Source organism: Blastococcus sp. SYSU DS0533, assembly GCF_054050775.1.
Genome location: NZ_JBJGZZ010000004.1, coordinates 56,623 through 114,154, shown reverse-complemented (window position 1 = coordinate 114,154; position 57,532 = coordinate 56,623). Strand labels below are relative to the sequence as shown.

The window sequence follows — 57,532 nt, the reverse complement described above, 5'->3', positions numbered from 1 at the left end:
GCCCGAACTCGCTGGTGGGCCAGCCGACGGTGAACCGCGGCACCTTGGTGCTACCGCCGGCCATGGCTTGCGCGCCCAGGCCGTAGGCCTTGCGGAGGACGACCGTCCCGATCGGCACCGAGAGGTTGGCGCCGATGAGCGCCTTGTCACCCAGGACGGCGAGGTCTTCGGGGGCCGGCCCCACGACGGTGACGCCGGCGTCCGCGCAGGCCCGGGTCAGGTCGGGGGTCTCGGAGAGGAAGCCGTAACCGGGGTGCACGAAGGCGCAGTCGGTGGCGAGCGCGGCCTCGACGATCGCCGCGGGGTCGAGATAGGCCGCCGGCCCGCTCCCGAGGAGGACGTGCGCCTCGTCGGCGGCGGCGACGTGCGGTGCGTCGGGCTCGTCGGCGGCGGTGACGGCGACCGAGGCCCATCCCTCGGCGGCGGCGGCGCGGGCGATGCGGACGGCGATCTCGCCGCGGTTGGCGATCAGCAGGCGGGCCACCCGGCGATGCTGCCATGCAGCCCGTCGGTGCTGTGGTGGCGGTGACCGTGGGCAGGCCCCTGTCGCGGACCCGCCGGGGGCGACTGCTGCCCCGGCCGGAGCGGGAGAGGTTGCTCGAGGACAGTCGCCCTCTGCCCCGCGGGCGTGGGCAGAGACCCAAGCGCCCGACCCCCACACCCACCCGCGGCACAGTCGCCCTCTGCCCCGCGGGCGTGGGCAGGGACCCAAGCGCCCGACCCCCACACCCACCCGCGGCACAGTCGCCCTCTGCCCCGCGGGCGTGGGCAGGGACCCAAGCGCCCGACCCCCACACCCACCCCCGGCACAGTCGCCCTCTGCCCCGCGGATGTGGGCACAGAGCGACTGTCCACAGAAGGGCACATGGGGTCGCTCCTCACCGCGCCCGGCGGACACGCTCGGCGAGTGCGGGACGACGGGGTTGCACGGGACTTCGATCTCTGCGGACTGCTGCGGCGGATCCGCCGCCGGGCCGACCTCTCCCAGCGGGAGCTGGCGGAGCGGCTGGGCCTCTCGAAGTCCACCGTGGCCGCCGTGGAGGCCGGTGCCCGCGGCGTGGACGCCCGGCTGCTCGCAGCAGCCGCGGAGCTGGCCGGTCTCCGGCTCGGCCTGCTCGACGAGGCGGGTCACCGGGTGGAGCGCATGGCACCGGGCACCGTCCGCGACAGGGCCGGCCGGCGGTTCCCCGCCCACCTGGACACGATGCTCAGCGAGGAGCGCGCGTGGCGGTGGGAGCACCGGCCCGGGCGACCGCGACCGACGTACACCTTCGACCGGCGGAGTCCCTGGGAGGACGCAGCCGACCGCGCCCGCGGCCGCCCGGACGACCACCTCGTCTCCCAGCCTGGCGACGCGCCGGAGGAGCGCGCCGCGGCCCGGCGGGCCGCCGCCGCGCGACGGCGGCAGGAGGAGCGGCAGCGGCGCTTCGAGTCCGGGGCCTTCCGGCACCTCGACGACGGCTGGACGTGCACGTGCCCGCCGGCGTGCGACGACCTCGACGACGGCAACGGCCGGCCGGCGCACGCCGCGGAGTGCCCGTGCGGCTGCGACGTCGGCTGAACGCCGGGACCGCGGCGCCACGCCGGGCTGCGCGCCGCGGCCCCGCCTCGCCGATCCACGTCGGCCGGCACCCCGCTCCAGCTCCTGGCTACGGCGCCGCTCGATTCGTGCACGCAGCGTTGAGCCACGCCGTCGACAGGAGAAGTACCCGGCCGACAGCAGTGCGTGACGGGATGCCGGTCCAGCGCTCCGGCGGCCGGCGCAACCCCGGTGGTCGGCTGGCGAGTCGCGGTCGGCGCGACGGGCCGGGCAGCACCCGGGAGCGCCGGCGGGCGGCGTGTCGGTCGCGTTGTGACCTTTCCGTGACCGACCTAGCGTTCCCCGCGGTCCGGCCGGGACCCGCCGTCACCACCCCCGGTGACACCCGGACGGACACCGCCGAACCGGGCGCCGGCACCCGCCGTCGTCCGGACCGGGGACCCACCGCAGTCCTGGGGTGAAGCGCCACCGGCCAGTCCGGGGCGCCGGGCGCGTTCCCCGCCCGAACCCGTCAGCTCACCCGGTAGGCGGTCACGGAGAACAAGGAGAAGCCGTCGTCCATGACGACCACTCGCACGTCCACGAACCGTCGTTCCGTCCGCGGGGCCGCCCTCGCCCTGCTCACCGGTGCCGGCATCGCCCTCACCCCGTTCGCCGCCACCGCCTCCACCGGTGACGGCGGGGGCGGCGGTACCGGCACCGTCGTCACCAGCACCGTCGTCGCCCCCAACCACGCCGCGCAGGTCGCCGTCGACACGGCCCTGGCCCAGCAGGGCAAGCCCTACGTCTGGGGCGGCACCGGCCCGGGCGGCTACGACTGCTCGGGCCTGACGTGGTCGGCCTACCAGGCGGCGGGCGTGGAGATCCCGCGGACCTCGCGCGCCCAGTCGACCGCCGGGGTCTACGTCGACCGCGCGAACCTGCAGCCCGGCGACCTGATCTTCTTCTACGACCCGGTGGGCCACGTCGGCATGTACATCGGCGACGGCCTGATGGTCCACTCCTCGACCTACGGCAACCCCGTCGCGGTCGTGCCCGTGGACTCCATGTGGGGCTACAACACCGCGCGTCGCATCGTCTGACGGCTCGGTTCCCCGGCCGTGCCCGCACGGCCGGGGAACGGCCGCTCGGCTACACGTGACGCAGCGTCGCCCGCTTCAGCCGCACGATGAGCCGCATCGCGCCGGACTCCTCGAGCTCCCGCTTCCGGGCACGCAGCTGCTCGCCGAGCTGCTCGAGGCGCTCCTCCCCCAGGGCGTGCGACTGGGGGAACATCCGCTGCTCCTCCTCCATCGTGTGGTGGCGCACCGTCTTCTCGAGCATCCGCACCTCGGTGCTGAACTCCGGGTCGGTGACGTCCATGCGCATGACGGTGGCGACCTGGTCGTCGATCTGCCGGTGCTCGGCATGCGCGAGCGCCAGCAGCGGCGAGACGTCGGGCACCGCCGGGTAGAACAGCTCGTCCTCGATCTGCGCGTGGACCTCGATCTCGCGCAGGAACCGGTCGCGCAGCTCCTCCCGCCGGCCGGCCTGGCCGTCGGTGGTCTCCGCCAGCTCGCGGAGCAGCCCGCGCAGCACGTCGTGGTGCGCGATCAGAACCTCGTCGGCCTTCACCGGGACGCCTCCTCCACCGTCGTGACCGCCGTCGGGGTGCGCCAGCGGGCCCGCCGCCGCACCTCCACCGCGCCGTCGCGGACCCGGGTGTCGTAGCAGGGCAGCGGAGCCGTGGCCGGCCCCTGCGCCGGCTCCCCAGTGTCGACGTCGAACCGCGACCCGTGCCACGGGCAGACCAGCTCGTCGCGGTGCAGCCAGCCCTCGGCCATCGGGCCGCCCAGGTGCGGGCAGCGACCGGCGAGCGCCCGCACCTCGTCGTCGCTGCGGACCAGCACCACCGGGACGCCGTCGGCCGCGACCTCCACCGGCTCGCGGTCGGGGAGGTCGGCGAGGCGGGCCACCGGGGTGAACACCCGCGGGGACCGCCCGGCCGCGGAGTGGTCGACGCCGAGCCGGTGGCGGTAGGAGAGCACCCCGCCCAGGTAGCCGCTGGCGAGCACGAGGGCGTAGCCGGCGGCTGCGGTCACCCGCGCCCGCCCGGGACGACCGCGGCCCCGGTCGGCGAACGACCAGGTGTAGAGCGCCAGCGCGGTGCTGTTGAGCCCACCGTGGACCATGCCTACCCGGCGGGCCTCGTCGTGGGCGTGCTGCCAGTCGGTCAGCCCGGTCGCCGCCGCGCCGACGGCACCGGCGATCCCGAGCCCGACCACCGTGCGCGCCGCCTGCCCGGCACCCGGGCCCCCGCGGCCGGCGGCGGCCAGGCCGTCGAGCAGGGCGGCCGCGCTCCACGAACCGATCGGCACGGTGACCAGGAACGGGTGCAGCGGGTGGCCGAACCAGACGCCGTGCAGCAGGTCCTGCAGCGGGCGGGCGTAGCGGCCGGCCAGCAGGAACGTCAGCGAGATCCCGTGCTCCACCTGGTAGCCGGGCGCGTCGAGCACCTGCCACGCCTCGACGCGGCGCACCGCGCGCTCGAGGAGGCCCCGGACGCTCACGGCTGCACGTCTTCCGTCGGCATGGAGCGACCGTGCCCACGCCGGCGGAGGGGAAAACAGGAGGTGGTCGGCGGGTGCGGGAGGTCGTAGCGTCCCGCGGCATGGCTGATCGAGCGTTCCGGACGGTGCTGGAGGGCGGTTCCTACTTCGAGGCGCCGCGGTGGCGCGACGGGCAGTGGTGGGTGTCGGACTTCTACCGGCGCACCGTCAGCCGGGTCGCCCCGGGCGGCCCGGAGACCGTCGTCCTCGAGGTGGAGGCGCAGCCCTCGGGGCTGGGCTGGCTCCCCGACGGCTCGCTGCTCGTCGTCTCGATGAAGGACCACCGGCTGCTGCGGGTCACCGACGGCGAGGTGACCACCCACGCCGACCTCTCCGCCGTCTGCAGGGGGCACCTCAACGACATGGTGGTCGACACCGCCGGCCGGGCCTACGTCGGCGACTTCGGCTTCGACCTCATGGGCGGCGGGGCGCCCGCCCCGGCGTCGGTCAAGCGGGTCGACCCCGACGGCACGGTGACCGTCGTCGCCGAGGGGCTGCGCTTCCCGAACGGCTCGGTGATCACCCCCGACGGCGGCACGCTGCTCGTCGGCGAGACGTGGGGCAACCGCTTCTCGGCCTTCGACATCGCCACCGACGGCTCGCTGGGCCCGCGGCGCACGTGGGCGGAGTTCGGCCCCGAGCCGGTGGGCGGCTCGGTCGAGGAGCTGCTGGGCCAGGTCGTCGTCGCCCCGGACGGGTGCACCCTCGACGCCGAGGGGCACGTGTGGGTGGCCGACGGCTTCGGCTCCCGGGTGCTGCGGGTCGCGCCCGGCGGGCAGGTGGTCGAGGAGATCGCCGCGCCGGACGGCCTGGGCACCTACGCCTGCACGCTCGGTGGCGACGACGGCCGCACCCTGCTGCTGTGCTGCGCCCCCGACTTCTACGAGCACACGCGGGCGGCCGCGCGGGAGGCGGTGCTGGTGGCCACCGAGGTCGCCGTCCCGCACGCCGGGCTGCCCTGATGCTGCCCCGGGGGACCGCGAGGGCGGCCGGGGAGATCCCCCGACCGCCCTCCCGGTCCTACCGGCGGATCAGGGCGCCGGGGTGAAGGCGCCCGCGCCGACCTTCTGGATCTCACCGGCCGACGGCATGCCCAGGAAGCCGGCGATGCTCCACGCCGAGGCGTAGAGGTCCCCGCCCTCGATCTCCAGGCCGGTCGGCATGGTGACCTCGGCGGTGGCCCGGTCGCCGTCCCGCTCGATGCGGGTGAGCTGGCCGACCGTCGACGGGTCGAAGTCCGCCGGCGGTTCGCCCATCGGCATGCCCTCGAGCACGTTCGAGACGTAGACCGTGCCCTTGCGGTCGACGGCCACCCCGGTGACGCTGGTCAGCCCCTCGATAGCGCGCACCTGGTTGCCGTGCTGGTCGAGCACGTAGACCCGCCCCGCTCCGGGCACCTCGGCGCCCAGCGTGCCGACGTAGATCTTGCCGTCCGGCCCCTCGGTGATTTCCGTGGGCACCGGGTCGCACCCGGTGGTGCCAGGGTTGTTCGGCATCCCCACGCACCCCTCGACGTCGGTGACCACCGGCGGCACGAAGAAGGTGCTGATGTCCCCGGTCTCTCGGTCGATGGAGAGGACGGCGTTCGCCCCGGCGTCGGAGACGAGGATCCGGTGGGGCTGGGCGAGCACCGAGAAGGGGTTGGACAGCGTCTCGAACGGCTCGCCGTCGACGAACTGCTGCTGGCCGTCCGGGTTGTGGTCGAGCTCGTACCGCAGCAGATCCCAGGTCCGCAGGATCTCCCCGCCCGGCGTCGCCTCGACCACCTGCTGGCTGGGCAGGCCCTCGCCCGCCTCCGGCGGACCCGCGAACTCGCCGATCGCGACGTAGATGAGGCCGCGCACGTAGTCGACGCCCTGGGCGTTGCCCAGGCCGGACAGGATGGTCTGGGACCGCCCCCCGCGCGGGTCGATCCAGCTCACCTCCCCCGTGTCGGACTCGGCGACGATCAGCCGGCGACCCTTGTACTCGCTCAGCTGCCGTGGCCCGTCGAGCCCTCCGACGACGGTGGTGACGTCCCCACCCGGGGCGTGTCCCTTGCCGTCGTCGGCGCCGGCCGCCGTCGGTGACACGACGACCAGCGCCATGGCCGCGGCTGCACCCGCCGCCGCCTTGAAGTACCGCATCCCTGCTCTCCCTCGATCGACTCCCCCGTGGAACGCGGGGAAACCTGCCAGGACGTCAGGTGCAGAAGGCAAGCATCTCGTCTCGCCGCGATCACGATCGTGCGTGCCGTCACGCAGCGCGATGCGCCCGCAGTTGCTGCGTGACCCGGTTCGGGGACGAGCGGGCGACGGGGCCATGAACTGCGGGTTCTCAGCCGCGCGGCCGGACGCGGGAGGGTCGGGCGGCGGAGGGTCGGGCGGCGGGACCGGTGAACAGCTCCGCCCGGCCGCGGCCGAGCAGCTTGGCGTCGTAGAGCGCGCGGTCGGCGCCGCGCATCAGCTGGGAGGCGCTGCCGCCGAGCGCGTGCTGGGTGACGCCGCAGGAGAGCGGGACGTCGGGGTGCAGGACGCAGATGCGGCGGACGAGGGCCAGCGCGTCCGCGCCACGCACCCCCGGGAGGAGGAGCGAGAACTCGTGGCCGCCGTGCCGGGCGAGGACCGCGCCGGCCGGGAGCCCTGGCCAACGGCACCTCCCCGGTTGCCTGCAGCGCGGCGGTGACCGCACCGACGGCGAGCGCGTGGTGCAGCCACGCCCGGCGGCCGGTGAAGAAACAGGTGCGCGTCGACGACCACGAAGGCGATGAGCGCCGCGGCGGCCAGCGCGGTGGCGGGGTCGGGGCCGACCAGCACCCCGGCCGAGACGAAGGGCCGGCTCAGGCGCAGCACATCGGAACTGCGCGGTCCGACCTCGAGACCGCTGAGGGGTGATCACCCTCGCAGTGGTCAGCCGGCCAGGTGCGCGGCCAGCCGGTCGAGGAAGGGCAGCTGTGCCTTGACGAGCTTCCCCCGCGCCGTGGCGAGGGGGAACCAGGCGGCCCGGTCGATCTCGGGGAACTCCTGCACCCGGCCCGACCGCGGAGGCCACTCCAGCGGGAAGGTGCCGCTGATGATCGCGGCCGCGTCGAGGTCGCCCTCGGCCGCCCAGACGGCGAGCAGCTTGCGGCCCCGTACCTCGCCCAGCGGGTGCAGCGTCGCCGCGGGCACCGGCCGGCCGAGCTCCTCGGCGAACTCGCGGCGCGCGGCGGCCTCCCCGTCCTCACCGGGGTCGTGCTCGCCCTTGGGGATCGACCAGGCGCCCTCGTCCTTGCGCGCCCAGAACGGCCCGCCCATGTGGCCGAGCAGCACCTCGACGCCGCCGGCGCCGCGGCGGTAGAGCAGGATCCCGGAGCTGCGGACGGGCGGCACACGCCCAGCCTCGCAGAAACTGCGGGACGTCCGGCCGCGCATCGGCTACGTTCCCCCCGCCATGGCCTCGCCGCACCCCGACGCGCCGCTCGTCGAGCTCTCGGTCCTCGGCCCCATGCTGGCCGCGGTGGCCGGCGCGCCGGCGGTGCTGGGCGGGCCGCGGCAGCGCTCGGTGCTCGCCCGGCTGGCGGTGGCCGGCGGGCACGTCGTCTCCACCGACCGGATCGTCGACGACCTGTGGGACGGCGAGCCGCCGCCCAAGGCGCTGGCCTCGCTGCAGGTGCACGTCTCGCACCTCCGCCGGGCCCTGGAGCCGGCCCGCCCCACCCGCAGCGAGGCCACGGTGCTGGTCAGCCGCGCTCCCGGCTACGCGCTGCACCTACCGCGGGAGGCGGTCGACGCGTGGCGCTTCGCCGACCTGGTCGCCCGGGCGCAGGGCGAGCCGGATCCAGTCCCCCGCCGCGAGCTGCTGGAGCGCGCGCTGGCCTGCTGGCGCGGGCCGGCCTACGCGGAGGTCGCCGACACCGCGTGGGCGGCGCCGGAGGTGGCCCGCCTCGACGAGCTCCGGCTGACCGCGCTGGAGGCCCGCGCGCAGGCCGACCTCGACCTCGGCCGCGCGGGCGCCGTCGTCCCGGAGCTCGACCGGCTGGTGCGCGAGAACCCCGGCCGCGAGCGCGCCGTGCGGCTGCTCGCGCTGGCCCTCTACCGCGGCGGCCGGCAGGGCGACGCGCTCGGCGTGCTGCGCCGGGCCCGCGAGCACCTCGCCGACGAGCTCGGCATCGACCCCGGCCGCGAGCTGCGGGAGCTGGAGGCGGCGGTCCTCGCGCAGGACCCCGCGCTGGAGGCGCCGGCCGCGGTCGTGCCCGCCGTCCCGGTCGCGCCGCCGGCCCCGCAGCCCGCTCCCCCGTCGGTCGGCCGCGCCGCCGAGCTCGGCCGGCTGCTCGCCGCCGCCGACGAGGCCCGCCGCGGTACGCGGGTGGTCTGGATCGGCGGCGAGGCCGGCGCCGGCAAGACCACCCTGGTGGAGGCGGCGACCGGCGAGCTGCGCCGGCGGGGCTGGCGCACCGCGTGGGGCCGCTGCCCCGAGGTGGAGGGCGCGCCGCCGGCCTGGCCGTGGAGCGAGGTGGCGCGCGAGCTGGATGCCGCCGCGCTGCCCGAGGACGGCAACCCCTTCCGGCTCGCCCGGTCGGTGGCCGACCAGCTGGCGGCCGCGGGCGGCGGGCACCCCCTGCTGGTCGTCCTGGACGACGTGCACCGCGCCGACGACCTCACCCTGCAGCTGCTGCGCCAGGTGGTCGGCGGGCTCGCCGAGCGGCCGGTGCTGGTGCTGGCCACCTACCGCTCGACCGAGGACGACGAGGCGCTCGCCGCGACCCGAGCGGCGCTGGCCACCGCGACCGCGGCGCACCTGGCGCTGGGCGGGCTGGACGCGGCCGGGGTGGCCGTCCTCGCGCGCGACAACGGGCTGGAGCACCCGGACGGGGACGTCGTCGCGCTGCTGCGCGAGCGCACCGGCGGCAACCCCTTGTTCGTCCGGGAGCTCACCCGGCTCATCGTCTCCGAGGGCGCGGCCGCGGCGCGGACCAGCGTGCCGGCGGGCGTGCGGGAGGTGCTGCGCCGGCGGGTGGAGCGGCTGCCCGGCCCGGCGGTGACCGCGCTGCGCCAGGCTGCGGTGCTGGGCCGCGAGACCGACGTCGACCTGCTGGCCGCGGTCACCGGGCACGACCCCGACGAGCTGCTCGACGCTCTGGAGACCGCCGTCCTCGCCGGGCTGCTGGTGGAGCCGGCGCCGGGGCAGGTGCGGTTCAGCCACGCGCTCGTGCGCGACACCCTCTACGAGGACCTGCCGCTCATGCGGCGCGCCCGGGTGCACGCCGCGGCGCTGGCGGCGCTCGAGGCGCGGGGCGCGGACGCCACGACGCTCGCCCACCACGCCGTCGCCGGGGCCGGGCCCGCCACCGCGACCGACGCCGTCCCGTACGTGGTGGCGGCCGCCCGGGAAGCCGAGCAGCTGGGTGCGCACGCCGACGCCGCCCGCCAGTGGGCGACCGCGCTGCGGGTGCACGAGCTGGCCGGGCCGCGGGCGGGCGGCGACGAGGCGCTGCTCGGGCTGCTGCTGCCGTCCATCCCGGCGCACGCGCGGGCCGGCAACGCCGTCGTCGCCCGGGAGCAGCAGCGGCTGGCGGTGGGGGCCGCCGCCCGGCTCGGCCGCCGCGACCTGCACGTCGCCGCGCTCGCCGCCTGGGACGCGCCGCTGGTGTGGACCGTCCGCGACGACGGCGCCCAGGACCCCGAGCTGCTCGACCCGCTGCTTGCGCTGCTGGAGACCCCCGCGGGCGAGGACCTGCCCGACGACGTGCGCGCCCGGCTGTTCGTCGCGCTCTTCCGCGAGGTGGAGGGCGTCGACGACGTCCGGGCCGAGCGGGCGAGCGCCGAGGCGCTGGCCCTGGCCCGCCGGGTGCCCGAGCAGCCGCGGCTGCTCTGCCTGGCGCTGAACGCGCGGGCCTACGCGGCGCTGGGCCCCGACCTCGCCGACCGCCGGGAGGAGCTGGCCGAGGAGCTGCTCGCCGCCGCGACCGCGGCCGGCGCCCCCGACCACCAGGCGGTCGCCCACTGGCTGCTGTTCCTGGCCGCGTCGGCGCGCACCGACCTCGCGCTCGCCCGGCGGCACGGCGACCGCGCGGTGGCCCTGTCCGGGAGCGGCCAGCTGGGGCACGTGCTGGGCGCGCTCGACGTGCACACCGGCGCGCTGCTGGTGCTGGCGGGCCGGGTGGACGAGGGCCGGGCCCGCTACGAGGAGATCGCCACCCGGCTCGCCGAGACGGGGCAGACCAACGGCGGGCTCATGGCGCTGATCGGCCGGTTCGTGGCCGGCTTCGCGGGCGGGGACCTCACGCCCTCGGTGCCCGACATGGAGTGGCTGGACACCGCGATGCCCGGGGCGCTCGGCGACGCCGTCGTCCTCGCGTTCCTGGACGCCGGGCGCGAGGCCGACGCGCGGGGGGTGTGGGCGAGGCGCCGGCCGATCGCCCGCGACTACTACTGGCTGGTGACGACGACGCTCCGCGCGCACGCCGCCGTCCGGCTCGGCGACCTCGAGGTGGCCGTGGCCGCGCGCGACGAGCTGCTGCCGTGGGCGGGCCGGGTCGCCGGGCTCGACTCGGGCACGCTCGTGCTCGGCCCGGTCGACGACGCGCTGGCCGAGGTGGCCGGGCTGGTCGGCGACGCCGACGCCGCCGCGGCGCACCGGACGAAGGCGGCCGAGGTCCGGCGGCGGCTCGCGGCCGAGCTCGCCGCCGTCGGCCTCTGACCCACCCGCCGGGGGACGCCGCGGATCACCCGCCGAACACCCGGCCCTCCCGGCGGCGGAACGGCGGCACGAGGAGCGCCAGCATCAACCGGACGGCGATGCCGCCCTCGGCGACCAGGGTGGCGCGCTCGTCGGGCGTGACGACGTCGACGACCCGCGGCACCTCGAAGGAGAGCTTCGCCCGCTTCCTGATGCGGGCCTCGACGGCGGCCCAGTCACCGACCGACACGTGCTCCTCGATGGCCGGCAGCACCGAGGCCTCCTCGTCGGCGATGTGCTCCTCGAGGGTGTCGCGCAGCTCGGCGAGGTCGACGGCCAGCGCGGTGGCGGCGTCCTCGTCGGCGGGGCAGGCGGCGAAGGCGGCGGCGCCGGCGCGGATGCGGTCGAGCAGCGGGTCGAGCGCGGCGTGGTCGTCGGTGAGCTCGGCCAGGTCGACCGACGGGCCGGCGGAGGCGGCGAGCACCGGCCACAGGACGTCGTCCTCGGCCGAGTGGTGGTGGTGCACCGAGTCGCAGTAGTCGCCGACGTAGCCGGCGATGCTGCCGGCCCGCTGCGCGTCGACGGCGGTGCGGCCGGCGGCGACCTGCTGGAGCAGGTCGGTCAGGCGGCGGACGTCGCGCAGCATCGCGCGGTGGGCCAGCCGCATGCCGAGGGTGTCGGGGCGGGGGTCGCCCTCGGCGCGCGGGGTGACGGGGACGGGCGGGGTGGTCATGGCGAGCTCCTCCTGGGATCGGGGTCGGCGCCGACCCTGCGCGGGCGCACTTGCGGCCCACTTGTCGCCCGGACGACAAGCCGGCCGTCAGCGACCGGCAAGTGCCGGGCGCGAGCGTCGGTGCCGACCGGGTCACCCGACCCGACGCACCCCGAGTCCGAGGACCGCCATGACCACCGCACCGCCCCTGACCGTTCCGACCTCCTCCGCCGCGCTCCGCGACCACCGCCCCTCCGACGCGCGCCAGGCGACGGCGATGGCGGCCGGCGGCGTGCTGTTCGCCGTCGGCAACGCCCTGCATCCCCTGACCCACGACGACGGCGCGACGCAGGCCGCCACCTGGGAGCTGGCGCACGTGCTGTTCGGCCTCGGCGCGCTGCTGATCGCGGCCTCGCTCGGCGTGCTGCTGCGCCGCTTCGCCGGGTCGCGGCTCGGCGTCGTCGGCCTCGGCGTGCTGTGGCTGGGCATGGTGCTCATCCCGGCGGGCGCGGTGATGGAGGCGTGGGTGCGGCCGCTGTTCGACCACCACGGCTTCTCCGCCATCGAGGAGGCGACGCTGCCGTTCACGATGCTGGCCGGGTTCTCGAGCATGATCGGCCCGGCCCTGGTCGCGGTCGCCGCGATCCGGCACCGGTTGCTGCCGCTGTGGGCCGCGCTGGCGATCCCGGGCATCACCGTGGGCGCGCTGCTGGTGCCCGTGATGCCGGCCGAGGGCTGGAGCATCATCCCCGGCACCGTCCTGTTCGGGCTCGGCATGGCGGCCGCCGGCTGGCTGTCCCGCACCCCCGCCTGAGCCCCCTGACCACCGGCGCGCGGGCTCGGTCAGGGCCTCCCGTCCCGCGGAACGATCCCGTCCGACTCGGGACGTCGGTCCCTGTCGGCCGGGACGCCTCCCCTCTAGCGTCGATGCCAGCTCCAGCCGATCCGACGAGGTGCCATGACCGCTGCGGTGCTCCCCCGCCCAGAGCCGCCCACCCCCGTCTCCTCCCTCGTCCCTGCTCCGCGCAGGGCCCTCTCGTCGCCCGCACCGGGCAGCGCCGCGACCGCCTACGAGCGGGTGCTGCACCGGGCCGTCCACCGCGAGCTGCGGCTGCTGGCCGGGCTCGCGTCGGAGGCACCCAGCGGCGACGCCGCGCGCACCGCCCAGCTGACCGGGCACGCCGACCTGGTCGCGCGGGTGCTGCTCGGGCACCACGCCGTCGAGCGGGAGCGGTTGTGGCCCGCGCTGCTCCGGTCGCTGCCCGCCGCCGAGGTCGACGACGCGCGGTGGCACGTCGCCGCCTGGGCGGCCCGGACGGCGCCGCTGGACCGCCGGCTCCGCGACCTCTCGGCCGCGGCCCGGGAGTGGGCCGGAACCGGCACGGCGGCCGCGCACGACGCGTTCGTGGGTGCGTGCGGGCTCGTGGCGGACGAGGTGGTGGCCTCCGCCGCGGCCGACGAGGCCGACCTGATGCCGCTGCTCGCCGTCCACATGCCGGCGGCCGAGTGGGCAGCCGTGGTCCGGGCGTCGGGGGCGGCGCTCCCGGGGCGGGAGCAGATGCTGGTGCTGGGCCTCGTGCTCGAGGACGCCTCGGCCATCGACCGCGCCCGCGTGCTCGCCGCCCTCTCCCCCGCCGTCCGGACCGCCTGGCGCGCGGTCGGCCGACGCGACTTCCGCGCCGCCGTCGTCCGGCTGCGGGGCGTGCCGCCGGCGCTCTGACCCGGCGTTCACACCAGATGCACAGGCTCCGCTCAGGCCGGTCGCAAGCGGGGCCGCCACCGTCGGCCGGGTGACCCGGCGACCCGACCCGGAGCTGCGGAGACCCGTGCCGGCAGGTGCGCCGTGCTGACGGCGGAGCACCTGGTGCTCCTGGCGCTGCTGCTGCTGACGACGCCGCTGGTCGCCGTCGACCGCCGGTGGCGGGAGGAGCGGCCGCTGCTCGGGACGATCGCCCGCGCCGGGTTCATGCTGGCTCTTCTCCTCGGTGGTCTCGCGCTCGGGGCGGTGGCGCCGTTCCCGGTGCCGGCCCCGGCAGTCGCGGTTCCGGTGGCAGTGTCGGTCGCGGTGGCGGCGGTGCACGCGGTGCGGCCGCTGGGGCAGCGCGCCGCCGCGTGGGTGGCCGGGGTGGCCGGGATGCTGCACGGCGCGCCGCTCGCGCCGGGGGAGGTCCTCGGTACCGGGCTCGGCCTGCTGGTCGCGGCGGTGGTGGCGCTGCCGCTGGTCGTGCTGGTGAGCCGGTCGCGGGTGCACGCGGCGGTGCGCGCGGTCGTGACCGGCGCCGGCGTGGTGGTCGCGGGTGCCTCGGGCGCGGCGGCGCTCACCGGCGGCGAGTCGGTGCTGCAGCCGCTGGTGGACGTCGTCGCGGGCGACCCCTGGGTGTCCCTGCTGGTGCTCGCCGCGGCGGCGTTCCTGGTGTGGGAGCTGTTCCCGCCGGCCGCCGTCGAGGGCCCGCCGGTCCCGGCCGAGCGGGAGCCGGTCGGCGTCGGGCAGGCCGCCTGTCCGCCCGGCCGCCGTACCATCGACTCTCGACGCCGACCTGAGGAGCACCGCCTCGTGGCCTCCGTCCCGCCAGACCCGCGCGCCACCCGCTGGCTCCGCCGTCGGCCCACCGAGCCCCTGCCGCAGCAGGAGCCGCCGCGCCGGCCGCGCTTCGACCAGCCGCCGCCCGAGGGCGACGACTGGTACGCCGGGCCGCCCGCCGGGGGCGCGCCGCCGCCGCGCACCTGGCCCCGGCAGGCGCCCCAGGGCCCGTGGCCGTCGGCTCCGCCTGGGGGCTCGTACCCGCCACCGTCCTACCCGCCGCCGCGGGAGCCGTTCCCCCCGCCGCACGGCCCGTTCCCGCCGCGACGGGGTCCGTTCCCGCCGCGGGGGGCGTACCCACCGCCGCAGGGCCCGTTCCCGCCGCCGGACGCGCCGGCCCGCCCGGAGCGCGGTCGCCGTCGCCGGTTGCGCGCGCCCCGGCGGCGCCGGGGGCTGTTCCGCCGCATCGTGAAGGTGCTGGCGGTGCTGGGCGTCGTCCAGGCGCTGGTCGTGCTGTCGCTGCGCTGGGTGGACCCGCCGACGACGGCGTTCATGGCGGCCAACCCCGAGGGCTCGATCCAGCAGTCGGTGCCGGTCGAGCACGTGTCGCGGAACTTCCTCGCCGCGGTGATCGCGCACGAGGACGCGCAGCTCCCCTACCGCGACGGCGCCTTCGAGTGGGATGCATTGTGGGACCGCGCGACGGCGCACCTCTCCGGCGAGGAGGACCCGTCGGGGTCGACCATCCCGCAGCAGGTGGCGAAGAACCTGTTCCTGAACCAGGAGCTCAGCGCCTGGCGCAAGGGGCTGGAGGCGGCGCTGGCGGTGGAGCTCGCGGCGTTCGTCGACGACCGCCGGATGCTGGAGCTGTACGTCAACTACGCGCAGTTCGGCCCGACGATCTACGGCGTCTGCGCGGCCGGCTGGTACTACTTCGACTCCCCGCCCGCGGAGCTGTCGGCCGAGGAGGCGGTGATGCTGGTCGGCCTGCTGCCCTCACCCGGGCACGTGCAGCGGGCGCCCGGCGGCGGGATGGACTTCCAGGTCGAGGACGGGATGGGCTGGCTGTCCCGCTCGCACGTGCTGAACGCGCAGGCGCGGGTGCCGCGCCATCTCGACCGGTTGGGCTTCACCCCGGTCGAGGACGTCGGCGTGGAGGGGCTCGCCTCGGAGCAGGAGCCCTCGGGCGACGACTGCTCCACGCCGCCTCAGGAGGTCACCGATCTGATCGCCGCGGAGGGCACCACCTAGGGGGTCGCACGCCGGGAGCCCCTCGCGGGGCTCCCGGCGCGGCGCTCAGCGCTGCTCGGCGTCCTTGCCGAACTGCGGGTTGGGGACGCCGGGGCGCGGTTGCCGCAGACCCGCGTCGAACCGCTGGGTGGCCTCGAGCTCGGCCGTCTCCGGAGCGGCGTGCCGCCCCGGGCGGGGCATCTTGAACTCGGCCGTCTCATCGAGCAGGTGCTTGCCCACACCGTGTCCTTCCGTGGAGGGTTTGGGCCAGCGTACGAGCGGATGCCGACGGTTCGCGGGACGTCGGTCGAAGGTGCAGGTCGGCTGTGACGAGTGGGGCGTCCGGGGTGTCCCGGCCCCCTGCAAGCAGTGTCAGACCTTCAGCAGGCGGTGCACGTTCTGGATGGCGATCCCGCCCTCGCCGACGGCCGAGGCCACCCGCTTGACCGACCCGTGCCGGACGTCGCCGGCCGCGAGCACGCCGGGGATGCTGGTCTCCAGCGGCAGCGGGCGCCGGCCGAGGGCGTCGATGCCGGCGTCGCTCAGCTCGGTGCCGGTGACGACGAAGCCGGCCGGGTCCCGCTCGAGGTCCGGCGGCAGCCAGGCGGTGTGCGGCTGCGCGCCGATCATGAGGAACAGCGCGTAGGCGCCGACCTTCTCCTCGGCGCCGGTGGCCCGGTCGCGCAGGACGAGGTGGTCCAGCCAGCCCTCCCCGCCGCCGTCGACGACCTCGGTGCCGGTGCGGACCTCGATGTTCGGCGTCTCCTCCACCTGGTGCACGAGGTAGTGGGACATGCCGGCCTCCAGGCTGCCCGCGCGGACGACGAGGGTCACCCGGTCGGCCCAGCCGGCGAGGTGGATCGCGGCCTGGCCGGCGGAGTTGGCGCCGCCGACGATGAACACCTCCCGGCCGGCGACGAGCGGCGCCTCCGACGCGGCGGCGCCGTAGAAGACACCCGCGCCGTGCAGCGCCTCCAGCGAGGGCACGTCGAGCCGGCGATAGGCCGCGCCGGTCGCCAGGACGACGGCGCCGGCGACCACAACCCCACCGGTGTGCAGGCGGACGACGACGCCCTCGCCGTCCGCCGCCAGGTCGGTGACCTCCTGCATGAAGGCGAAGCGGGCGCCGAAGACCCAGGCCTGCTGGTAGGCGCGGCGGGCGAGGTCGGCCCCGGTGACGCCGCGCGGGAAGCCGAGGTAGTTGCGGATCGAGGAGCTCGACGTCGCCTGGCCGCCGATGCTGCCCGAGTCGATGACCACGGTGCGCAGCCCCTCGGAGGCGCCGTAGACGCCGGCGGAGAGCCCGGCCGGCCCGCAGCCGACGATCACCAGGTCGTAGTGCTCACCGGTGGGCTCGATGAGGGTGCCGGCGGAGCGGGCGATCTCGACGTCGCTCGGGTCCTCCATGACCGCGCCGGTCGGCATGACGAGCAGCGGGAGCCGGTGCGGGGCGGTGTCACCGAGGAGGGCGCGCCCCTCGTCGGACTCGGCCAGGCAGAAGCGGTGCGGCATGGCGCAGCGGCCGAGCACCTCGCGCAGCTCGTACGCCCGGCCAGACCACGTCTCCCCCACCACGTCGATGGTGTGCGGGGCGCGGCGGCGCTCCTCGGCCCAGGCGAGGAGGAAGGTCGACATCGCCTGGTGGAACTGCTCGTCCGGTGGCGGCGCGGGTCGGACGACGTAGTGGTCGATCCGGCCGCCGGCGATCGCCTCGAAGATGGCGTCGCCGGCCTCGGCCATCCCGACGCTTGCCCAGTCGACGAGCAGGGCGCGCTGGGCGTGCCGGAAGAGGCCGGGGACCTCGCCGAGCAGGTCCGCGCCCGAGGCGCCCGCGAGCTCGTCGGCGGCGAGCACCAGGGCGACGTCCTCGCCCTCGGCGGCGAGCTGCTCGAGGGCGGCGAGCGCGGCGGCCGGGGTGCGCAGGCAGCAGACCCGGTAGTCGGGCTCGTAGCGGGTGCGCAGCTCCCGCTCCACCGCCGCGAGGCGGGCGGGTTCGTCGTCGACGGCGAGGATCAGCGGCACGGACATGGGAGCTCCGATGGCGTCGGACGGCCCCCGCTGGGGAGACGGTAGGCCCGGTCTCCCCTCTGCACCAGGGTCCGAGGGGGTGGCTCGTGGGTTCTCCCGCCCGGCCCGTGGTAGGTCACCCCGGTGGACACGCGCACCCTGCTGCTGGGCGACTGGACGCCGGTGATCCGGGACGGCATCGACGTCCTGCGGCTGGTGATCCTGGGCGGGGCCGTCTTCTACGCCGTGGCGGGCGACTGGGGTGGGGCGGCGCTGCTCGCCTTTTTCTTCGCCATCACGCTGGTCGCCCGGCTGCTCAACCTGCCGCGGCCCTACGACCTGTCGCTGACCGCGGCGATGGCGCTGCAGGGGTTCGGCGAGGTGCTCGGCCTCTACGACCAGTGGGTGCGCTTCGACGACCTGGTGCACTTCACGCTGCCGATGCTCACCGCGCCGGTGGTCTACATCGCGCTGGCGCGGGCGGAGGTGGTGCCCGACCCCCGGGACGAGACGCACCTGCCGCACTACATCGGGATCGCCGTCGTCACCGCGGCGCTGGGCATCTCGCTCGGCGCGCTGTGGGAGGTGTACGAGTGGCGCTCCGACGCGTGGCTGGGCACGGACCTGTCGATCGACAACGACGACACCAACGGCGACCTGGTGCGCGACTCGCTGGGGTCGCTGGTCGGGGCGGCGCTGCTGGTGGTGTGGGCGCGGTTCGGCTGGGGGTCCGTGCGGCGGATCCCCGGGGTGAACACCCACGAGGACGTCTCCGCCTGAGGCGGGCCTCGCACAATCGGGCGTGTCATGCGCCCGGTTGCGCCAACTGGTCGTCCGGCCGGTTCAGCTGATGGCGGTCGGGTCGATGTCCCGCGCCCCGAACGGCTCGACCAGCCCGGAGAGCGGGGCCGGGCCGTCGTCACCGTCGTAGACGTACTCGACCCGGCCGCCGTCGAGCACCGGACGGGCCAGGACCGGCCGGATGCGCCGCGGGGCCGCCATCGCGGAGGCCACGTCCGGGTGGGCGGAGAGGTCGCGCAGGGTCGAGGCGGTCGCGTTCATCATGGTCAGCGACCCGGCGCGGAAGCCCGCGAACGCCTCGGCGACCGGCAGCCAGGCCACCCGGTCGGCCTCGCCGCCGACGTCGCGGGTGCGCTGACCGGCCGGGAGTGCGGCGAGGAAGAACCGGGTGTCGAACCGGCGGGACGACCACTCCGGCGTGATCCAGTGCGCCCAGGGGCGGAGCAGGTCGGCGCGCAGCAGAAGGGATCGCGCGGCCAGGAAGTCGCTGAGTGCGAGCGTGCCCTCGATGAGGGCCAACCGGTCGCGCTCCCAGTCGTCGCCGGTGGTGTCGGTGACCGGGGTGCCGTCCCGGTGCGCGGCGAGCAGGACGCCGGACTCCTCGAACGTCTCACGGACCGCCGCCGCGACGAGCGCGGTCGCCAGCCCGGGGTCGCAGGAGAAGGCGGCGGCCCACTCGGCCGGCGGCGGGCCGGCCCAGTGCTCGGCCGCCTCGCGGTCGCGCGGGTCGACCGAGCCGCCCGGGTACACGTGCATGCCCGGGGCGAAGGCCATGGTCGGACGGCGCCGGAGCAGGTAGACCTCCGGGCCGCTCGCCCCGTCACGGAGCAGGACGACGCTGGCGGCGTCGCGTGCCTCGACGACGTCGGTCTCCCCGCGCAGGTAGCGCGCGACGAGTTTGGTCCGGTCGGTCGCCATGTCGGTCATGCTCGCATCGAGTCGCCGGTGAGCGCCCGCGCCCCGCGCTTCCACTTGACCGATAGCGTCGTTGTGACGACATTGTCCGTATGCCCCTAATGACCACCGAGCAGGCCGCCGACCGGATGGGCGTCTCCGTCCGGCACGTGCAGCGCCTCGTCTCCGAGGGCGACCTGCTGGCGATCGGCCCCGACCGCGTCGACGCGGACTCCGTGGCCCAGTGGGTGGCGCAGCGCCGGGGCAGCCGGGTGCGCGCCTGGGAGGAGCCGACGGCCTGGGCCGCCGTGGCGGTGCTCGAGGGGCGTCCGGCCGGGTGGCTCGGGCAGGCGCAGCGATCGCGGCTGAGGTCGGCGCTCGCGGTCTCGGCCGCCGAGGAGCTCGCCGCGCGGACCCGCAACAGGGCGTCGGTGCACCGCTACCGGGCCCACCCGCGGGCGCTCGGCCGGCTGGCCCGCGAGGTCGTCAGCTCGGGGGCCGCGGAAGGCATCGGCGGGTTGAGCGCGGCGCCGGACCGGTGCGACGGGTACGTCGCGGAGGCGGTCGCCGACGGTCTCGTCCGGCGCTACCGGCTGGACGCCGACCCGTCGGGGGGCGTCACGCTGCGGGTGACGGGCATGCCGATGGACGTCGTCGAGGAGCTGGCGCGCGGACGGCGGCAGGTGCTCGCCGGGCTGGACCTGGCCGCCTCGACCGATCCCCGCGAGCGGTCGGCCGGCCGCCGCATCCTCGACCGCGCGCTCGGGCAGCTGCGTGGCTGAGGTGCTGCATGCCTGAGGTGCTGCGGCCGCCGACGCCGGCGGGTGGGTGGGCCCGGCCGTGGCCGGACGTGGCGGAGCTGGCCGAGGCGGTGCCGGCCGACGCCTGGACGCTGATCGGCGGGCTGATGGTGCAGCTGCACGCCGCGGTCGCGGGCTGCCGGTCGTGCGGCCGACCGACGACGTCGACGTCCTGCTGCACGTGGAGACGGGGCGCGGGCGGCCCGCGCAGGTGGCGCGCTCGCTCGAGGAGCTCGGGTACCGGCTGGCGCCGAGCGTCGACCCCCGCGTCGGCACCGCGCACCGGTTCGTCCGGGACGGCGCCGTCGTCGACCTGGTGACGACGGGCAGCGAGCGCTCCGTCGTCGACGTCGTCGCGGCCGACCACGTGCCGCCCCGGGCGCTGCCCCGCTTCCGCGGCTACGACCTGGTGCGCGTCGCGGGCGGCACCCAGGCGCTGCGGCGGACGGTGCTCGCCGAGCTCCGCATCACCGGCACGGTTGCGACGACGATCAGCGTGCCCGACGCCTTCGGGGCGCTGGTCCTCAAGGCCGCGGCGCACCGCACCGACGGGCGCGACCGCGACCGGCACGTGGCCGACGCCGCCGTGCTGCTGGCGTGCGTCGACCCGTTCGAGGAGCGCGCCTCCTCGGGGAGCGACCGCAAGCGGCTGCTGCACCTGCAACGGCACCTCGCGGACCCGACGGCGGCGCCCTGGCTGCTCCTGCCCGAGGAGGCCCGCCGCGACGGGCAGGTGGCGCTCGACCTGCTCTGCGCCTGAACCCGCCCGAGCAAGCCAGGGGCTTCCGTCCCGGTCGCCGGGACACGACGGCCTGCCGCCCACCGCCTCGACGCCCTAGCGTCCGAGGCGACGACGTCCCCGGCACGGAGGAGCAGGCATGCGCGCGGTCCAGTACCGGACCATCGGCGGCGAGCCCGAGGTGGTCGAGATCCCGACGCCGGAGCCAGGGCCGGGGCAGGTCCGGCTGCGGGTCACCGCCGCGGGGCTGTGCCACTCGGACGCGTTCGTCATGGGTCTGCCGGCCGAGCAGTACGTCTACGGGCTGCCGCTGACGCTCGGGCACGAGGGCGCGGGCGTGGTGGACGCGCTGGGCTCCGGCGTGACCGGCGTGGAGGTCGGCGAGCCGGTGGCGGTGTACGGGCCGTGGGGTTGTGGGCTGTGCCACGCCTGCGCGCAGGGCGCGGAGAACTACTGCCCGCGGGCGGCCGGGCTGGGCATCCAGCCGCCGGGGCTGGGCTCCCCCGGCGCGCTGGCCGAGTACATGCTCGTCGACGACGTCCGGCACCTGGTCCCGCTCGGCGACCTCGACCCGGTGGCCACCGTGTCGCTCACCGACGCCGGGCTGACGCCCTACCACGCGATCGTCTCGTCGCTGGGTGCGCTGCCGGCCGGGAGCACCGCCGTGGTGATCGGCGCCGGCGGGCTCGGGCACGTGGGCATCCAGATCCTGCGGGCGGTCACCGGGGCCACCGTGATCGCGCTGGACATCAGCGAGCAGAAGCTCGAGCTCGCCCGTGAGGTGGGCGCGCACCACGTGCTGCGGTCGGACGCGTCCGCGGTCGGGGAGATCCGTGCGCTGACCCGCGGGGTGGGCGCGCAGGTGGTGTTCGACATGGTCGGCGCTCCGCCCACCCTGGAGATCGCGCGGAAGTCGGTGGCGCTGGACGGCGTCATCCAGATCGTCGGGATCGGCGGCGGGCTGCTGCCGACCGGCTTCTTCTCCACGCCGATGGGCGCATCGGTGCGGGCGCCGTACTGGGGCCGGCGGTCGGAGCTGATGGAGGTGCTCGACCTGGCGCGCGCCGGGGCGATCCACGTCGAGGTGGAGCGGTACACGCTCGACCAGGCACCCGAGGCGTATCGGAAGCTGCACGACGGCACGATCCGTGGCCGCGCCGTCGTCGCCCCCGGGGAGTGACCGCCGGCCGAGGGCGACGACGCCCGCCGCCGTCCGGGGGGGCGCTCGTGCACGGCACGGGAACGTCCATGCCCGCCGCCGGCCTGCCCCCTACGGCGACGCCGTCCCGGGCCGCACGTCACCCACCCGCCCCGGCGACGGGCGTGCGCGGCTCCTCGCCGGCCAGCACCGCGCGGACGTTGTCGATGGCGAGCCTGCCCATGGCGTCGCGGGTCGCCAGCCCGGCGCTGGCGATGTGCGGCAGGAGCACCACGTTTTCCAACGAGCGGAGCCCCGGGTGCAGCTGCGGCTCGTTCTCGTAGACGTCGAGACCAGCCGCGGCGATGACTCCGTTCTCCAGTGCGTGGACGAGCGCGGCCTCGTCCACGACGGGCCCGCGGGCGGTGTTGACGAGGATGGCGCTCGGCTTCATGGTCGCCAGCTGCTCCGCGTCGATGAGGTGGTGGGTGGCCGGCGTGAGCGGGCAGTGCAGCGACACGACGTCGCTCTCGGAGAGCACGCGCTGCAGGTCGGCGGGCTCGACGCCGTACGCCGCCGCCTCATCACTCGACGCGCGGCTGCCCGTGGCGAGGATCCGCATGCCGAAGGCCGCGGCGCGTCGGGCCACGGCCATGCCGATCCGGCCGAGGCCGACGATGCCCAGGGTGGCTCCACCACTGACATCGAGCCCGACGAAGGACTGCGGACCCCAGATCCAGTCGGCGCCGGTGCGCATGAACCGGTCGGCCTCGACGATCCGCCGCGACGTGGCGAGGACGAGCGCGAACGCGCAGTCCGCGCTCGCCTCGTCGAGGACCCCCGGGGTGTTGGTGACCACCACGCCGCGGGCGTGGGCCGCGGCGACCTCGACGTTGTCGTAGCCGACCGCGACGTTCGCGACGATCCGCAGGCCGGGTCCGGCGGCGTCGAGGACCTCGCCGTCCACCCGGTCGGTGAGCAGGGTGATGAGCGCGGAGGCACCCCGCACCGCGGAGAGCAGCTGCTCGCGCGAGGGCGGCCGGTCGGGGTCGTCGTGCACCACCAGCGGCACACCGAGATCGCCGGCCGCCGCCATGGCGGCAGGCGTCAATCGGCGGCTGAGGTAGACGAGGCCCATCACCGGCTGCCGCGGAAGGGCTGGACCCGGCGGATCCCCGTGGGAACCTCCGCGTCGGGTGCGTCGATCGCGTCGTCGGCAGCTGTGGGAGGCACGGGGTCGGTCTACTACATCGCGGCGGCCGACGGGCGCCTGTGGAGCCGTCCGCGCGGAGACGCTGCAGGGTCGCCCGGCAACCGGTCGCGCCGTCGTCGTCCCCGCATCGCTGGCTGTCCGCTCAGCCAGTGGCGACCGCGCCGGAGTTGGGGACCAGCTCGACCCAGGTGGTCCCGGGCGTCAGGGTCACGGGGTCGCCGTCGGCGTCGGTGAGCTGCACCCGGTTCCCGACGGCCGGCTTGGACCAGGTCGCCTCGGTCGTGTGACCGCCGGAGGCGACGAGGGCCGGCCCGCTGCCGGTCAGGACCGTCTCCGGTACGGGGTTGCCGGCGGGGTCGCGGGCCTCGGTCTGGACGACGTCGACGCGCAGGACGACGACGTTCGCGGCACCGATCCGGGCGCCGTCCGCTTGGATCGCCGGGGTGCTGCCCTCGGCGCGGAGCCAGCGGCCGTCGGTGGCGCTCCAGGACCAGCGGGGCGTGCTGATGCCGGACATCTGGAGGTCCAGCGTGGCCGTGGGTTGGCCTGCCTTGCCGGCGGTGGGCTGTTCCCCCGGTGCGGCGTGCTCGAACTGCTCGGCGGGTGAGGAGCGGTGGTCGGCGTCGGCCTGGTCGAGCAGGGTCTGCGGCGTCGCGTGGACGTTGTGCGGCGCGGAGCGGGCCGTCGTCCGGAAAAAGCCATCGGCGCCGGAGTCCTGGCGGAGCACCTGCAGGCCGGAAGCCTCGGCAGCGGCGATGTAGGGCGGCACGCCGCCGGAGAAGGCGAGCAGCCCGCCGAGCGGGGCCGCGATCGCGGCGTCCATCGGCCGGATCGACCGCACGGGGCCGATCTCGGGCGGCAGGGTGGAGTGGTAGACGGCGACGAACCGCGTGATGCCGCCCTCGACGACCTGCTCCCACACCACGTCGGCGGCGTTGAGCCCGGTCTGCGGGCGGGCGGCGGCGGAGTTCTCGATCTTCACGGCGAGCGCCGGGCGGTCGGGGACCGTGCGGGCCGGGACGCCGGTCAGCGGCCAGGTGGGCCCGGACGGCGACGTGCCGGCGAGCACCGAGTCGAGGAACGGCAGGGCCGCCACGTGGGGCTTGACCGCCGGCCACGCGACAACACCGGCGACGACCAGCACCGCGAGCAGGAAAAGCCGGGCGCGACGGGGCCCGGAGCGGCGACGACTTCCCGCCGCCTTCTTCTTGCTCGCCGCTGATCGCGCACCGGAACTCTTCTTGGGTCGGGGACGCGTCGCGGCCCCGCGCCCGGTCGTCGGCCGGGGTCGGGGCCGCGGTGCGGTGGTCCTGGGCACGGGGTGCTTCCTCACTCGGCGACGTCCTGCCTCTTCTGTATCGGCACGGCCGGCACGACCGACCACATCGACGCGGTGGTATCAGCGGCGGTATCTTGCCGGGCATGGCCATGACGCTTCGCCTCGACGACCAGGAGACCGACGCCCTGCGCCGGCGGGCCGAGTTGGAGGGACGCTCGATGCAGGAGGTCGCGCGCCAGGCGGTGCGCGACTACATCGAGCGAACCAGCAAGCGCGACCTGCTCGACCGGGTGCTCGACGAAGAGCTGCCCCGCTACGCCGAAGCCCTCGAACGCCTCGGCCAGTGATCTACCTGGACCTCGACGACCTGTTGCATGTGGCGGCCCGCACCCTGGGCGAGGTGCCGGTGCGGGATGCCGGGCTGCTGGAGTCCGCGCTGGCGCGGCCGCGCGCCACCGCCTTCGGCGAGGAGGCCTACCCCTCGATCCATGACAAGGCGGCGGCACTCCTGCATTCCCTGGCCCGCAACCACGCGCTGGTGGACGGCAACAAGCGGCTGGCGTTGGCGGGGACGATCGCCTTCTACGGTCTCAACGGCCTCCGGCTGACCCTGTCGAACGACGAGGCCTACGAACTGGTGATCGCGGTGTCCGCGGGAGATCTTGACGAAGTGCAGCCGATCGCCGAGAGGCTGACCGCAGGCACCCAGGCCTGGGGCTGACCCGCGACCCTTCCTGGACCGACGCTCGGTCCCATCGATCAGCCGGGCCGACGATGTGCGTGATGGAGCGACCCGGTCGGCGCCCGGTCGGGGGTCATCGCCACACTGCATGCTGGTTCTGACGCTCAGCATCCAGACGATGGGGGGCCCGGCTCGTCTGCCGAGTGCAGCCGCGTGGCACTCGAAGCGAATGGACGAGTACGACGCCGCGCTCAGCCACGACGGCGGCCGGGAGTTTTCCGCTCACCGACCGCCGCGGCGACTGGACCACCGGATCGATCAGGGACAAAACTCCCCGCGCTTCACGACGCCGAAGTCGATCTGACCCTCGACGTCGCCCGTGACGTGCTGGCCCGCGGGGATGTTCTGGTCGCAGACGAGCCAGTTCGAGTCGACCATCTGGTTGCGGCTTCCCAGCAGGTCGTGCGAGAGGCTGAGCCAGACGTTGTTCGTCTGCAGCAGGTTCTGCGCCGACTGCAGGTCCATGCCGACGAAGTCGGGCATCGTGAAGTCGACGACGGGAGCAGCCGGCACCGTCTCCGTCGGGGGTGCCGCGGTCTCCGGCGCGGGAGCGACCGCCACCGGGGTCTCGGGCTCGGGCTCGGGCTCGGCGGGAACGGTCGCGGTGACCGTCGTCGTCGCAACCGCGGCGGTCGACGCCTCCCCGTCGTCCCCACCGAGCGCCGAGCCGATCGCGCCCACCACGACGACCCCGGCGAGCACCATGACCCAGGGTCGCTTGTACAGCGGAGTCTGTGTCGTGGGCACTCCGCCGTGCGGCGGGTACGGCGGCTGGCCCGGGGACCAGGCACCCGGCGGAGGGGGCGGCGCCTGCCCCGCGCCGTAGGCGGGCTGGACGTACTGCGGGTAGCCGTGGTGGTCCGGCCCCTGAGGAGGCGGTCCGTACGGAGGCTGCGACATGTGGTTCCCCGTGATCGTGCGTGGCCGACCGCCGTCGTGCCGAGGTTCCGGCAGAGCGGTCGAGCGATGACCGACGGACCGTGTCATGCGCCAGCGACGGAACGACCCCACTCGAATCCGTATGCGTGGCGTTTCATCCCCGGGGTTGCACGAGTCCCAGGAGCATCGTCACCGGTCTCGGGCACAGGCCGCTCACGCACTGCTCCCAGTGATGTCGCTGCTCGCCGCTACCGTGCCCCGGGGTCGTCGCGGACGGCCCGCGAACGGGGGAGACACATGGAGATGTGCTTCCGGCTGCCGAGCGTGGCCGCCGAGCCGATCGAGTGGCGCGAGGCGCTGGCCGCCGCCCTGGGGTACGCGCGAGCCCAGCGCAACCTCCGGATCGCCTGGACGCCCAGCCACCCGGAGGGGATCACCGTCAGCGTGCGGGCTTACGCCTACCGGGTCTACGACTGCGTGCCGCCATCGGACGACGACGAGTTCGCGTGGCTGGATGTCCTGGTGGTGGACGGCATCAACGGGAAGATGGACCAGAACGCGATCACGGCGTTGAAGCACGCAGCCGACCGGGCATGGCCGCACGTCCGGACGGCGATCCACCGTGCGGAAGGCCGGTCGTTCTGGGACCTCGACGAGGTCGAAGTAGGAGGCACTCCCCCGCCGGGGACCACGGGAGCGGCGCTGGCCGACGCCTGGCGCGAGTGCGCGGCGACCACGGGGATCAAGACCGCCCTCACGCACAAGCTGCTGCACCACAAGCGGCCGGAGCTGTTCCCGCTCATCGACAACGTGACCGCCCCGCGCCTGCGGGAGCACACCGACGACGACGTCAGCCTGTGGGGCGTCATCCACCGGGAGCTCTCGGCGAACGGGGAGCAGTTCGACGCCCTCGAGAGAGCTTTCGCCCGGCTGGTGGACGGCGCGGAGGACGTCGCCCTGACTCGGCTGAGACTGCACGACATCCTGCTGTGGCTCCAGGCGAGCGGGAAGTGGGAGCAGGCCGTCACCGCCGGCAAGGACACTTCCGAGTGGGCCCGGTGGCAGGACGGAGGCGCGGCCTGAGTGTTGCGCTGGCCATGTCCGCCATGCGTCGGGAGCGGGGCGGCGCAGCGCGCACCCGTGACCGCGCGTTGCCCGGGGCTCGTGCCTAACGCTCCCTGATCGCCGAGCGGAGGGCGCTCAACGCCTGCCGCAGCGGCGTCCGTGGGACGTCGCGCAGGTTGAGCGGGGCGTCGGTGAGCTCCAGGAGGCGCGCCTCGCCGGCCGTCACCTGGTCCGCGGGCAGCCGCAGTGTGGCCACGCGCAGGTGCGCGTGCATCCAGGCCGTGAGGTCGTCCTCGGCGACCGGCTGGTCGCCGGGCCGGGACAGGCAGGCGGCCAGCGTCAGGCGGAACGTCGAGAAGTTACGGTTGCCGCCCAGGTGCATGGTGGCCACCCGGCCCCAGAGCGTGTTGGTCGAGCTGACTCCGTTCGGGCGGATGCCGCCCGCCCGGCCGGCGTAGACCAGCCCGGGTGGAACGTGGTGCCCGAGTCCGGCGGAGATCTCCTCGGCGCCCTGCGCGTCGGCCCACCAGCTGTAGAGCCCCGGCTGGTCGGACGCCGCCCGGCCGGCGGCGAGGAACTCCCCCGGGGGCACGGCGCTGCCCTCGTCCAGCAGCCAGGCCACGTCCGGGACACCGGGAGCCGCGGGCAGGAGTTCCTCGGGGTGCTGTGCCGGGCCGCCGTACCAGGCCAGTCGCTCTCCCTGCCGCAGCCCGGCGAGCGGCTGGACCAGCGTTCCACCCGCCCGGGCGAGCGGGCTGATGAGGGGCTCGCAGTAGGCGCTGCCCGCGTGCGCCTCCACGGCCAGGCCGCGGAGGTCGTGCCGTTCACCGAGCTGTGCCACCACCCACACCGCCCAGGCGCTGCGGTACCGGGCGGACTGCTTCGGCAGGTAGACGTCGTAGGGCGCGACGACCTCCTCGGGGTGGAGGAGGCCGAACTTGGCGCTGAGGACGTACCAGGGTCGGCCGGACCGGACGGCGAGGTCCCGCGCCTTCCGGAAGGTGGCCCCGGTGAAGAGCTCGGCCGCGGGCGCCGGGCCGGCCGCCTTGGAGCCGGAGCAGCCGACGAGGACGACGTCGGCACCAGGGTCGGCCGTCGCGGAACTTCCGGTGTGCTCTCCCGGCCGCGCGAGGGGCAGGGCCGGTGCCGGCGTCGTCGGCGTCACATCGAAACCGGGCGGCCCCCCGCTCCACGAGCTGGTCGGGAAGCCGAGCCGGCCGAGGACGTCGAGCGCCTGGTGGGACGTGAACGCCGACCGGTCCGACCCGGTGGCCAGCGCGACGACCTGCCTCGGCGGCCAGCGCGTTCCGTCGACGTCGACCCAGTGCGTGCGGAGACCCTCGGGAGCGGCGTCGCGCAGCGCCACCCGCACGGCCTCCGCGTCCAGCGAGTACGGGACACCCTCGAGAACGAACTCCACGGCTCTCCCTCAGTCGGTCGCCGTCGAGCCGGCGGACTGCACGAGCCGCTGAGCGACGGCCGGGCCGCCCACCCGCCGGATCAGCTCCAGGTCGCCGCAGACCACGAGCAGGTCGCGGGCGCGGGACAGCCCGACGTACAGCATCTCGCGGGCGCGCTCCTCGTCCCGGAAGCCGTTGACCGCGAGGACGACCGCCGGCCGCTCCAGCCCCTTGAAGCCGAGCACGTGCCCGTAGAAGAGGTCGTCGTCGGCCCAGAAGGAGTCCCAGTAGGCGTCCTGGCCGGCGGTCTGGCGCTCCGCCTGGACGGGGTGCCGCCGGTAGGTGGTCAGCAGCGCCACCGACTCGGCCGGCCACCCGGCGTCCAGGAGCGCGGCCGCCTCGTCGTCCGCCGCGCCGACGGCGTCGTCGGTCGGGCACTGGACGAAGCGCACCGGGACGCCGTCGCCACCGCGGTAGCGCATCTGGCTGGTGGTCAGACTGCCGAAGGTGCCGGCGATCTGCTTGGTGTTGCGTAGGTTTTCGTCCAGGTCGAAGGGTGTCAGCGCGACCGGTGGGCGGCCCTGGCGCGCGAAGACCCGCTGCCCCTCGTCGGCGAACACGTAGAGGCAGCCATCCTCCGGGGAGCGCAGTGCGGCCAGGACGGCCGGCCACCAGGTCTCGGCGAAGTCCTGCGCCTCGTCGATGACGATCGCGTCGAAGCGGTCGGCCACGGGCAGCGCGCCGGCGAGCTCCACCATCCGCTCGGGGAGGTACTCCTCCCAGTAGCCGCTGTCGTCGTCCGACCCCGGGGTGACACCCCAGTCGATGCCCAGCCCGTGGAAGGTGCCGACGTAGGCCGGGCGCTCCTTCGGCTTCCACGCCCGAACCTGGCGGCGGAGGTACTCGGCCAGGCCGCGGGAGTAGCACATGACGGCGACCCGCTCCCCCTCGAGCGTCAGCCGCCGGGCCTTCTCCAGCGCGAGCCAGGTCTTCCCCGAGCCGGCGCCACCGCGCACCTCCACCCGCCGGTTGGAGCGCAGCCAGTCGAGGAGGCGCGCCTGGTCGCGGGTGAGCAGGTCGCACTCGGCCTCACGCTCGTGCAGCGTCGCGAGCAGCTGCTGCTGCGGGATGCCGACCCCAGCGAGGCAGTCGACAAACGCCTCGACGTCCTCGGCCGTCGGCGGCTCGACGTCGCTCTCCCACTGCCGCAGCGAACTCGCCACCCGGGCCGCTGCCTGCGACAGGTCCGCCTTGTCCAGGACCATCCACCGGGGCGCGTCGGGGGCGGCGAAGTCGTCCGGCAGCGTCGTCGCCGGCAGGGCGACCAGGTGCACCATGCGCGGGTCACCGGCGGTCCAGCGACGGTCCCGGCGCAGGTAGTCGCGCAGCAGGTACTTGCAGCGCAGCGCCTGCTCGACCGGCCGGATCTGCTTGTCGAGCCCGCCGCCGACCTGCCGCCACTCCCCTCCCCGGAGGTGGACGCTGCCGCCCTTGACCTCGATGACGGCGATCCCGAAGCCCGGCCAGGCGACGATGACGTCGGCCTCGCGGTCCTCCCGTCGGTCGCTGAACCGCTGGCCGCAGACCATGACGGCGTCGTCGGGCAGCTGGTCGCGCAGCGCCTCGGCGAAGAGCCGCTCGGCGTGCGACTCGAAGACCGGACTGCTCGGGAAGACGCGCGCCGTCATGCGCGCACCGTGGACGTCGTCATGCCGTGCCCCCGTGGCTGGCTGGGATAGATGGTCCCGGCAGCGTGACATGCCACACCGACATCTCCGTCCAACCGGACGCCGAGTTCTCCCCGTAGGACCCATCTGTATCCGCCCGACGCTCTCCCAGCAGTCCGCTCACACGGTCGGGACGCACTCCCCTCCCCCGAGCTGGGACAGGCCGGTCAGGTCACCGACGTTGAAGTCGAGCACCGTGCTGGTCGTCGGGTACATCAGCTGCCCGGGGTCCTCGACGTGTGCGAGGCCGACCAGGTGGGCGAGCTCGTGGAGGACGACGGCGCGCGCACCCGCGACCCCAGCCGGATCGGCGAGCATGTCGCGAAAAGCGTCTGCGTCCAGCCCTACGACGCCGGTGACGAACACCCGCGGGCCGCCGGGCGGCTCCACGATGGCGCTGCCGGCGAGCCCGGCGACACGGCCGGCCAGCTCCGGATTCTCGGCGTCCGTCTGCCACGACACGAGCACGGGCGCCCAACGGTCCCCGTAGCGGTCGGGCTGGAAGCTCGGGCGCTCCTCCCACGCCGACTCGTCGGTGGCGCCGTCGAAGACGAACTGCAGGCCGGTTACGTCGGAGACTCGGGCGAAGGCCTCGTGGACCAGCGCGTCGCCCCCGGGCGGCGCATTGTCGGGGCGGATGACGTAGTGGACCGGTCGGCAGGGGTCGTAGGCCACGGGCCCCTTGCCGTCGTCCTGCACCCCGATGAACAGGTGGGTGCCACCGGGACTGGGTGCCGGCACAGGTGTGCCGAGCGGCGCATCAGCGGCCTCGAAGCCGGGCGTCGGCCAGTTCGTCGGCTTGGCGTCGCCGATCACCCCTCCGAGCCCTCGAGGGTCCAGCACCACGGCGCAGAGGACTCCCGCCCCCGCCAGGATGCCCACCAGGTATGCCAGACGGCGGCCGCGACGCCGACCCGGGGGCATGGACGACGGAGCGGGTGACCAGGTGCGCCAGGGCTCCGGAGTGGGCGCCCGACCGCTCGCCTCGTCGAGCACCCACTGCGGCACCCGGCCGGTGGGCGACGTCCGGAGGCCGGACAGCACCCGGCCCGGTCCTGCACCGTTCCGCACTGTCCCTCCCCCGCGCTCGCCGCTGGCCTGACGTCCTCCCATCGGACCCTCCGCCGGCCCGGAGGAGGCCGACGGCGGGCTGCCTACTCCCGACGGGCGAGACCGTGGCGACGGGCGGGGATCAGGGATCGATGAAGGTCTCGACGCAGGTCGCGCAGGACCCCTCTGCGGCGACGAACGCCTCGGGCGGGGTGGACCGGCGACAGGTGCGGCACCAGCGGAAGGACCGGCGCCGGTGCGACGCGATGGCCTCCGCCATCTCCGCGACGAGGTCCGGCTGGTGCAGGACGTCGTCGCGGGTCAGCCGCGGCTCCTCGCCCATCAGCGGGCCGGGACGGTGCTGACCCCAGGACGTCAGCGGGCGGGCCAGGATGAACCACGGGCCCTGGACGCCGACCGCGAGTTGTGCCGGCTCGCCGCTGACGAACCAGCGCACGCCGTCCTGACCGTCGGCCCCGGTCTCGCGCCGCCACCCGGTACCCAGTGCTCGGACGAGCTCGATGTGCTCCACGTCGAGCAGGCCGGCCAGCTCGGCCTCGTCGGCGGTGGGGTCGGACTCGCTCCCCCACGCCAGGTCGCAGCTGCGGCAGACGAAGGCCGGCTGCTCGTCCATCACCAGGCAGCCACCGAGTGCGACCCGCCCGCGCTCCGCCTGCTCGAAGAGGTCGCCTCCCGGCAGCCCGTTGACGAGCGGGACGGAGTCCTCCCGCCCGCACCCGGGGCACACCCGCCCCGCCTGCACACCTACCGATCCGCCCATGCCACTCCCTGGTCCGCACCGTCCCTGTGACGGCAGGGCCGGACCATGACAGGCGCCACCGACAGCGACCGGCCACCCGGGCAGGCATCCACCGCAACGCCACCCGCTCGGGCGACGGCACATCCGCCCGGCCCCCGGGGAACCGCCTCGGCCAGACTGCCGGTCATGGAGTTCGAGGCGTTCTACCTGCCGCTGGGCGGCAACCGGTTCGCGCCCACCCGGGCCACCGAGAGCCCGTGGGACCACAGCGCCCAGCACGGCGGACCGCCGTCCGCGCTGCTCGCCCACCTGGCCGCCGATGCCGCCCGGGTGACAGGCACGGGTACCCGTCCGGCACGGATCAGCGTCGACTTCTTCGGCGCCATCCCCCGCCGCGAGCTGGCCGTCGAGGTGTCCTCCGTCCGCCCGGGACGGCGGATCGACCTGACCGAGGCGGTGATGACCGTGGAGGGCCGCACGGTCGCCGTCGCCCGCGTGTGGTCGCTCGCCGTCGGTCCCACGCCGCCGGTGGTCACCGAACTCGGCCCGCCACCGGCCGTCCCCGACTCCTCGCCGCAGGAGCTGTTCGGCCTGCCCGACTGGGGCTTCGGGCAGGCCATCGACTGGCGTTACACCGCCGGGTCGCCGCAGGACCCCGGGCCGGCCGACGTCTGGACCCGGGTGCGCGTCCCGCTGGTCGCCGGCCGGCCCCTCACCGGTCTGGACCGCGCACTCATCGCCGCCGACGCCGCCAACGGCATCTCCGTGGAGCTGCCCATCGACAGCTGGTGGTCCATCCCGCCGGGCATGACCACCCACCTGACCCGCGAGCCGGACGGCGAATGGGTGCACCTGGCCTGCCGCACGCAGATCGCCGCCGACGGCATCGGGCTGTGCCACGGCGAGCTCTCCGACGAGCGCGGTTCCATCGGTGAGGTCGCCCAGCCGCTGCTCGTCCAGGCCCGCTGACGGAGCCACGAACCTCGTCCGGCGTCGCGCGCACGCGCGGCACCGCCGTCGACGAGGATGCCTGCGTGACCCAGCGCATGCACCGCTCCCACCGCGTGGCAGGGGCGCTCGTGGGCTCCGCCGTCGGCGACGCCCTGGGCGCCCCGTTCGAGTTCGGACCGCCCGGGCAGTTCTCCGCCCGCTTCCCAGTACCGGCGCGCGGATCGAAGACGGAGATGTGCGGCGGCGGCTCGCTGGGCTGGGAGCCGGGCGAGTTCACCGACGACACCCAGATGGCGCTGCTCGTGGCGACCTCGCTCGTGGAGCGGGACGGGCTCGACGAGGCCGATGTCTTCAACCGGTTCCGCGCGTGGGCCGAGGCAGGGCCGCCGGACATCGGCAATCAGACCCGCGCCGTCCTCGGTTCCGGCCGGCCGTGGGACGTCGCCGCGGCCGAGCACTTCGCCCGCTCCGGGCGCGCGGCCGGCAACGGCTCGCTGATGCGGACGACGCCCGGGGCGATCCGGTTCTCCCGGGAGGGGCGCGAGGCGACGATGGACGCCGCCCGCCGGATCTCGGCGCTGACCCACGGCGACCCGTCGGCCGGCGAGGGGTGTGCGATCTTCCACGAGCTGATGCGGGTGGCGCTGGACGGGGGTGATCCGCTCCCGGCGATCCCCACGGCGCTGAAGGCGGTGCTGCCCGAGCATCGTGAGAGGTGGGCGGCGGCGCTCGCCCCGGACTGGACGCCGGACCGGGCCACGGAGTCCAACGGCGCGGTGTGGCCGACGCTCGGGCAGGCGGTGTGGGCGCTGCGGAACGGCCGCGACTTCGCCGAGGTGCTGCGGCTGGTCATCGACCTGGGTGGTGACACCGACACGGTGGCGTGCGTCGCCGGCGGGCTGGCCGGGGCGGTCTTCGGGATGGGCGCCATCCCGAGCCGGTGGGCGTCGGTGGTGCACGGGCGGGTGCCCGGCCACGGCGACAAGGTCTGGCGGCTGGCCGACCTGCAGCAGCTGGCGGCAGCCCTCGACGGAGGGGTGCAGCAGAACTACGACCCGGGCGTGATCCCGCGGATCGGCCCTACGGAGGTGCTGCCCGGCATCTGGGCCGGCAACCTCGACGGTGCGCGCTACAGCGAGGAGGACTTCGCCGTCATCTCGCTGTGCCGGCTCGGCGAGCCGTTCCCGCACCCGGTGCACCGGATGGCCTACATCGCCGACAACGAGCACAACGCCGACCTCGACATCATGCTCGCCGACGTCCTGGACGACATGGCCGCGCTGCAGGAGGAGGGGCACCGCTTGCTGGTGCACTGCCACGGCGGCGCTTCCCGCACCGGACTGGTGCTGCGCGGCTGGCTGGTGCGCGAGAGGGGGATGTCGGTCGAGGAGGCGACGGCGCAAGTGGCCGAGCGCTGGCCCCACCTCGGTCTGTGGAACGCGAGCTTCACCGCCGCCCTGGAGCGGCTCGCCCATCGCCCTTGAGCGCCCGTCTCCGCGAGTCGGTCGGATCACTGGTCACGCATGAGACGTGGGGCAGCGATAGGAAGAGACAGCATCCCTTATTGCTCGTCCGCCGGAGCGCGAGGCAGTCATGCATTCAGACGCCCCCACACACAAGCCGCTGCAAACCAACGTCGAGATCGAGAACGCAGCCATCGCGTTCGTGATCGAGCGGGAGCGGCGAGAGGGCCGCGCTGCTAGGGACACCCGGCACCAGGGTGCAATCGCGGACATCGAAAGCGACGACCGGATAATCGAGGTCAAGGCGGCAGGTACGACGTCCCGGGGCTTCGAGGTATGGCTCGAGCCCGTCCAGTACGAGGCGGCGAAGGCTCAGCCCGATCGGTTCTGGCTCTACCTGGTCGAGAACGTTCGTCAGGGTGACCCGTCGGGATTCCGGCTTCTACGGTTAGGGGGCGAGCGCCTGATCAAGTTGATCGCCAACGCCAAGGAGCGCCGCTACTTCGAACTTCCCATACCAGTCGCGGTGTATGACGAGGCTGCCGCCGAGTCGGGCGGCACAGGCGGGTGATCCGCCGTCCGCATTCTTCTACGTGAGCCAGGTCGTGGATCGCCGAGCCCGCTCGTAGAGGGACTCGACGATCACATCGGGCAACGCCTGGGGCAGCGACGAGAGCCATCGCCGCAGCTGCCGCCGTGGCACCACGGCGACGTCGGCCGGGAGCCTCTTGATGCTGAGGCTATGGGCGCCAACCGGCACCACGACTCCTCGGACCGCGATCGGGTGACCGACTGCATCGGACAGCAGTCGGGTCGCACGCTCCGCTTCGTGCCTGCTGTTGCGGACGTAGGGCTGTCGGACGCCGTTCACCATGAAGGTGTCACCACCCACCCAGAGCCGAGCGCCCGGGTGGTTCTTGGCGTTGATGCTGAAAACCCCGCCCGGGCCGATGACAAGGTGGTCGATGTCCGACCCTCGTCGGCCGACCGGGATGGCGTGGAGGCATCGCCATCGCGCGTCACCCCGCACCAGACGCTCCAATTGGAGCCCCACATGCCTTTCGCCGTCGGCGCCGAGCCGCCACGCGCGCTCTTCGGTGTGCACTCCCATCAGTCGAGCCAGCACGGACCGGACAGGTGCGGCCGCACGGGCCTGCGCTGCAGCTGCTCCGGCTGTGCTGCCCGGACGTCGGGTAGAGAGGTCCTCCCAACCAGCGTGCTGCTCGGTCATGCCGCCTCCCAGCCGATGGATCGGAGCCGCGAGACTACGAGTCAGACCCGCGTCAGATCCGGCGCACTGCCCCTGCTTCCACCCGCAGTGGTGAAGCCACGGCCACCCCGGCCGTGAGCGCGGAGGGCTGCTCGCGCTACACCTCAGCGCAGCAACGGTCACCTGATCGCCTGCCATGAAGAGTGGCCGGCGCCCACCTAGCGGTCGAGCCGCTGTCCTCATCGTTCCCGCGCCACCGCAGCGTCGACTCAGTCACCCCCCGGCGTGCCGGCCCAACCGGGGCTTCGCAAACTCAGCGGCCTCGTCGGTGTAGTGCTTGGCCACGCCCCACGGCAAGAAGCGACACGGATTCGACACTGACGCTCGAGCGGTGTCTCGGGCGATTGGGGCTAGCCGCACTGCTCTCGTTGTGTCGATTTCTCGCCATTTCGTTCGACTCGAGCAGGAACCCGCTGCCGTCCTGGACGAGCTACAGCTCCCAGACGTGGTCTGGGTCGTCCATCGCCTTCCGAACTTGGCTCAGGTCGCCCATGTCGACCAGCGGTGACGACTTGGCCAGGTCGACGATGCCCTGGAGCGCAGCCTCGGTGGCTCTTCCGTCACCGTTAGTCATGGCGATGTCGAGGTGCCGGAAGAGCCCGTCGATCGTCGTGGACCGCTCGGCGAACACCTGCTCGAAGTACTGCTTGAGGAAGGAGCTTGCCTCCTGGATGCGAGCGACCTCGACCGTCGCGTAGGCGTCGATCTTTGCGCGCTTGGTCTGCTCCTCCTCGCGCAGGCGGAGGTAGTCACGAGCGCCGTCAACGACGTTGTTGAGCGCCCCGAGGGCGTCGACAGCGCTCAGCGCTGACTTGGCCGGCGCGACGACGACGCCCTGGATCGGCTTCTTGGCGGCGGTCACTTCATCTCCTTGTACCTGAGGACCATCGAGGTCACGTCCGAGTTCAGCTGCCCGTCCTCGGCGACCACAGGCGTGGTGCAGATGTCTCGCACCGCGCGCGTCAGCGACATCGCGCGCTGGAACTCGGCGGTGTGCTGCTTCCAGTCAAAGTCGGGCCGCTCCACCGTGGAGAGCGCGTCCTGGGCACGTTCCACGAGTCCGGCGAGGACTCCGCTCACCTCGTCGACCCGCGTGTCCAACGTGTCCAGGAACGAACGGAAAGCCGCGTGGTCCTCGATCGCGATGGCCACCGTCGCCTCATACTCCTTCGCGTTGGTCACCGCCTTCTCGCCCTGACCGTTCAAGGTCAGCCCACCGACGAGCAACGTCGGGCCGATCGTCACCACACCGAGTGCGGCGGTTCCGAGGGCGATCCCTCCCCCGCCGGCGGCCAGGGATCCACCGCCCAGATAGGCCATGGTGGCGTTCGAGGCAGCGGCGCCGGACAGCGAGCTGATGGCCGTCCCGGTGCTGGCGGCCCCCAGGGTGGTGACCGCGCTGGGAATGCCGATGAGGGCGCCCGTTCCGGTCGCGGCGGCCATTCCGGCCCCCTTGATCCAGTTCACGTCCGCGGTCAGCGCGCCGGCGAACCCCTCGATCTCCCGCTGCTCCGCATCGATGCCGTCGAGAAGTTGCACTGCACCCTGCTTGGCTTGCTTGCTGTGGCGCTCGATGAACGCCGCCATCCGCTCGATCACCAGCCGGCGGGCCTGCTCCTGCTGCTGGCCGTACTGCCGGATGCGCTCGTTGCTCTCCTCGACGCGCTCCTCGGTGCGAACCAGCGACTCGTCGTAGCGCTTCTTTGCCGCATCAGCGATCGCACCGGCGTCCTTCATCTTCAGGGCGCCCATGACGCCGGTGGCCAGGCCACCAAGCCCCGTGCCTGTACCGAGCCCGATGAGGGCGAGGGGGATGAGGGGTAGAACCACGGCTTCGGCCTCCGGCATGAGCGTTCCAGGTCGTCGGCGAACCGTAAGGGCACATCCCTCCATTTCCGGGCCCGTGACACTCGGACGAGGCACCTTGGACAGGTGGTGCCCTCGGTGCAGATGTGGTGGACCGTGGTCGAGCCCAGAGGGGCCCGGCATCAGCCGGCTGCGGGCACTCCGCGGGGTCCGGCGTGACCGGCGAGGTCACTGTCCATGACCACGTTGTCCACGGATGCACTCATTCGCGGTTCGCCGGAGACCGGATCGCCCGCCGACTGCACGGGGACGGAGCGTGCGGCGATGTCGCCGGCGAGCTGCTCGTCGCGCCAGCGCCGCACCCCCACGCGGGTGACCGCCAGCTGCGCGTCGAGCACCATGCCGGTCGCCTTCGACTCGGCCTCGAGCGTCCGGGCCGCACGTGCCTCCGCGGCGGCCAGCGCCGAGCGGGCGAGCGTCTCGGCCTCCTCGTACTCGGTCTGCATGCGCAGCCGGACGCGGGCCTCTGCCTTGTCCTCGTTCAGCGCCAGAAGCCGGTCGTAGAGGGACGGCGGCGCAAGCGCGAGCATCGTCTTGAAGATGATCGGCAGGCACTCGATCGCCGTCATGAACGCGAAGAGCAGCCAGTGGGCGGTCGCCAGCATCGGGTTGTCCTCCTGGATGCGCTCCAGCGCACTCAGGCGGGCGAGGATGCCGTCGCTGTTGCCGACCGCCGTGTCGTGGGCGGCGATCTCCTCGGCCCGCGCCTCCTCCGCGGCCCGGACCTCCTGCTGCAGCTCCTCGAGGCGCTGGCGCTGGTCAATCGAGGTCTGCGCCTCCTGTGTCTCAAGCTGCGCCCGGACCTGGGCCTCCGTGGTGGCGAGCTCCTGCGTCAGCGCCTCCCGCTCGGCCCCGAGCCGGTCACGGTCGGCGCGTCGCGCCTCGGTCGCCGGCCCTTCGCCTGCATCACCGGTGCCGCAGGTGCCGTCGGCCTCGCACAGCAGCGTGGCCACGGCTGTGTCGTACTGCGCGGTGACGTCGTCCAGGCGGGCCTGCACATCGACTACGACGGGGTGGTCAGCAATGTCGTCCTCGGAGACGCCGTCCGCCAGCTCGGCCTGGAGCCGCTCGATCTGCTCCTTGTCGGCCGGGATCTGGGCGTACCGGCTGTCCGCGGCGAGCTTCTGCGTGAACGCGTCCTCCTCCTCGGCGGCCAACACGCGGATCTCGGCGTTGATCTCCGACTCGAAGACCGCGAGGGTCAGCGGCGTCGAGACCACCATTCCGATGAGGACGGCCAGGGCGACCCGCGGCAGCGCCAGCGCGATCGTTCCCCACCACCTCTTGAGCCGTGGGGTCGAGACGACGAGCCAGCGGTCCAGGTTCAGGATGACGAGCCCCCAGGCGATGCCGCCCAACGCGGCGAAGACCACGGGCAGGTGCAGCGCCAGGTGGAGGGCGTAGGTGGCCGACACGGCCGCGATGGCGGCGACCGACACCAGCACGGCGCCCATGGCAACCTGCTTGGTGCGCTCCTTCGGTGCCTCGCGGAGGATGTCGCGGTTCGCGCCCGAGACGGTCAGCAGCTTCTCGCTCATCGCCCGGCGGTTGACGCGACGCACGCCGCCGCGGACCAGCGATCGCGCTCGCTGGAATGCCGTCCCGATGCTCACTTGCCGTCCTCCCCCGTCGCGGGATGGGCCCGCCGAATGCCTTCGATGACCGAAGCCGGCACCGCGGCGATGCGCGGCGGTGCGCCGATGAACCGTGGCGTCGCCGCGAGCTGGGGCCGCAGGCTGTCCTGGTCCGCCCAGAAGTCGTCCAGCCGACGGGCGACCGGGGAGCCGGCGCCCAGCGTGGCTGCCACATCTGCTCGCAGCGACACGATCGGCGGCGAGTCGACGGTCGGGAGTTCGAGCTGCGGGACGGACATGGCCACGATGGAGGCGGTGGCGACGGTGGTCCTGCCGTGCCGGTTGCTGCCGATGAGTTCGATCCGCCGGGTGTGCTCGATGGGAATGCGCGCCTCACCGCAGGCGGGGTAGCCGCGACGGCCGTCCACCTCCACGTCCCGGCCGTCCTCGAAGCACCACGTCACGCTGACGTCCGAGCCGGGACGCACGAGCGTGTGGCTGGTGGACAGCGCCCGCAGGACGGGTGCCCGCTCGGCGGACGGGTCGACGTCCATCGGGACGCCGTGCCGGCAGGTGACGGTCATGGGTTCGTCGGAGCGCTCCGGTGGCTGCTGCTCGTTGTGCCGCTGGGCGTCGTCCTCCCGCCAGTCGCGGAGCCACCGGTCCGTCCACGGCAGGTCCGGCGAGGTGTCCGCGCGCTTGCTCCCCCGCGGCGCCTTGACCGCCCGCTGCGTACGCCAGCCGCGGTCACGCAGCCAGGCCAGCAGGAGGAGGACGACCAAGGACCAGAGGAACGCCTCGGCGAAATCCTTGATGAACGCCGCGACGCGGTCGGCCTCGAGGTCGCCGCTCCACTCGGTGTTGTTGCTGAGCGCGACCGTGCCGGCGAACAGCATGACGAACCCCCAGCCGATCACCAGCGGATCACGGCGCAGCGGATCCCGGAACATGTATCCCCCCGTCATGCGGGATCGCCCCGCACGTACATGCCGACCAGATCTACGGAACCGATGCGGCTCAAAGCTCTCGACCTTGTTACCGTGCGTGACCGACAGAGGGCAGTAGCCGTCACTCGAAGGTGCGACGGTCCGTCACCCTCGTGAGCCGCCTCACCATGAGTAGTCGCCGGACCGGCGACAAACGCCTGCGAAGCTGGTCCGGTCGCCTCGATGGACGGGCCGTGCCCTCTGCTCGGCCGTCACACGGCCAGCTCAGCACGTACCCAGGGGGCATTGCGGACCTGCCAGCCGCATCGCCCGTTGCGGTGACGCGAGTCGCGACTTTCATCAATCTGTCGGTGCCCGATGGTGATGTAGCCCCCACAGGTTCGGATCGGAGGGTGCATGGCCAGGTCCATCAGCGAGTGGTTCGGCGATCACGCTGATGCCTCGATGGGTGACTTCCAGGACGACGAGGTCGTCGAGCGCCAGACGCCCTGGGACATCGCCCGGTCTGCCATGACCACCACTCGAGCCGGTCGCACTGCGCTCGGTTTCAGCTCGGCCCGCGGGAGCAAGGCTCGAGGTTCTGTCGGCGCGTCCGGGGGCACCCGCCGGGCCGGAGCCACTGAGTCGACCAAGAAGCGTCAGGCGGGGAAGAAGGCTCAGCCCCGAACTGACACAACAAGTGTCGACGCGCAGATCCGTCGGACCGCCGCGGCACACCCAGGCACCGGCTACAAGAAGTTGGCTCGGTTGCTTCGCGAGGTCGGCATCAACGTCTCCCGGGCCGACGTCGCTCGCGTTCTGGCGCACCCGAACTCCGCGTGGAAGCGGAAGGCGGCAAGCCCCCCGCCACCTCGGAAGCCGGCCATGGTCGAGCACATCTCGGCAGCCGCGCAGCGCAGTCGGGCTCTTTCGATGGCGGACCTATGTCCATCGTGCGGGATGCGACCGACGGTGCTTGGCACCTGCCGGTGCTCGTGAAGTCGACTGGCCGGGATGGCGCCATGGCACTCCGCCTGCCCCACTGCCTCGAGAACTCGAAACTCCGATAGGGCGTTGAGTTATCTGGAGACGTACTACGGGCAGCGTCGCCCCTGCGCCGTCGACAACGACACGAAGACCATTGATGGATCTCGGAGGCGCTGATGGCTGAGTCACCTGGCACCTGGCACCTGGCACGACTCGGACCCGACGAGGAAGGTCGACTGGCATGTGGCGGTAGCTGTTTGGGTGCATGCCACTGAAGGCATCCTCGAGGGGGTCGCCTCCACCTACGGCAGCTCGATCACGTACGAGCAACTCGCTCAGCAGTTGTTCGACAGGACCGGCTACCGGACCCGCATGATGCTGGGCCACTGGATCGGTCAGGTGCTCGGGCCGGTGCAGGTTGCCACCCTCACCGACGGCAAGCCCCCGCTGTCAGCCCTGGTCGTGAGGGCCGGGACCGGTGGCGTGGGCGACGGGTACGTCAACCACGACCACCCCGGGGGCTTCGCCTCGTTCGCCGAGCGGCAGCATGCCGCCGCCGTCGACCGCCTCACCTGCTACCGCGCGTACTGCAACCATGTCCCCGACGACGCAGCACCACAGATGACGGCGCTCTTCATCGCCAAGAAAACGTCGCTCTACACCGTCGAGCGGACACCCCGGCAGAAGCCCGCGCCGCCTTCGCCCAAGATCTGCTCTACCCACAACATGGTGCTTCCCGCCAGCGGTCGCTGCGACTACTGCGCCTGACCGCTTCGTACCGCTGACCGTCGTCGGCAGCTCCCCAGAGGCATGACGCTGTTGGCCGAGGCATTGGCCAACAGCGGGGCGGCTCATCGCCGCCCCGCCAGGGTGGCCTTTGACGTAAGCGGGCTTCAGTCGACGGAGTGGTTCAGGTCTGCCAGGCGTCGGCGGGCTGTCTCGAGCTCACGGGACATGAACAGCTCCCGATATGCGGGGTCAAGGACAGCTGCTTCCAGGCTGTACTCCAGCAGCCCGAGCTCCCAGAGCTTCGCCAGCCCGTCGTGCACCTTGGAGTCGAACAGTAATTTTCTGGCGGCAGACCAGCCACCTTGCTCCATGAGCATCCGCTGGTAGTAGGCCGGCCGGTATCCAGACCGACGCGTCACCTCCTGCAGGTCCCGCTGGAGCCGGCGCCCGAACTCAGCCTTCAAGGCATTCATGTCCTTGACCGAAGGCCGCCCGGGACCTTCGCGACCCACTGGGCTTCGAAGGCTCGATCCTTCGGACGGTGACGTCACGACGTAGTGAGTTCCACGCTTGGCGCCCCGCCGCTCCAGGAGGCCTTCCTCCGTCAGTGCCACCAGCAGGCGGCGCGCCTCTTCGCTTCCGATCGCCAGCAGATGACGGATGTCTTCGTTGGTCACTGGCCCGCGACGCGCCAGGTGCAGGACAAGCTGACCGTGGTCGCTGTCGGAGACTCTCAACGGTGATTCGTGCGATCGCCGCCCAGCACCCGTGGGTGCCGCGGGAGGAGGAGTCGGGAACCTGACCGCCGCCGGGCTGCCCGGGAGGACGTAGTGCGTCCCCTTCGTGGCTCCCCGCTTCTCGAGGAAGCCGTGCTCGGCCAGGGCGTTGAGGACCCGTCGGGCCTCCTCTGGGCTGACACCGAGGAACTGGCGCACGACCTCGTTGGTCAGCGCACCGTCCGTGGCCAACTCGAGGACGAGGAGGCGCGTCTCCTCGTCCACTGCTCCGTACGACCGGGCTGCATGTGCGACAGCAGGGGCTGGTCGGGCGTCCGGCTCCGTGCTCGGCGCTACCGCGTCCGGCCGCGACTGGGGCGGTGCCGCAGGGCGGATCGACTCTTCCTGGATCGGCGCTCTCGTGGTCGGCAGGACCGGGGTGGTCGGCCCCGCGGTTGCCCGCGTCAGCGGCACGCTGAGGGCTTCATCGTTGACCTCCTCGAGCTCCGTCTCGGCGTCGTCTTCCGTGGCGGGCAGATCCTGCGGCGTCCAGTCCGCCGCTGTGACGCCGGCCGCGGTGATGCGGGCCGGCCCGATGCCGCGCTTGTCGAGCGTGACCCAGAGGTCGGCGAGCGCGCCCTCCGGATCCAGGTAGTACCGCGATTCGCGGATGCGCCAGAACTGCCAGCCGCAGCGCCGCAGCTCCAGCTCGCGTGCGAAGTCGCTGGAGACCTGCTCCGGGGAGCTGTGCCACGCGTCCCCGTCGCACTCGACCGCCAGCTTTCCCTGGGCACCTGTGACGACGAGATCGATGCGGCGCCCGTTGACCTCCACCTGCGGCGTCACGTGGTAACCGCGCTGCTGGATGCGCCGGAACACGCGCTGCTCGAACAGGCTGTCGAAGTCCGGGTGCCGCTCGTTCTCCGGCACGTCGTCGGGCATCGGCGCCGCCGCCGCGACCGGCATCGAGGTCATGTACGAGAGCAGCTGGGACCGCAGGTCGTCCTTGCGGAGCTGGTCGGCCATGACGGAGTGGAACAGCCACAGCTGATCGCGGGCGCGAGATGCCGCGACGTTGTACGAACGTTGCGCATCCAGCCGGGTCTGGGACGCGCGCTTGTGGTCGGGCGCGGTCACGAGGCTGAGCAGGATGACGTCCCGCTCATCGCCCTGGAAGTCCGGCGCGGTGCCGATCCGGATGTTGCGGCGCTCCCACTCCTCCGGCTCGACCCGGCTGAGCAGCGCTTCGCGGATGATGTCGACCTGCGCGTGCCCCTGGAGGACGACCACGCCGAAGGTCTTCCCGTCGTAGGCCGGGTCGTGCAGGCACCCCACCAGCGCATCGACGATCGCCTCGGCCTCGACCTCGTTGCGCAGCGACGAGTTGGCCCCCTCGATGTACGCCCCAGGGACGAACGTCGTCTTCAACGGCTGCAGCCGGTCGGCCCCGTGCTGCCGGACCGGGACGAGCGGCGCATCGCGGTAGAACATCTGCGACGACCACGTGATGATCTCCGGCATGCACCGGAAGTGCTCACGCAGCCGGATGACCTGACCGAAGCGCGTCCGGAGGATGGAGAAGACGCTCGACCGCGGGGTGAAGGTCGACCGCAGGTAGTTCGGGACGTCGGGCAGCATCGTGTCGAGCCGGTCGAAGACCTTGTCCAGGGCCCCGTGCTTCACCTCGGAGGGCGTGCACTGCTTGTCGTCACCGACGACGATCACGCGCGGCGCCAGCCACAGCAGGAACAGGTTCTCGATGCCGACCTGGCTCGCCTCGTCGACGATCACAACGTCGAAGGCGCTCTGACGCGGCGGGATGGAGGCCAGCACCTCCTGCAGCGGCATGACCCACGCCGGGACGGCCTCCTGGGCGGCGCTCATGGCCTCGCGCGCCGCCAGCCGGAAGCGCTGGGCGTACTTGCCGCTGCCCTTGCCGACGTTGGCCATGCTGTCCCGGTAGGCCTGGAGCGCGGTCACCTGGGTCGCGTTCATGCGCCCCAGGCAGGCCTTCCACGCCTGCTGGGCAGCCACCTCAGCGGTCAGTTTGGCGATGTCCCGATCCACCGCGGCGAGGTCGCGATCCAACAGGTCCTCGCGGCCCGGTGCGGTCCGCTCACGGACGAACGTCGCAGCGCAGGCCCAGCTCCAGGCGTCATCGAGCTGTGCGAGCCGCTCGATCCAGACGTCATCGCGCATCGACTCGCGGAGCAACGCCAATAGGGCGGGGGCCGCGGTCCCGAGCCGCTGCGACAACTCGTCGCACCGCAGCTGGGCCCGGCGTTCACGGCCCGCGATCTCCAGATCGTGGAGCGCCGCCTCGAAGGTCTCGGCCTCGGCTCGCCGGAGTGCCTCCACCGCCGCTTCGAGCTCCGGTGGACGTTGAGCGCGCTCGACGGTCGACTCGAGGGCGGTGGCCAGTCGCGCCAGCTCATCGGAGGCGCGCCGGGCGATCTCGACGTCGGCGAAGACCGTGGCGACGTCGACGAAGGTGCGAACGCCCTGGGTGGTGACGAGATCGACCTGGGGCATCGCCGGGATGCGGCTGAGAGCGGTGCCCAGCCGGTCACGGGTCGCGCGGAGAGCCTCGACCGCTTCGATCGTCTGGACGACGCGGTGGGCGTGCGAGACCTGGAACGCCCGCGGGCCGGCGACCCCACCGGGGATCTGGACCATCGCGGTGGCCGAGGCGAACGCCTGCAGCCGGGCCAGCGTGGAGAGGTGCAGCGCCACCAGGTGCGCCTGCTCGGCCGTCGTGGCCGGTTGGCCCTCGACGAAAGCGCCCGGCAGGTACGGCTCGGCCGCCTTCTGCTGGTCGCTCTTGAACAGCTTCTTCAGCGCACCGCCGTCCTGCAGGTAGCGTGCCAGGTTGGCGAAGACCTGCGCGACCGGTGCCGGAGGGGCGTCGCTGGCGACCTGGACGTCGCGGAAGCCGATCTCGGCGTTCATCGCCTGGGCGTCGTCGACGAGCTGGCGCGCCTGCCGGACCTGCTGCCACAGCAGTTCGCTGTCCCTGCGCAGGACGCTGTCGAGGACCGGCATCGCCCACGAGGCGTCGCCCCCCGACGACAGGCCCGCGATCCCGTCGCGGATCTCACCGCAGACACGGATGAGCTCGGCGAGCGTTCCGGCATCGAGCTGGCCGAGGACGTCAGCCAGGGGTCCGGACTGCCCGGCGCGTGCGGCCTCCCCACGCGCAACATCCTTGGCGAGCCGGCGCACCACCTGCACGTCCGGGATGGCCCCGACCGGTGGCAGTGACTGGTCCCGGCGCCGGCGGCGGACGTCGGTGTCACCGGGGAGCTCTCGGCGGAGCTCCTCGAACTCGGACACCGTGAGCGGCAGCGAGCCCGCGGCTGGTACCGGCATCCAGCCGTGCTCAGCCTGTGCGGCGGCCACCCGCTCTGCGATCCGGGCCAGCGTGCCGTCGTACCCCGGGGCGACCGCCGGGTGCTGGTAGGTCTCGGCCTCGCGCAGGGAGCGGATCTCCTCCAGGAGGCCGGCCCGCCGCGTCCGCGCCTGGTGCAGCTTTCCGGTGAGGTCGTCGATGACCCGCTGCGCACGAGCCGGGTTGTAGGAGGAGTGCTCGGCGGCGAGCCGGCTCACGCTCCTGCTCAGCTCAAGCGAACCGCCACGGCTGGCATCGGTGATGGAGACGCAGAGCTCCTGCATCTCCGCAGGCAACTTGTCCCGGAGGACCTTGAGCGCCTGGGCCTTCTCACTGGTGACGAGCACCCGCTGGCCGCGAGCGAGCAGGGCCGACATCAGGTTGGCGATGGTGTGCGTCTTGCCGGTGCCCGGGGGACCTTCGACGACGACGCCCGTGTCGTCGCGCAGGCGGTGGATGATCTGCCCCTGCTCTTCGTTGGCCGGCAGCGGGAACAGCGGGTCCTCGGCCACGTCGACGCCGGCCGTTGCCCCTGTGGCCGCCAGCCAGGCGACCCGATCTTCGGCCTCGATCGACTCGACCAGCTGCGCGAGACCCAGAGGCACTGCCTCGCCCGCGTCGGCGAGGGTCCGCTGGATGTCGTTGTAGTACTCCTGGAGCGCGTAGGCCCCGCGTCGCCGCAAGACGATCGCAGGCGAGGGCGAGAGCGATGCCTTCCTCCCCGCCGGCGGGGCCCACCCCGCCGCGACCTCGACCGGCGCGAGCACCGCACGGGCGGCCCATTCCTTGAGGAACGTCAGCGCGTTGTCGCTGGCCGGACGGACGTCCAGCTCGCTGATGCGCGCTCGCAGCGCAGCCGTACCGCCGTCGTCGAAGACGCCGAGCCCAGCGAGGACCCGACCGTCCTCCAATGCCGTCACCGCGGACGGGTCGAGCTTGACCACGACGTCGCCGGTCTCGATCTCGATGTCCACCGTCACGCGGTGACCGAGCACGTGCGTGCGGACGTCGTGGTCGGGAAGGTGCAGGAGGCCACCGGCGACGACCGCCTCGACGCTCTCCGGGTTCTCCAGCGTCTGCTGCCGCATGGTTCGCAACCGGTCGTAGGTCCGGTGGAGCAGTCGCTGCGGGCGATCGCGCGCCGCCCAGCGCTGCCACTCCGGCAGCCACGCGTCGTACGCCAGTGCGATGTCCGGCCGCTCGTCCAGCCGTACCCGGTTGCCCCCTTCGTCCGCTCCCTCCGACCGCAGTCTCGGCGCGTCCAGAGCGCTGTTGTCCCGCTCCGACACCGGCACCCAACCCTGCAGCAACGACGGGAGCGCCGGCGGAGGCTCGAGGATGACCCGAGGCAACCGCAGCAGGGCTCCCCCCGCAGCGGCCTCCGCGTCCACCGCCGCCAGTTCCCGCACCTCGTCGAGCCAGAGGTGGTCGAGGTGCCCGGCGACCTGGCGCACCGGGATGGCCCGAGCGGTCACCAAGTCCTTGAGGAACTGGATGAGGCGGTTGACCTTGTCCTTGAGGACCGGATCGGTCGCGCGGATGGCAGCGGGCGGCGTGGTCAAGCTCTCTCCCCGTGGTACGAGCTGCGCGACGACGCGGATCGCGCTCGCACCGCCACGCTAGGTGGGACGTATGACGGGGACTAGCCCTAGATCGTGCGAGTCCCTCTCAGGCGCCGCGGGCGTCACAGGGCAGGCGGTCGACACTCTCATCCACCTGCCGCAACGACCGGTACCAGAGACTCGTCGTACGGGTGATTTACCGTTCCGCTCCAAAAGGCGAGGAAGCCGCGGATCTCACGGGGGATGCATGTCCACGCACGCCGACGACGCGGTCGTCGACCCTTGGGTCGTCCTACGACGCCTCATGACCGAGAACCGCACCCTTCGCGCCGAGCAGGCGGCCCTTCAGGCTCGTCTCGCCTCCCTCGAGGCTGAACTTGAGAGCCTGCAGGCCCAAGTGGTCCGGACCAGCAATGACTGTCCCGCTGCCATTTCGCCCGAAGACGAATCGGGCCAGTCGGACGCCGCCCCCGTTGAGGCCCACAGGAATCCGGGCTGGGGCACTACGGAGAGCTCCTCTCCGCAGCAGGCAGAGGAGGTTCTTCCAACCCTCACGCCCCTGCTTGCGGCGTGGCACAAGGACGCAATGGGCCAGTGGGCCGAACAGGGTGAACGAGGAGCTATCCGAGCCGAACTCCCCGCGGATCGACCCCTTCTCGGAGCAGTGGCCGCACGGAAAGCCCTCCTCGAAGGAAGCCAGGTCGTCGTCGTTGTTCCCACAGGTGGCGCTCAAGCCACCTGGATGCGCCGACTGTCCGAATTGCTTCCCGGCATTGACGTTGGCCGGCTCGGCGCGGGCCGTAGCGACAGCTTGGACGACTGTCACGTTCTTGTCGCGGGAGTCGGGGCCCTTCATGGCGTGATCCTCGAACTCCGCCCAGGGGACCTCGTCATCACCGACGACTGGAACCGGTACAACGATGACGCCGGCATTGAAACCCTCCTGCGGGGCTTCGACCGCCGACTCGACCTGGTCACGGGTTCGACAACGCGCACCGTCGACTCCCGGAGCGGCAAAGATGCCGCCCCCGCGATCGGCCAGCAAGAACGGAACGGACTGCATCCGCAGGCAGGTCGGCTCACGAGGACCACCGCCCAGTTGGCGAACTCACCGGCCAAGGCAACGATGGATGGCGCCGAGGCGAGATTCACGAAGCCCGCCACGAAGGGTGGTTCTGCCAAGCCTGCGATCGCTCCTTCTCCCGGCGCCGGCGAGGGTTCGGTGCTGACCGCCGTCTCCACCGACGAGAGCCCCGACGAGACGGTCGTCACCGGCAAGGACGGCGTCGAGGTCGCCGCCGAGGAGGAGACCGCCGAGGGCGGCACCGACTTCGAGTGGGACGAGGAGGAGGAGTCCGAGGCGCTGCGGCAGGCCCGCAAGGACGCCGAGCTCACCGCCTCCGCCGACTCCGTCCGCGCCTACCTCAAGCAGATCGGCAAGGTCGCGCTGCTCAACGCCGAGGAGGAGGTCGACCTCGCCAAGCGCATCGAGGCCGGCCTCTACGGCGCCGAGCGGCTGCGCCAGGCCGAGGAGGAGGGGCAGAAGCTCTCCCCGCAGATGCGCCGCGACCTCAACTGGATCGTCCGCGACGGCGAGCGCGCCAAGAACCACCTGCTGGAGGCCAACCTCCGCCTCGTGGTCTCCCTGGCCAAGCGCTACACCGGCCGCGGCATGGCGTTCCTGGACCTGATCCAGGAGGGCAACCTCGGCCTCATCCGCGCGGTCGAGAAGTTCGACTACACCAAGGGCTACAAGTTCTCCACCTACGCGACGTGGTGGATCCGCCAGGCCATCACCCGCGCGATGGCCGACCAGGCCCGCACCATCCGCATCCCGGTGCACATGGTCGAGGTCATCAACAAGCTCGGCCGCATCCAGCGCGAGCTGCTCCAGGACCTGGGCCGCGAGCCCACCCCGGAGGAGCTGGCCAAGGAGATGGACATCACCCCGGACAAGGTGCTGGAGATCCAGCAGTACGGCCGGGAGCCGATCAGCCTCGACCAGATACTTGAAGATGAAGACTTCGCAGCTACTTTTCAAGCCCTCATAGTGAATGGTTCCAAGTCGTTTGCCGATGCAGAGGTACACGAAGCAGTGGCAGAATCTCTCGACACACTCGATGACAAACAGGCCCGCATCCTTCGGATGCGCTTCGGATTCGAATCGAATCAGGCGATGACGCTCGACCAAATCGGAGAGGTCTTCGGCGTCACCCGCGAACGTATACGACAGATTGAGACTAAGGCACTGAAGAATCTCACGGTCAAGGTCAAGCGGGAGCTCACACGGCATTCGCCCGCATCCGACTTCAGCCGTCCCGCGATTTTATGGTGACGCGACGAGGCGGCTTGAGGGTCTTGACTCCGCGACGGAGGACCACGGCCTATCCACCCACACGCAAATCCTGCGCCTAGGTTCGCCTAGAAGAGCATGGAGGCGCGCCGCTCTTCCGCCCGCGAACTTGCGCACACGTCCTGCAACGGGCAAACATCGCAAAGGGGATCGGTGGGCCGGCACACACTTGCGGCCACCTCAATTAGCGCCACGTGCGCCGCACGTGCGTCCGCCCCACCGCCGATCATCCTCGCCACCGCCAAGCGACCGTCGGTCAATCTGTTCTTTCGGTCGACGTTGTCTCCACTGACCCGAGCGGCGACTCGCAGCACACCCTTGGTCGACAGGACTGGCTCCTCGGACTCTTCATCGCCGGCTATGGGGACAACAAGAGACGCGAGTTCTCGAACTGCGGCCGGGACCATTGGGATGGGAGATCCGACGTCCATCTCCTCAAGAGCCCCAGGATGCTCAACGAGCCAGTCGGCCAGCTCAAGGACTTGCAGCGCACGAGCGCTGCGGCCAATGAGGGTGCCGATCTCGCGCAACATCTCATCGTTGTCCTGGGTCGCCTCCGGGGTGACCCATTCACGGAGCATGGGCCAGACCAGCTTTACGACGTCGGACGGCGCGCGATCGAGGAGCAGCTCCGCAGATACCACCTGCCACCTGGTGGTCGCCCTCAACCACGGAACCCCGCGTGGCTCGTGATCCGCCAGCCAGCCCGACAGTGTCGATGCGACGTCCTGGGTAAGAACCTTCACCTTCTCCGAGGACTCAATCGCCCGCCGGATTGCCCGCCCAACATTCTCGGCAAGAAGCGGCGGGACAGCGTTTCCGATCTGCTTAAACGCAGCTGAAGGGGGGCCGGCGAATCGGTACCAGTCAGGAAAAGTCTGCAGTCGCGCAGCTTCTCTTACGGTGATAGTTCGCCCCTGACGTGGGTGGATGTACCAGTACCCGTCCTTTGCGATATGTGCGGTGATGGTACGCGACAGGTCATTCTCGTCGAGACGCTTGTACTTGTCGTCAAAGATATCGTCTCGGTACCGCTTCATCTCGGCCGGCAGGTCCGAATAGCGGGTCGTCGAGTCCATGAGCTCGAACGCGCGCGCATCGTCCTCACGCACCGGGCGGGTGATGTGGTCATACAGCTTTGACCTATCCGCGGGTTTCACCCCTTCGCGCATCCGGCGCTGGAACGACGTCACGGGGCCCTCGTACTCCGCCCAGCCATTGGCGCCGCCATCAGGTCGCCAGCCGCCATCAACCTCTGGCATGTCTCCAATGGCGTTCCACACGGAGACCCGCTCCGCCGACTCTTCCGGCCACTCGAACTGCAGGCCATCTCGGAGAGCCACCAGGATGAGCCGCTGACGGAACTGCGGGACCCCGTAACGCCACGTGTCGACGATGCGTTCCTCGACGCCGTACCCGAGGTCCTCGAGCTCTTCGACCATGGAGCGGAGAATGAACATCTCTCGGTCCAGCGCCATATCTGGCACATTTTCCATGAGCACCGCCGGCGGCTGGACGAGCTGCACGACCTCTAGGAAGGATCGCCACAGGTCTCGACGCTCGTCATGCGGATCTCGCAGGCCGTTGCGCACCCTGTGTCGGATGCCAGAGCGACCGGCCTTGGAGAACGGTTGACACGGGGGGCCGCCCGCGATCACGTCGACCTTGATCTCCTGCAGTAGCTCGGCGATCTCCTCGATGCGCTCCACATCAGCGAGATCCCAGTCCAAGCTCATGCCCGGATAGTGATGGGCGTGCGTCTCAACGGCCTCCGCATAGTGATCGACCGCCACCACAGTCGTGAAACCGGACCGCTCCAACCCCAAGCTGATCCCACCTGCGCCGCTAAAAAGGTCCGCAGCCAGGCGAACGTCTGGCGCCGCCTCCCTAAGGCGCGCGACGACGGCGAGAAGCTCCTGCCGGTTGGTCGCGTGGTCTGGATGCGGAGCGAGTTTCAGGAATGGCCCTCGGACAAGCTTGACCCCGTAGGGCGCGCGGGCGCGCACCTCCGGCGGCGACCCGCTAACCGCCTCCAAGCCACCGTTGTTGGACGCAAGCCCTTCGTGGATATCGGTCACGAGGCAGAGAATCCGAGTGCTCGCCAGACATCGGGCGCGACAACCTCGAGCCGGCCCGCGATTCGCTTGAATGCCTCGTACTCACCGGCCTGCAAAGCTGCCGATCTCAACGCGAGCCCAGTCATGGCAGGGAGCTGTCCAGGAATCTGAGCACTCTCCGACCGAGCTGCTGCATTCGTTCCAGCTGCGCGATCTCGGTACACCTGGTTGGCAGCGATGCAGAGGTCGTTAATGGGTCGCTCCAAGAGTTGCTTGAGCTGGGCAGGAACAGACACCCGCATCTTCGCCACGTTGATATTGAAGAGTTCGTCGAGTTCCGTATCGAAATCCAAAGAAGCGCGCGCGAGCTTGAGGTGCTCGTCGATACCGCGGATTCCCGCCCAGCCGCCCCACTGCACCAAGCGCTGGCCCCGATAGATGTAGAGACCCTGTTGGCGGTTCCACTTCAGGGGTCCCGAAAGCTCGTCCCACCGAGCCGACGAGCTGAAATCATCCTTTGATGGAAGAATGTATCTCTCGAGCGTCACTCGCCCTACAGTGTCCCCCACGGTCAACTCGAAGGACTGAGCACCCAGCTTCCGGGTGTGCTCTTCATCGACGGCAAACGGATTCCATGGGGACAGTTTTTCGCCGTTCACCGTGATGGTCAACTGCCGCCCGGCCGAGCCCTCGAGAAACCTGTGGAAGACCATCCGCAAGTGATCTGCCGTCTTCTTCGCCAAGACTTCGATTCGCCGCCTCGCCCAGCCGCCGTCCGGCCTGTGCTCGGGTAGAACGCGGTCCAGATTTCGCCAAACGACAACCGTTCCCTGGTTGTCACCCAGGAGCGCTCGAGCGCTTCTAGTGCGCTTCTCTTGAGGCGACGTGATCAACCAATCATCCCATTCGATGATTGTGTCGAGGTTCAGCTCCCGCGCCGAAACGGGCCCTTCGGGGATGCGACGACTGACAACCATCACGCTCCGGCATTGTGAAAGCGAAGCGGTCTTGAGACCCAGACCGTAACGCCCCAAATCGCTGGACCCGTACGCCCGACGACTCCCGAAGCGCAGCGCCTCAACCAGCCCGTTGGGACTCATGCCGGAACCGTCGTCACAAATGAAGACCGTGGAATCAGCCCCGTCGAAGCGGATCACCACCTCGATGCGCTCGGCTCCGGCCATGACGCTGTTGTCCACCAAATCCGCGACGGCAGACGGGAAGTCGTAGCCGATATCCCGCAGCGATTCTGTGAGACGAGCTGCCGAGGGGGCTACGGACCGATGCCGGCTGGGGGACACACAAACTCCTCGTCACTACGTACGGTCCAGGCTCTCACACGAGCAGCTCAGATGCGCGACGGCTCGCCCAGCAAGGCTCGCCACATGGCTTCGATGCGGTCGCTGGCGACGTCGACAGGCTCATGTTCCCAAACGCGTATGACAGTCCAACCGGCGTCCAGCAGCTGCTGGTCCTGTCGACGGTCGCGTGTGACGTTCCCCTCGAGCTTGGCCTCCCACCACGCGGCGTTCGTCTTGGGAAGGCTGGAGTGCTGAGGACACCTGTGCCAGAAGCAGCCGTCAACGAAGACTGCCAGACGCGCCCGCGTGAAGGCGATGTCCGGTCGGCCAGGGATGTCGCGGTACTGCGTCCGAAACCTCAGACCACGCGCGTGCAGCTCCCGGCGCAACGCGACTTCAGGTCCGGTGTCACGACGCGGCATCCGCTGCATCTGCAAGCTCACCTGCGCATCGCGCGGCTGCGGACGCTCACGCATCCCGCACTCCCGTCGACACAGCCCGAGCGTATGCGCATGTCCCGACGTGCACGCCGTCCCAGGGAGGCCTGCACCCCTCCTATGGACGGCGGATCGGAGGCGCCAGCGGTCCGGTCATGACGCCTCCGCATCCTCGACAAGCGGCTTTGCATGCTCCGCTGACGGCCACTCGAACAGCTCGCAAAGCTCTTGGAGGAGGCGGTCTGGCGTGGCGGCAGGACTTTCCCGCCGCAGGTGGTCGATCGCAAGCCGGATCTCCTCGGGAGGGACCAGCCTTGGTGGCCGAACGCCCTCCCCCGCTGGGAAGCGGACAGCATCGAATGTCTCACCAGGGATACGGACGAAGCCATCTTCGCCCACTGTGACACGCTGCCCGCCGACTGAACACCGTCGCAGCGCTCGGTCCAGCGCCTCGGGCATCTTGCCCGAATACGGATCGACCTCCCAGTCTCTGTGAAAGGCGTCGTAGAGCATTTCGACGTGAACCGGAGCTTCTGTGCGTATCAGGCGCTCGAAGTATCGGGTCACATACCGAGCGGCCAACGGACTGTCGGGGCGGAAACGGCAATTGGCCGGGGAAGCCTTTCCATGAGCCACACCATGGACGTACGGCGTGGCCCACGAGGGGATCGTGATTCCGAAGCCCACGGGGTATCCGGTGTCGACTACGGGGCGCACAGGTCCTGGGTCCTCGACAGGCTTCCTTGGAACGGGAACACCCGTGAGGGCGGCCAGAGCCTCTTGAAGCTCTCGCTGCACGACTGTATGCAGATCCTCGTCGGACAGGACGTCCATGCAGAACGCGCCCTGGGTCCGCAGCATGCGCTTGGCGAAGTCTCTCATCAGTTCACTGCGCGCAATACTCGCTCGCGGACCCTTCACGATGGCGTCCCCCATCTGCTGGGCCAACCGGCGGTCTGCAGACAAAGTGGGTCGCTCCATGATGTTGACGAGCTCGTCTTCTCCGAGGCCGTCAGCGCAGTTGATCAGGTCGACACCCACGACCTCGGCCCGCCACCAGAGCCTGCGAAGGACGTTCCGCGGGCGGCCAAGCAACCGCTCTTCTGCTCGCGCCGGCCATCGCCAGATGCTCACGTCTGGGAGAACGACTAGCGCTAGGAAACTCCACACGCCGTCTGACGCCGCATCCGAGGGCACGATGCGCATCCGTTGGTGGACGAGCGCGGTGGCGGGCTTGTCGAAGTCCCCAACCCGGGCACGATTCAGCGGTTCTGGAAAGCCTAGGCTGTCCGCCAGTTCCCGGAGTCCCTCCGCAACATGAGCGATGACGTCCTCTGGGACCGGCGGCCCACCCACTGGGACGGGCGCAGCGTCCGGATGCCTTAATCCGGCGCGAGTCCGGAGTTCTAGGGGGCCGAGGCCGGCGTACTGAGCAAGGAGCTCATGGGCGGCAGCGTCCGACAGGCGGGGGTAAACAAACACGGCTACTCCTCCGTACCCGAGAACAGTCCGATGCGCGCCTGCATCGCGGCCTCGAACTTCGGCCGGTTGCTGGCGCGGGCCGCTCGGAGGGCCCTGGCGTCCTCATAGGGCCAAAGGCGTCGGCACAACTGCTCCAACGTGTACCCCAAGGAGCCGAGCCTGAAGTTTCCCCAGTTGTCCACAAACTCGTCGGAGTCTAGGGCCGCATGCACCAAGCTACGGTGCACGTCCCAGTAGAGAACGCTCCTGGCCTCTTCTGACTCAGGAGCTCCTTCGACGAGCTTGGCCCCGGCGGGATGAGAACTATTAATGCGGATCCGAAGGCAAGCCATAGGATTCGCGTCAAGGTCGGACAGGTCGTGGTGAAGCCACCAGACACCTCCCGATTCGCCAAGTCCTGACTGCTCGAAATCAATAACGTCTGTCGGGAACCGCGAGGCATCACCCTCGAGAACACAGACGGCCTGTTCCGCGGGGGATTCGCGCCACAGGACTGAACCTGGCCGCCGAGCCGCGAGGGGATTCCGACTAGTTCCGGCCGAGGTCAGCACGAGGAGGCGTTCGATCGACAAGCGCCCGCCAGCTATGCCCGGCGGGATCTCGAATAGGGCCTTGATCGCTCGGTCGTCGGCGACAGGGATCTTCGCGCCGAGACGTCGGAGGTTGGTGGAGGACGACGACCACAGAACAGCCAGTGCGATCTCAGCGTCCTCGGCGAGTCCGCACTCCGACAGAAGCTGCGAGCGCGGCACGCGAACGATGCACTCCAGCCCGAGGGCGGTGCTGTAATCCCATCCTTTGAGGAGAGGCGGTATGGGTCTCCGGCTTCCACCAGCCTCGATGATCCACTCTCCACACTCCGGTCCTGTCTCCGCTTGGAGGTACGGCAGTGCAACCAGCCTCACGCGGCACCGTCCAGCGGATCCGCCTTCAGGTTCACGACGGTGCCGACGTCCGGCGGCTGAAGTACCCGGAGACACCACCTCGCGCGGTCACCAGCACGTACCTCTAGCACGTCATCGGCGATTCGCTGGCTCCCTCGCCAGTAACCGAGGATGCTGGGAATCGGAGCCCCGACCGGCGCCTCCTTCTCCATGGAGGAGCCGTCCGGACCCGCCGCCCCGACAACAGCATGAACAGCAGTGGCTTCGCTTCCTCCCTTGGCAATGACTGAAAACTCGATGCACAGGTGAGTCTCACCAGCGGGCCCCGCCTCCAGCCAGCGCCTACCGACGTCCACCTTCGCTGTCGGACTGCCGGCGGTCCGGTGACCCCTAGGTCGAGGAACGGGCTTCGACGGTCCGTTGCCTGAGACCACACTAAGTAGGTCGCCCAGCTGATCAGCGATCACTACACCCGAAGCGCTGGCCGTTTCCACACCTGGGCGCACCACTGGCGCAAAAGCACTCTCTGCGGATGACTTGATTTCGCGCAGGGCGACATTCACGTATGTGCGCTGCCGCTTCTCACTGACGAGGTTTGGTCGCCAGTCGTCGTGCGTGGGAGGCTCGGCGGCAGCGAACGCGCCATCGACTTCCTCTGATGTCCGGAAGACCCCAGCCCACTCCAGAGCCTTGTTCGCCAGCACGGGCCCGGGCCTGTACTGAACCACAAGTTCCGCTCGGCGCATCACCGCGACGTGATGAGCAGGTCCCGTGAAAGCTGCCGCAGTACGCGGCTGCCCGTGGTCATCGAGACCGCAGTCCGTGGCTGTGCGCTGCTCTACCGGAACCGCCCCCATGGCAAGCCACCCGAGATCGGCGATCGGACGTTGGGACCGAACATGCTGGATGTGGTGCAGAGGAAACTCCTTGACTGGAGCACCCCTACTGTCACATGAACGAACGGCGTCGAGAGCTCCCGCGAACGCCGACAGCGGTGGCGTACACCGAGGGTCGGGAACATCGACTTCCCGCCCGTCGACGGACACATCGAAGCGCATGTCCGGTTGCGCTCCGCCGCTTCCGATCATCTTCGGCCAGAAGTTCCAGGCAAGAGCCTCAGCGATGTAGTTTGCGACCTGATTAGCGGTTTGATCCCCCAGGTCGGGCGCAAGTATGGCGATCGTCGTACCGGTCTCCGTGCCCGAGAAGGCCGGGAGACCGATGCGCGCAGCAAGCCGTCGAGCGCTATCACCCGTCAGAGGCTCGATCGCTTCACCGTTCTTCCGAGCGCCCCACCAGTGGCGCCCCGTGTAGTTTCGCTGTTTGTAGGCGTATTGTCGGCCTATTGTCTGTGCGATTAGCCTTTGTTGGATTCGGCCTTTATGCTCAGTGCTCGTGTGGATGATTACGGTCCGGCAGTCACTGACGAGGTAGCTGATCGTTTTGCCGAAGCCGTAGGTCCCTCCACCGAGGTCCTTGTCGGATGGCTGCCCGATGTTGAACACCAAGTCCACGAAATCCGTAATAGCATCCGTATCTGGCGGCCGGTCCGCACGCAGAGGGCCCCCGAGGCCCGTCGTTCCTCGGTCAGTGATCGACAGGATTTGCAGGTCGGCTCGTCGGAGGACGTTGGAGAGCTCCGCCTCCGTCCCCTCTAGGGCGCCGCCGAATACCCCCTTGGGGGGCAACTGGGCAAATACCTCGTCGCCAAGCGCGGCACGCTGCTCGGTGGACAGGTGGTTGAGCTTGACGGAGACGGTTACGGGCACTCGCCCGGAACGCGCGTCCCAACTATTCTGCACTGCCTCCCGAACGAGCACGACATAGCGGTCCAGGTCAGGGCGGCCGAGCAAGTTGAGCGC

General features: G+C 72.1%; 48 protein-coding genes and 1 riboswitch (2 of these 49 running past the window's edge). Of the genes, 19 read left to right on the top strand and 29 right to left on the bottom strand.

Going from position 1 to position 57,532, the window contains the following annotated elements:
• Positions 1-484, bottom strand: the 5' portion of a protein-coding gene (locus tag ACI79W_RS06990; RefSeq protein ID WP_456561356.1) for a biotin carboxylase N-terminal domain-containing protein. 266 nt of this gene lie to the left of the window's left edge; the window shows 484 of its 750 coding nt (coding positions 1-484); its start codon is at positions 482-484; its stop codon lies off the left edge, out of view.
• A gap of 423 nt (positions 485-907) precedes the next feature.
• Here ACI79W_RS06990 and ACI79W_RS06985 point away from each other — a divergent pair, with 423 nt between their 5' ends.
• Together ACI79W_RS06985 and ACI79W_RS06980 are read left to right on the top strand one after the other, a co-directional pair.
• The gene (locus ACI79W_RS06985) at positions 908-1,561 is read left to right on the top strand and encodes a helix-turn-helix transcriptional regulator (RefSeq protein WP_456561355.1); all 654 of its coding nucleotides are present in this window, start codon (positions 908-910) and stop codon (positions 1,559-1,561) included.
• A gap of 366 nt (positions 1,562-1,927) precedes the next feature.
• Positions 1,928-2,084, top strand: a riboswitch (cyclic di-AMP (ydaO/yuaA leader).
• A gap of 16 nt (positions 2,085-2,100) precedes the next feature.
• The gene (locus ACI79W_RS06980) at positions 2,101-2,622 is read left to right on the top strand and encodes a C40 family peptidase (RefSeq protein ID WP_456561354.1); all 522 of its coding nucleotides are present in this window, start codon (positions 2,101-2,103) and stop codon (positions 2,620-2,622) included.
• Positions 2,623-2,671: 49 nt separating this feature from the next.
• Here the strand turns inward: ACI79W_RS06980 and ACI79W_RS06975 are convergent, their stop codons facing one another.
• Entirely contained in the window at positions 2,672-3,154 is a 483-nt protein-coding gene (locus tag ACI79W_RS06975; protein ID WP_456561353.1) for a hemerythrin domain-containing protein, read from the bottom strand.
• The gene (locus tag ACI79W_RS06970) at positions 3,151-4,089 is read right to left on the bottom strand and encodes a Rieske 2Fe-2S domain-containing protein (RefSeq protein WP_456561352.1); all 939 of its coding nucleotides are present in this window, start codon (positions 4,087-4,089) and stop codon (positions 3,151-3,153) included. The genes ACI79W_RS06975 and ACI79W_RS06970 overlap by 4 nt, the downstream gene beginning before the upstream one ends.
• 101 nt (positions 4,090-4,190) lie before the next feature.
• Here ACI79W_RS06970 and ACI79W_RS06965 point away from each other — a divergent pair, with 101 nt between their 5' ends.
• On the top strand, positions 4,191-5,090 hold the full coding sequence (locus tag ACI79W_RS06965) for an SMP-30/gluconolactonase/LRE family protein (RefSeq protein ID WP_456561351.1): 900 nt from the start codon (positions 4,191-4,193) through the stop codon (positions 5,088-5,090).
• 69 nt (positions 5,091-5,159) lie between these two features.
• Here the strand turns inward: ACI79W_RS06965 and ACI79W_RS06960 are convergent, their stop codons facing one another.
• The 3 genes from ACI79W_RS06960 to ACI79W_RS06950 all read right to left on the bottom strand — a co-directional run bounded on the left by ACI79W_RS06960 (position 5,160) and on the right by ACI79W_RS06950 (position 7,478).
• A complete protein-coding gene (locus tag ACI79W_RS06960; protein WP_456561350.1) occupies positions 5,160-6,254 on the bottom strand; it encodes a ScyD/ScyE family protein in 1,095 nt (364 codons plus the stop codon).
• A 190-nt stretch (positions 6,255-6,444) separates the two neighbouring features.
• The gene (locus tag ACI79W_RS06955; protein WP_456561349.1) at positions 6,445-6,684 is read right to left on the bottom strand and encodes a hypothetical protein; all 240 of its coding nucleotides are present in this window, start codon (positions 6,682-6,684) and stop codon (positions 6,445-6,447) included.
• A 332-nt stretch (positions 6,685-7,016) separates the two neighbouring features.
• Complete coding sequence (locus ACI79W_RS06950; protein WP_456561348.1) at positions 7,017-7,478, bottom strand: NUDIX domain-containing protein; 462 nt, start codon at positions 7,476-7,478, stop codon at positions 7,017-7,019.
• Between the two features lie 61 nt (positions 7,479-7,539).
• Between ACI79W_RS06950 and ACI79W_RS06945 the strand changes: the two genes are divergently transcribed.
• Positions 7,540-10,788, top strand: coding sequence for a BTAD domain-containing putative transcriptional regulator (locus tag ACI79W_RS06945; RefSeq protein WP_456561347.1), 3,249 nt, complete (start codon positions 7,540-7,542; stop codon positions 10,786-10,788).
• A 25-nt stretch (positions 10,789-10,813) separates the two neighbouring features.
• Here the strand turns inward: ACI79W_RS06945 and ACI79W_RS06940 are convergent, their stop codons facing one another.
• The gene (locus ACI79W_RS06940; RefSeq protein WP_456561346.1) at positions 10,814-11,500 is read right to left on the bottom strand and encodes a hemerythrin domain-containing protein; all 687 of its coding nucleotides are present in this window, start codon (positions 11,498-11,500) and stop codon (positions 10,814-10,816) included.
• 169 nt (positions 11,501-11,669) lie between these two features.
• On the opposite strand from ACI79W_RS06940, the gene ACI79W_RS06935 reads away from it, so the two are divergent.
• From ACI79W_RS06935 to ACI79W_RS06925, 3 genes are all read left to right on the top strand, one after another.
• Positions 11,670-12,293, top strand: a complete 624-nt coding sequence (locus ACI79W_RS06935; protein ID WP_456561345.1) for a hypothetical protein — start codon at positions 11,670-11,672, stop codon at positions 12,291-12,293.
• A gap of 144 nt (positions 12,294-12,437) precedes the next feature.
• On the top strand, positions 12,438-13,199 hold the full coding sequence (locus ACI79W_RS06930) for a hemerythrin domain-containing protein (protein ID WP_456561344.1): 762 nt from the start codon (positions 12,438-12,440) through the stop codon (positions 13,197-13,199).
• 123 nt (positions 13,200-13,322) lie between these two features.
• Positions 13,323-15,251, top strand: coding sequence for a transglycosylase domain-containing protein (locus ACI79W_RS06925; protein WP_456561343.1), 1,929 nt, complete (start codon positions 13,323-13,325; stop codon positions 15,249-15,251).
• Between the two features lie 45 nt (positions 15,252-15,296).
• On the opposite strand, the gene ACI79W_RS06920 is transcribed toward ACI79W_RS06925, so the two are convergent.
• Together ACI79W_RS06920 and ACI79W_RS06915 are read right to left on the bottom strand one after the other, a co-directional pair.
• Positions 15,297-15,470 (bottom strand): hypothetical protein, encoded by a 174-nt coding sequence (locus tag ACI79W_RS06920; RefSeq protein ID WP_456561342.1) that lies wholly within the window; start codon positions 15,468-15,470, stop codon positions 15,297-15,299.
• Positions 15,471-15,602: 132 nt separating this feature from the next.
• Positions 15,603-17,258: an FAD-dependent oxidoreductase gene (locus ACI79W_RS06915; protein ID WP_456561341.1), complete on the bottom strand. Its 1,656-nt coding sequence runs from the start codon at positions 17,256-17,258 to the stop codon at positions 15,603-15,605.
• 123 nt (positions 17,259-17,381) lie between these two features.
• On the opposite strand from ACI79W_RS06915, the gene ACI79W_RS06910 reads away from it, so the two are divergent.
• Entirely contained in the window at positions 17,382-18,017 is a 636-nt protein-coding gene (locus ACI79W_RS06910) for a hypothetical protein (RefSeq protein WP_456561340.1), read from the top strand.
• Between the two features lie 63 nt (positions 18,018-18,080).
• Here the strand turns inward: ACI79W_RS06910 and ACI79W_RS06905 are convergent, their stop codons facing one another.
• Complete coding sequence (locus tag ACI79W_RS06905) at positions 18,081-18,965, bottom strand: NUDIX hydrolase (RefSeq protein WP_456561339.1); 885 nt, start codon at positions 18,963-18,965, stop codon at positions 18,081-18,083.
• Between the two features lie 89 nt (positions 18,966-19,054).
• Here ACI79W_RS06905 and ACI79W_RS06900 point away from each other — a divergent pair, with 89 nt between their 5' ends.
• From ACI79W_RS06900 to ACI79W_RS06890, 3 genes are all read left to right on the top strand, one after another.
• Positions 19,055-19,714 (top strand): helix-turn-helix domain-containing protein, encoded by a 660-nt coding sequence (locus ACI79W_RS06900; protein WP_456561338.1) that lies wholly within the window; start codon positions 19,055-19,057, stop codon positions 19,712-19,714.
• 163 nt (positions 19,715-19,877) lie between these two features.
• Positions 19,878-20,492: a hypothetical protein gene (locus ACI79W_RS06895; RefSeq protein WP_456561337.1), complete on the top strand. Its 615-nt coding sequence runs from the start codon at positions 19,878-19,880 to the stop codon at positions 20,490-20,492.
• Between the two features lie 118 nt (positions 20,493-20,610).
• The gene (locus tag ACI79W_RS06890; protein WP_456561336.1) at positions 20,611-21,651 is read left to right on the top strand and encodes an NAD(P)-dependent alcohol dehydrogenase; all 1,041 of its coding nucleotides are present in this window, start codon (positions 20,611-20,613) and stop codon (positions 21,649-21,651) included.
• 118 nt (positions 21,652-21,769) lie between these two features.
• Here the strand turns inward: ACI79W_RS06890 and ACI79W_RS06885 are convergent, their stop codons facing one another.
• The gene (locus ACI79W_RS06885; protein ID WP_456561335.1) at positions 21,770-22,747 is read right to left on the bottom strand and encodes a 2-hydroxyacid dehydrogenase; all 978 of its coding nucleotides are present in this window, start codon (positions 22,745-22,747) and stop codon (positions 21,770-21,772) included.
• Between the two features lie 217 nt (positions 22,748-22,964).
• Positions 22,965-23,966 (bottom strand): DUF3048 domain-containing protein, encoded by a 1,002-nt coding sequence (locus tag ACI79W_RS06880; protein ID WP_456561334.1) that lies wholly within the window; start codon positions 23,964-23,966, stop codon positions 22,965-22,967.
• Positions 23,967-24,244: 278 nt separating this feature from the next.
• Here ACI79W_RS06880 and ACI79W_RS06875 point away from each other — a divergent pair, with 278 nt between their 5' ends.
• Together ACI79W_RS06875 and ACI79W_RS06870 are read left to right on the top strand one after the other, a co-directional pair.
• Positions 24,245-24,448: a ribbon-helix-helix protein, CopG family gene (locus tag ACI79W_RS06875; protein WP_456561333.1), complete on the top strand. Its 204-nt coding sequence runs from the start codon at positions 24,245-24,247 to the stop codon at positions 24,446-24,448.
• Positions 24,445-24,822: a type II toxin-antitoxin system death-on-curing family toxin gene (locus ACI79W_RS06870; RefSeq protein WP_456561332.1), complete on the top strand. Its 378-nt coding sequence runs from the start codon at positions 24,445-24,447 to the stop codon at positions 24,820-24,822. Before ACI79W_RS06875 ends, ACI79W_RS06870 begins: the two co-directional genes overlap by 4 nt.
• Before the next feature lie 279 nt (positions 24,823-25,101).
• Here the strand turns inward: ACI79W_RS06870 and ACI79W_RS06865 are convergent, their stop codons facing one another.
• Complete coding sequence (locus ACI79W_RS06865) at positions 25,102-25,590, bottom strand: hypothetical protein (RefSeq protein WP_456561331.1); 489 nt, start codon at positions 25,588-25,590, stop codon at positions 25,102-25,104.
• A 429-nt stretch (positions 25,591-26,019) separates the two neighbouring features.
• Here ACI79W_RS06865 and ACI79W_RS06860 point away from each other — a divergent pair, with 429 nt between their 5' ends.
• Complete coding sequence (locus ACI79W_RS06860) at positions 26,020-26,805, top strand: DUF6308 family protein (protein ID WP_456561330.1); 786 nt, start codon at positions 26,020-26,022, stop codon at positions 26,803-26,805.
• A gap of 85 nt (positions 26,806-26,890) precedes the next feature.
• Here the strand turns inward: ACI79W_RS06860 and ACI79W_RS06855 are convergent, their stop codons facing one another.
• The 4 genes from ACI79W_RS06855 to ACI79W_RS06840 form a co-directional block, all read right to left on the bottom strand.
• Complete coding sequence (locus tag ACI79W_RS06855) at positions 26,891-28,207, bottom strand: DUF6884 domain-containing protein (RefSeq protein ID WP_456561329.1); 1,317 nt, start codon at positions 28,205-28,207, stop codon at positions 26,891-26,893.
• 9 nt (positions 28,208-28,216) lie between these two features.
• A complete protein-coding gene (locus ACI79W_RS06850) occupies positions 28,217-29,875 on the bottom strand; it encodes an NERD domain-containing protein (RefSeq protein ID WP_456561328.1) in 1,659 nt (552 codons plus the stop codon).
• A gap of 159 nt (positions 29,876-30,034) precedes the next feature.
• Positions 30,035-30,757 carry a matrixin family metalloprotease gene (locus ACI79W_RS06845; protein ID WP_456561327.1) on the bottom strand — a complete coding sequence of 241 codons (723 nt, stop codon included), beginning with the start codon at positions 30,755-30,757 and terminating at the stop codon, positions 30,035-30,037.
• A 349-nt stretch (positions 30,758-31,106) separates the two neighbouring features.
• Positions 31,107-31,745, bottom strand: a complete 639-nt coding sequence (locus tag ACI79W_RS06840; protein WP_456561326.1) for a hypothetical protein — start codon at positions 31,743-31,745, stop codon at positions 31,107-31,109.
• A 165-nt stretch (positions 31,746-31,910) separates the two neighbouring features.
• Here ACI79W_RS06840 and ACI79W_RS06835 point away from each other — a divergent pair, with 165 nt between their 5' ends.
• The 3 genes from ACI79W_RS06835 (at position 31,911) to ACI79W_RS06825 (ending at position 34,709) form a co-directional block, all read left to right on the top strand.
• Positions 31,911-32,693 (top strand): thioesterase family protein, encoded by a 783-nt coding sequence (locus tag ACI79W_RS06835; protein WP_456561325.1) that lies wholly within the window; start codon positions 31,911-31,913, stop codon positions 32,691-32,693.
• Between the two features lie 65 nt (positions 32,694-32,758).
• A complete protein-coding gene (locus tag ACI79W_RS06830; protein ID WP_456561324.1) occupies positions 32,759-34,159 on the top strand; it encodes an ADP-ribosylglycohydrolase family protein in 1,401 nt (466 codons plus the stop codon).
• A gap of 109 nt (positions 34,160-34,268) precedes the next feature.
• Positions 34,269-34,709, top strand: a complete 441-nt coding sequence (locus ACI79W_RS06825; protein WP_456561323.1) for a protein NO VEIN domain-containing protein — start codon at positions 34,269-34,271, stop codon at positions 34,707-34,709.
• An 18-nt stretch (positions 34,710-34,727) separates the two neighbouring features.
• Here ACI79W_RS06825 and ACI79W_RS06820 read toward each other — a convergent pair whose 3' ends face one another.
• The 5 genes from ACI79W_RS06820 to ACI79W_RS06800 all read right to left on the bottom strand — a co-directional run bounded on the left by ACI79W_RS06820 (position 34,728) and on the right by ACI79W_RS06800 (position 39,813).
• Entirely contained in the window at positions 34,728-35,369 is a 642-nt protein-coding gene (locus ACI79W_RS06820) for a nuclease-related domain-containing protein (protein WP_456561322.1), read from the bottom strand.
• Positions 35,370-35,838: 469 nt separating this feature from the next.
• Entirely contained in the window at positions 35,839-36,270 is a 432-nt protein-coding gene (locus ACI79W_RS06815; protein WP_456561321.1) for a hypothetical protein, read from the bottom strand.
• A complete protein-coding gene (locus ACI79W_RS06810; protein WP_456561320.1) occupies positions 36,267-37,256 on the bottom strand; it encodes a hypothetical protein in 990 nt (329 codons plus the stop codon). Before ACI79W_RS06810 ends, ACI79W_RS06815 begins: the two co-directional genes overlap by 4 nt.
• A gap of 140 nt (positions 37,257-37,396) precedes the next feature.
• Complete coding sequence (locus ACI79W_RS06805) at positions 37,397-38,887, bottom strand: DUF4407 domain-containing protein (RefSeq protein ID WP_456561319.1); 1,491 nt, start codon at positions 38,885-38,887, stop codon at positions 37,397-37,399.
• Positions 38,884-39,813: a hypothetical protein gene (locus ACI79W_RS06800; protein WP_456561318.1), complete on the bottom strand. Its 930-nt coding sequence runs from the start codon at positions 39,811-39,813 to the stop codon at positions 38,884-38,886. The genes ACI79W_RS06805 and ACI79W_RS06800 overlap by 4 nt, the downstream gene beginning before the upstream one ends.
• A gap of 1,209 nt (positions 39,814-41,022) precedes the next feature.
• Here ACI79W_RS06800 and ACI79W_RS06795 point away from each other — a divergent pair.
• Positions 41,023-41,529 carry a hypothetical protein gene (locus tag ACI79W_RS06795; RefSeq protein ID WP_456561317.1) on the top strand — a complete coding sequence of 169 codons (507 nt, stop codon included), beginning with the start codon at positions 41,023-41,025 and terminating at the stop codon, positions 41,527-41,529.
• 125 nt (positions 41,530-41,654) lie between these two features.
• Here ACI79W_RS06795 and ACI79W_RS06790 read toward each other — a convergent pair whose 3' ends face one another.
• Positions 41,655-47,156, bottom strand: a complete 5,502-nt coding sequence (locus ACI79W_RS06790) for an AAA domain-containing protein (protein ID WP_456561316.1) — start codon at positions 47,154-47,156, stop codon at positions 41,655-41,657.
• Between the two features lie 247 nt (positions 47,157-47,403).
• Between ACI79W_RS06790 and ACI79W_RS06785 the strand changes: the two genes are divergently transcribed.
• Complete coding sequence (locus ACI79W_RS06785) at positions 47,404-49,491, top strand: RNA polymerase sigma factor (RefSeq protein ID WP_456561315.1); 2,088 nt, start codon at positions 47,404-47,406, stop codon at positions 49,489-49,491.
• Between the two features lie 86 nt (positions 49,492-49,577).
• On the opposite strand, the gene dcm is transcribed toward ACI79W_RS06785, so the two are convergent.
• The 6 genes from dcm to ACI79W_RS06755 all read right to left on the bottom strand — a co-directional run.
• Positions 49,578-51,587: a DNA (cytosine-5-)-methyltransferase gene (dcm, locus tag ACI79W_RS06780; RefSeq protein ID WP_456561314.1), complete on the bottom strand. Its 2,010-nt coding sequence runs from the start codon at positions 51,585-51,587 to the stop codon at positions 49,578-49,580.
• Positions 51,584-52,867 (bottom strand): ATP-binding protein, encoded by a 1,284-nt coding sequence (locus tag ACI79W_RS06775; protein ID WP_456561313.1) that lies wholly within the window; start codon positions 52,865-52,867, stop codon positions 51,584-51,586. The genes dcm and ACI79W_RS06775 overlap by 4 nt, the downstream gene beginning before the upstream one ends.
• Positions 52,868-52,914: 47 nt before the next feature.
• On the bottom strand, positions 52,915-53,343 hold the full coding sequence (locus ACI79W_RS06770) for a very short patch repair endonuclease (protein ID WP_456561312.1): 429 nt from the start codon (positions 53,341-53,343) through the stop codon (positions 52,915-52,917).
• Between the two features lie 114 nt (positions 53,344-53,457).
• Complete coding sequence (locus ACI79W_RS06765; protein ID WP_456561311.1) at positions 53,458-54,786, bottom strand: hypothetical protein; 1,329 nt, start codon at positions 54,784-54,786, stop codon at positions 53,458-53,460.
• Between the two features lie 2 nt (positions 54,787-54,788).
• Entirely contained in the window at positions 54,789-55,691 is a 903-nt protein-coding gene (locus ACI79W_RS06760) for a hypothetical protein (RefSeq protein ID WP_456561310.1), read from the bottom strand.
• Positions 55,688-57,532 carry the 3' portion of a hypothetical protein gene (locus tag ACI79W_RS06755; protein WP_456561309.1) on the bottom strand. The gene runs 63 nt beyond the window's last position, so only the last 1,845 of its 1,908 coding nucleotides appear in the window; its start codon lies beyond the right edge, outside the window; the stop codon is at positions 55,688-55,690. The genes ACI79W_RS06760 and ACI79W_RS06755 overlap by 4 nt, the downstream gene beginning before the upstream one ends.

What these genes read in the sequence shown, in the direction of transcription:
- ACI79W_RS06820 (WP_456561322.1), bottom strand. Translation starts at nt 35,369, where the DNA reads ATGACCGAGCAGCACGCTGGTTGGGAGGACCTCTCTACCCGACGTCCG.
- ACI79W_RS06860 (WP_456561330.1), top strand. Translation starts at nt 26,020, where the DNA reads ATGGAGATGTGCTTCCGGCTGCCGAGCGTGGCCGCCGAGCCGATCGAG.
- ACI79W_RS06800 (WP_456561318.1), bottom strand. Translation starts at nt 39,813, where the DNA reads ATGACGGGGGGATACATGTTCCGGGATCCGCTGCGCCGTGATCCGCTG.
- ACI79W_RS06875 (WP_456561333.1), top strand. Translation starts at nt 24,245, where the DNA reads ATGGCCATGACGCTTCGCCTCGACGACCAGGAGACCGACGCCCTGCGC.
- ACI79W_RS06905 (WP_456561339.1), bottom strand. Translation starts at nt 18,965, where the DNA reads ATGACCGACATGGCGACCGACCGGACCAAACTCGTCGCGCGCTACCTG.
- ACI79W_RS06850 (WP_456561328.1), bottom strand. Translation starts at nt 29,875, where the DNA reads ATGACGGCGCGCGTCTTCCCGAGCAGTCCGGTCTTCGAGTCGCACGCC.
- ACI79W_RS06915 (WP_456561341.1), bottom strand. Translation starts at nt 17,258, where the DNA reads ATGTCCGTGCCGCTGATCCTCGCCGTCGACGACGAACCCGCCCGCCTC.
- ACI79W_RS06980 (WP_456561354.1), top strand. Translation starts at nt 2,101, where the DNA reads ATGACGACCACTCGCACGTCCACGAACCGTCGTTCCGTCCGCGGGGCC.
- ACI79W_RS06825 (WP_456561323.1), top strand. Translation starts at nt 34,269, where the DNA reads ATGCATTCAGACGCCCCCACACACAAGCCGCTGCAAACCAACGTCGAG.
- ACI79W_RS06940 (WP_456561346.1), bottom strand. Translation starts at nt 11,500, where the DNA reads ATGACCACCCCGCCCGTCCCCGTCACCCCGCGCGCCGAGGGCGACCCC.
- ACI79W_RS06770 (WP_456561312.1), bottom strand. Translation starts at nt 53,343, where the DNA reads ATGCGTGAGCGTCCGCAGCCGCGCGATGCGCAGGTGAGCTTGCAGATG.
- ACI79W_RS06945 (WP_456561347.1), top strand. Translation starts at nt 7,540, where the DNA reads ATGGCCTCGCCGCACCCCGACGCGCCGCTCGTCGAGCTCTCGGTCCTC.
- ACI79W_RS06935 (WP_456561345.1), top strand. Translation starts at nt 11,670, where the DNA reads ATGACCACCGCACCGCCCCTGACCGTTCCGACCTCCTCCGCCGCGCTC.
- ACI79W_RS06965 (WP_456561351.1), top strand. Translation starts at nt 4,191, where the DNA reads ATGGCTGATCGAGCGTTCCGGACGGTGCTGGAGGGCGGTTCCTACTTC.
- ACI79W_RS06960 (WP_456561350.1), bottom strand. Translation starts at nt 6,254, where the DNA reads ATGCGGTACTTCAAGGCGGCGGCGGGTGCAGCCGCGGCCATGGCGCTG.
- ACI79W_RS06835 (WP_456561325.1), top strand. Translation starts at nt 31,911, where the DNA reads ATGGAGTTCGAGGCGTTCTACCTGCCGCTGGGCGGCAACCGGTTCGCG.
- ACI79W_RS06840 (WP_456561326.1), bottom strand. Translation starts at nt 31,745, where the DNA reads ATGGGCGGATCGGTAGGTGTGCAGGCGGGGCGGGTGTGCCCCGGGTGC.
- ACI79W_RS06810 (WP_456561320.1), bottom strand. Translation starts at nt 37,256, where the DNA reads ATGCCGGAGGCCGAAGCCGTGGTTCTACCCCTCATCCCCCTCGCCCTC.
- ACI79W_RS06890 (WP_456561336.1), top strand. Translation starts at nt 20,611, where the DNA reads ATGCGCGCGGTCCAGTACCGGACCATCGGCGGCGAGCCCGAGGTGGTC.
- ACI79W_RS06930 (WP_456561344.1), top strand. Translation starts at nt 12,438, where the DNA reads ATGACCGCTGCGGTGCTCCCCCGCCCAGAGCCGCCCACCCCCGTCTCC.
- ACI79W_RS06885 (WP_456561335.1), bottom strand. Translation starts at nt 22,747, where the DNA reads ATGGGCCTCGTCTACCTCAGCCGCCGATTGACGCCTGCCGCCATGGCG.
- ACI79W_RS06900 (WP_456561338.1), top strand. Translation starts at nt 19,055, where the DNA reads ATGACCACCGAGCAGGCCGCCGACCGGATGGGCGTCTCCGTCCGGCAC.
- ACI79W_RS06785 (WP_456561315.1), top strand. Translation starts at nt 47,404, where the DNA reads ATGTCCACGCACGCCGACGACGCGGTCGTCGACCCTTGGGTCGTCCTA.